The 57671-nt window shown below is 51.4% G+C and carries 49 protein-coding genes (2 of these 49 running past the window's edge); 17 read left to right on the top strand and 32 right to left on the bottom strand.

The window, feature by feature from the left end:
• The 10 genes from EDB95_RS14215 to EDB95_RS14170 form a co-directional block, all read right to left on the bottom strand.
• On the bottom strand, positions 1–660 hold the 5' portion of the coding sequence (locus tag EDB95_RS14215) for a S8 family serine peptidase (protein WP_133994466.1). It extends 900 nt beyond the left edge of the window; the window shows 660 of its 1560 coding nt (coding positions 1–660); it begins with the start codon at positions 658–660; the stop codon falls past the left edge of the window.
• 4 nt (positions 661–664) lie between these two features.
• Positions 665–1420 (bottom strand): DUF4397 domain-containing protein, encoded by a 756-nt coding sequence (locus EDB95_RS14210; RefSeq protein WP_133994465.1) that lies wholly within the window; start codon positions 1418–1420, stop codon positions 665–667.
• Positions 1421–1429: 9 nt separating this feature from the next.
• Complete coding sequence (locus tag EDB95_RS14205) at positions 1430–2653, bottom strand: redoxin domain-containing protein (protein WP_133994464.1); 1224 nt, start codon at positions 2651–2653, stop codon at positions 1430–1432.
• A gap of 19 nt (positions 2654–2672) precedes the next feature.
• Positions 2673–4079, bottom strand: coding sequence for a RagB/SusD family nutrient uptake outer membrane protein (locus tag EDB95_RS14200; protein WP_133994463.1), 1407 nt, complete (start codon positions 4077–4079; stop codon positions 2673–2675).
• Between the two features lie 11 nt (positions 4080–4090).
• Positions 4091–7441 (bottom strand): SusC/RagA family TonB-linked outer membrane protein, encoded by a 3351-nt coding sequence (locus EDB95_RS14195; protein ID WP_133994462.1) that lies wholly within the window; start codon positions 7439–7441, stop codon positions 4091–4093.
• 263 nt (positions 7442–7704) lie between these two features.
• Complete coding sequence (locus tag EDB95_RS14190) at positions 7705–8922, bottom strand: FecR family protein (protein ID WP_133994461.1); 1218 nt, start codon at positions 8920–8922, stop codon at positions 7705–7707.
• Positions 8923–9306: 384 nt separating this feature from the next.
• The gene (locus EDB95_RS14185) at positions 9307–9918 is read right to left on the bottom strand and encodes an RNA polymerase sigma factor (protein WP_133994460.1); all 612 of its coding nucleotides are present in this window, start codon (positions 9916–9918) and stop codon (positions 9307–9309) included.
• Between the two features lie 9 nt (positions 9919–9927).
• Positions 9928–10545 (bottom strand): RNA polymerase sigma-70 factor, encoded by a 618-nt coding sequence (locus EDB95_RS14180; protein ID WP_133994459.1) that lies wholly within the window; start codon positions 10543–10545, stop codon positions 9928–9930.
• A 431-nt stretch (positions 10546–10976) separates the two neighbouring features.
• Positions 10977–11909: a FecR family protein gene (locus EDB95_RS14175; RefSeq protein WP_133994458.1), complete on the bottom strand. Its 933-nt coding sequence runs from the start codon at positions 11907–11909 to the stop codon at positions 10977–10979.
• Between the two features lie 111 nt (positions 11910–12020).
• Positions 12021–13529, bottom strand: coding sequence for a M20/M25/M40 family metallo-hydrolase (locus tag EDB95_RS14170; RefSeq protein WP_133994457.1), 1509 nt, complete (start codon positions 13527–13529; stop codon positions 12021–12023).
• Positions 13530–13767: 238 nt separating this feature from the next.
• On the opposite strand from EDB95_RS14170, the gene EDB95_RS14165 reads away from it, so the two are divergent.
• Both EDB95_RS14165 and EDB95_RS14160 read left to right on the top strand, forming a co-directional pair.
• On the top strand, positions 13768–14823 hold the full coding sequence (locus tag EDB95_RS14165; protein ID WP_133994456.1) for a relaxase/mobilization nuclease domain-containing protein: 1056 nt from the start codon (positions 13768–13770) through the stop codon (positions 14821–14823).
• Positions 14775–16544 (top strand): type IV secretory system conjugative DNA transfer family protein, encoded by a 1770-nt coding sequence (locus EDB95_RS14160; RefSeq protein WP_133994455.1) that lies wholly within the window; start codon positions 14775–14777, stop codon positions 16542–16544. The genes EDB95_RS14165 and EDB95_RS14160 overlap by 49 nt, the downstream gene beginning before the upstream one ends.
• A gap of 234 nt (positions 16545–16778) precedes the next feature.
• Here EDB95_RS14160 and EDB95_RS14155 read toward each other — a convergent pair whose 3' ends face one another.
• Both EDB95_RS14155 and EDB95_RS14150 read right to left on the bottom strand, forming a co-directional pair.
• Positions 16779–17642: an anti-sigma factor gene (locus tag EDB95_RS14155; RefSeq protein WP_133994454.1), complete on the bottom strand. Its 864-nt coding sequence runs from the start codon at positions 17640–17642 to the stop codon at positions 16779–16781.
• 3 nt (positions 17643–17645) lie between these two features.
• Positions 17646–18194: an RNA polymerase sigma factor gene (locus EDB95_RS14150; RefSeq protein WP_162852601.1), complete on the bottom strand. Its 549-nt coding sequence runs from the start codon at positions 18192–18194 to the stop codon at positions 17646–17648.
• Between the two features lie 413 nt (positions 18195–18607).
• Here EDB95_RS14150 and EDB95_RS14145 point away from each other — a divergent pair, with 413 nt between their 5' ends.
• The 5 genes from EDB95_RS14145 (at position 18608) to EDB95_RS14125 (ending at position 21157) form a co-directional block, all read left to right on the top strand.
• Positions 18608–19042: a hypothetical protein gene (locus EDB95_RS14145; protein ID WP_133994452.1), complete on the top strand. Its 435-nt coding sequence runs from the start codon at positions 18608–18610 to the stop codon at positions 19040–19042.
• 144 nt (positions 19043–19186) lie between these two features.
• Complete coding sequence (locus EDB95_RS14140) at positions 19187–19624, top strand: hypothetical protein (RefSeq protein ID WP_133994451.1); 438 nt, start codon at positions 19187–19189, stop codon at positions 19622–19624.
• The gene (locus tag EDB95_RS14135; RefSeq protein ID WP_133994450.1) at positions 19621–20418 is read left to right on the top strand and encodes a helix-turn-helix domain-containing protein; all 798 of its coding nucleotides are present in this window, start codon (positions 19621–19623) and stop codon (positions 20416–20418) included. Before EDB95_RS14140 ends, EDB95_RS14135 begins: the two co-directional genes overlap by 4 nt.
• A 63-nt stretch (positions 20419–20481) precedes the next feature.
• On the top strand, positions 20482–20856 hold the full coding sequence (locus EDB95_RS14130; RefSeq protein ID WP_133994449.1) for a VOC family protein: 375 nt from the start codon (positions 20482–20484) through the stop codon (positions 20854–20856).
• Positions 20857–20899: 43 nt separating this feature from the next.
• Complete coding sequence (locus EDB95_RS14125) at positions 20900–21157, top strand: hypothetical protein (protein ID WP_133994448.1); 258 nt, start codon at positions 20900–20902, stop codon at positions 21155–21157.
• Positions 21158–21198: 41 nt separating this feature from the next.
• On the opposite strand, the gene EDB95_RS14120 is transcribed toward EDB95_RS14125, so the two are convergent.
• From EDB95_RS14120 to EDB95_RS14075, 10 genes are all read right to left on the bottom strand, one after another.
• A complete protein-coding gene (locus EDB95_RS14120) occupies positions 21199–22275 on the bottom strand; it encodes an acyltransferase family protein (protein ID WP_133994447.1) in 1077 nt (358 codons plus the stop codon).
• Positions 22276–22381: 106 nt separating this feature from the next.
• Positions 22382–23458, bottom strand: a complete 1077-nt coding sequence (locus tag EDB95_RS14115) for an acyltransferase family protein (RefSeq protein WP_133994446.1) — start codon at positions 23456–23458, stop codon at positions 22382–22384.
• A gap of 156 nt (positions 23459–23614) precedes the next feature.
• Complete coding sequence (locus EDB95_RS14110; RefSeq protein WP_133994445.1) at positions 23615–24694, bottom strand: acyltransferase family protein; 1080 nt, start codon at positions 24692–24694, stop codon at positions 23615–23617.
• A 100-nt stretch (positions 24695–24794) separates the two neighbouring features.
• Complete coding sequence (locus tag EDB95_RS14105) at positions 24795–25721, bottom strand: helix-turn-helix transcriptional regulator (protein ID WP_133994444.1); 927 nt, start codon at positions 25719–25721, stop codon at positions 24795–24797.
• Between the two features lie 106 nt (positions 25722–25827).
• A complete protein-coding gene (locus EDB95_RS14100; protein WP_162852600.1) occupies positions 25828–26463 on the bottom strand; it encodes a response regulator transcription factor in 636 nt (211 codons plus the stop codon).
• A gap of 68 nt (positions 26464–26531) precedes the next feature.
• On the bottom strand, positions 26532–27383 hold the full coding sequence (locus EDB95_RS14095; RefSeq protein WP_133994442.1) for a hypothetical protein: 852 nt from the start codon (positions 27381–27383) through the stop codon (positions 26532–26534).
• Positions 27380–27790, bottom strand: coding sequence for a hypothetical protein (locus EDB95_RS14090; RefSeq protein ID WP_133994441.1), 411 nt, complete (start codon positions 27788–27790; stop codon positions 27380–27382). The genes EDB95_RS14095 and EDB95_RS14090 overlap by 4 nt, the downstream gene beginning before the upstream one ends.
• A 2-nt stretch (positions 27791–27792) precedes the next feature.
• Complete coding sequence (locus EDB95_RS14085) at positions 27793–29775, bottom strand: KUP/HAK/KT family potassium transporter (protein WP_133994440.1); 1983 nt, start codon at positions 29773–29775, stop codon at positions 27793–27795.
• 120 nt (positions 29776–29895) lie between these two features.
• On the bottom strand, positions 29896–31308 hold the full coding sequence (locus EDB95_RS14080; protein ID WP_162852599.1) for a sialate O-acetylesterase: 1413 nt from the start codon (positions 31306–31308) through the stop codon (positions 29896–29898).
• A gap of 64 nt (positions 31309–31372) precedes the next feature.
• Positions 31373–32305: a TIM barrel protein gene (locus EDB95_RS14075; RefSeq protein ID WP_133994438.1), complete on the bottom strand. Its 933-nt coding sequence runs from the start codon at positions 32303–32305 to the stop codon at positions 31373–31375.
• 237 nt (positions 32306–32542) lie between these two features.
• Between EDB95_RS14075 and EDB95_RS14070 the strand changes: the two genes are divergently transcribed.
• Positions 32543–34117: an ATP-dependent nuclease gene (locus EDB95_RS14070; protein ID WP_162852598.1), complete on the top strand. Its 1575-nt coding sequence runs from the start codon at positions 32543–32545 to the stop codon at positions 34115–34117.
• A 2-nt stretch (positions 34118–34119) separates the two neighbouring features.
• Here EDB95_RS14070 and EDB95_RS14065 read toward each other — a convergent pair whose 3' ends face one another.
• Positions 34120–37527 (bottom strand): PKD domain-containing protein, encoded by a 3408-nt coding sequence (locus EDB95_RS14065; protein WP_133994436.1) that lies wholly within the window; start codon positions 37525–37527, stop codon positions 34120–34122.
• A 766-nt stretch (positions 37528–38293) separates the two neighbouring features.
• Between EDB95_RS14065 and EDB95_RS14060 the strand changes: the two genes are divergently transcribed.
• Both EDB95_RS14060 and EDB95_RS14055 read left to right on the top strand, forming a co-directional pair.
• A complete protein-coding gene (locus EDB95_RS14060; protein ID WP_133994435.1) occupies positions 38294–41875 on the top strand; it encodes a T9SS type B sorting domain-containing protein in 3582 nt (1193 codons plus the stop codon).
• A complete protein-coding gene (locus EDB95_RS14055; RefSeq protein WP_162852597.1) occupies positions 41872–42873 on the top strand; it encodes a PorP/SprF family type IX secretion system membrane protein in 1002 nt (333 codons plus the stop codon). The genes EDB95_RS14060 and EDB95_RS14055 overlap by 4 nt, the downstream gene beginning before the upstream one ends.
• Positions 42874–42926: 53 nt before the next feature.
• On the opposite strand, the gene EDB95_RS14050 is transcribed toward EDB95_RS14055, so the two are convergent.
• The 6 genes from EDB95_RS14050 to EDB95_RS14025 form a co-directional block, all read right to left on the bottom strand.
• Positions 42927–44900, bottom strand: coding sequence for a M1 family metallopeptidase (locus EDB95_RS14050; protein ID WP_133994433.1), 1974 nt, complete (start codon positions 44898–44900; stop codon positions 42927–42929).
• Between the two features lie 226 nt (positions 44901–45126).
• Positions 45127–45816 (bottom strand): RloB family protein, encoded by a 690-nt coding sequence (locus EDB95_RS14045; protein WP_162852596.1) that lies wholly within the window; start codon positions 45814–45816, stop codon positions 45127–45129.
• On the bottom strand, positions 45791–47035 hold the full coding sequence (locus EDB95_RS14040; RefSeq protein ID WP_133994431.1) for an AAA family ATPase: 1245 nt from the start codon (positions 47033–47035) through the stop codon (positions 45791–45793). The genes EDB95_RS14045 and EDB95_RS14040 overlap by 26 nt, the downstream gene beginning before the upstream one ends.
• Positions 47036–47092: 57 nt before the next feature.
• Positions 47093–48061: a phosphodiester glycosidase family protein gene (locus EDB95_RS14035; protein WP_162852595.1), complete on the bottom strand. Its 969-nt coding sequence runs from the start codon at positions 48059–48061 to the stop codon at positions 47093–47095.
• Entirely contained in the window at positions 48054–48950 is an 897-nt protein-coding gene (gene lipA, locus EDB95_RS14030) for a lipoyl synthase (protein WP_133994429.1), read from the bottom strand. Before lipA ends, EDB95_RS14035 begins: the two co-directional genes overlap by 8 nt.
• 14 nt (positions 48951–48964) lie before the next feature.
• On the bottom strand, positions 48965–49783 hold the full coding sequence (locus tag EDB95_RS14025; RefSeq protein ID WP_133994428.1) for a hypothetical protein: 819 nt from the start codon (positions 49781–49783) through the stop codon (positions 48965–48967).
• A gap of 103 nt (positions 49784–49886) precedes the next feature.
• Here EDB95_RS14025 and EDB95_RS14020 point away from each other — a divergent pair, with 103 nt between their 5' ends.
• The gene (locus EDB95_RS14020; RefSeq protein ID WP_133994427.1) at positions 49887–50291 is read left to right on the top strand and encodes an OsmC family protein; all 405 of its coding nucleotides are present in this window, start codon (positions 49887–49889) and stop codon (positions 50289–50291) included.
• A gap of 7 nt (positions 50292–50298) precedes the next feature.
• Here EDB95_RS14020 and EDB95_RS14015 read toward each other — a convergent pair whose 3' ends face one another.
• From EDB95_RS14015 to EDB95_RS14005, 3 genes are read right to left on the bottom strand one after another with little or no spacing between them, the layout of a single operon-like run.
• The gene (locus EDB95_RS14015; protein ID WP_133994426.1) at positions 50299–50928 is read right to left on the bottom strand and encodes a Maf family protein; all 630 of its coding nucleotides are present in this window, start codon (positions 50926–50928) and stop codon (positions 50299–50301) included.
• Positions 50921–51889: a geranylgeranylglycerol-phosphate geranylgeranyltransferase gene (locus EDB95_RS14010; protein WP_133994425.1), complete on the bottom strand. Its 969-nt coding sequence runs from the start codon at positions 51887–51889 to the stop codon at positions 50921–50923. Before EDB95_RS14010 ends, EDB95_RS14015 begins: the two co-directional genes overlap by 8 nt.
• Before the next feature lie 30 nt (positions 51890–51919).
• Positions 51920–52441 carry a KdsC family phosphatase gene (locus tag EDB95_RS14005; RefSeq protein ID WP_133994424.1) on the bottom strand — a complete coding sequence of 174 codons (522 nt, stop codon included), beginning with the start codon at positions 52439–52441 and terminating at the stop codon, positions 51920–51922.
• An 83-nt stretch (positions 52442–52524) separates the two neighbouring features.
• On the opposite strand from EDB95_RS14005, the gene EDB95_RS14000 reads away from it, so the two are divergent.
• The 6 genes from EDB95_RS14000 to EDB95_RS13975 form a co-directional block, all read left to right on the top strand.
• Positions 52525–53553 carry an SRPBCC family protein gene (locus EDB95_RS14000; protein WP_162852594.1) on the top strand — a complete coding sequence of 343 codons (1029 nt, stop codon included), beginning with the start codon at positions 52525–52527 and terminating at the stop codon, positions 53551–53553.
• Between the two features lie 163 nt (positions 53554–53716).
• Positions 53717–54217 carry a UpxY family transcription antiterminator gene (locus EDB95_RS13995; protein WP_133994422.1) on the top strand — a complete coding sequence of 167 codons (501 nt, stop codon included), beginning with the start codon at positions 53717–53719 and terminating at the stop codon, positions 54215–54217.
• Between the two features lie 75 nt (positions 54218–54292).
• Entirely contained in the window at positions 54293–55249 is a 957-nt protein-coding gene (gene fcl, locus EDB95_RS13990; RefSeq protein ID WP_133994421.1) for a GDP-L-fucose synthase, read from the top strand.
• On the top strand, positions 55246–56343 hold the full coding sequence (gmd, locus tag EDB95_RS13985) for a GDP-mannose 4,6-dehydratase (RefSeq protein WP_133994420.1): 1098 nt from the start codon (positions 55246–55248) through the stop codon (positions 56341–56343). The genes fcl and gmd overlap by 4 nt, the downstream gene beginning before the upstream one ends.
• 41 nt (positions 56344–56384) lie before the next feature.
• The gene (locus EDB95_RS13980) at positions 56385–57176 is read left to right on the top strand and encodes a polysaccharide biosynthesis/export family protein (protein ID WP_246073640.1); all 792 of its coding nucleotides are present in this window, start codon (positions 56385–56387) and stop codon (positions 57174–57176) included.
• 3 nt (positions 57177–57179) lie between these two features.
• Positions 57180–57671, top strand: the start of a protein-coding gene (locus EDB95_RS13975) for a GumC family protein (RefSeq protein ID WP_133994419.1). 1860 nt of this gene lie beyond the right edge of the window; only the first 492 of its 2352 coding nucleotides appear in the window; it begins with the start codon at positions 57180–57182; the stop codon falls past the right edge of the window.

Below are 57671 nucleotides of genomic sequence, written 5' to 3'. Positions count from 1 at the left end.
AATCAAATTATCTACTTCGTTTAACTTACATTGCTTCCAATCCGCATACAGCGGCATCCTGCTCAGAATTATCTTTTGCACTTCCTTCTCATCCTCATCTTGCGTCATATAATTCCTGAAATCCTTCCAAGTAGGCTTATCACGACCCATTTTTTGAACAATTCTCTCAATTATTGCTTTTGATTGCTTAAGCCTTTCAATAAAATTATTGTCGGCATCAATCTTTTGATTGACAATAGCAATATCCTTACAATGAACACTATATTCTTTTCTGAAGCTCACCGGCACAACAGCATAAGATAAGCTGTCATAAAATTCCTTCTTGTCGCTTGCAATATGAACAATATCTTCTTGGCCCATCTCTTGTCCAATAAAATTCCAGCCATGACTTCCATTTCGGGAATTGATCCATAGTACAGATTTCAAATCTTCATGCAATGTATCAATACCGCTATCAATGATAGCCACTATAGTAGAAGAAGATTTCCTACCTTTTAACAAGGTGGCATACGCCTTCTCAGTGCTAACACCAAGAACGCTATCCGTCCGCATGTCAAGGTTTTGCCAATTTACCTTTTGCGCTGTTCCATCTACATAAAATAAACAAAACAGCGCAGTTATGAATATTATATTTTTTATCAAACGCCGTAACTCTATCATTACCCTAATAATTATTCATTTGATAAACCTGCAAAGGGGTGCTGAATCCCGGCAACTCTGAGCCAGATATTACAAGAGTATTGCATTTAAACCGTGTAAAACTCCAAGAAAATGTAGTTAATAAAGTCCCGGATTGCTCATCTCTAATCTCAAATTTATAGTACCCCCCAGGAACCAAACTACTAGCCGAATATTTTTTAAACATGCTGACTGACTTATATGCAAGTCCATAAAATTCAGTGTCGGCAGGCACGTTCCCATGTATATTTACACTCATAGGCAAACTCCCAGATACTAGATTTATAAACCTCACACCAACAGAGCTATCACTATAAATGGGAATCTTATCTTGAACCAAAACCGTATCCGTATTAACAGTGTCGCCCGATAAGAAAAAAGAATAAATACTGCCCCCCTGAAGATTAAGGCTGCCAGAAAACAACGGTCCTTTTGAATTCGATAAAATCGTATCGGTGTTCTGTACAATATAAAGATCATTGGAGCCGCCAACTGGCGAAAAAAGATACACATTGCCATAGTAAACTCTCGTAGCACTTGAAAACCATTTGAGAGGTTCAAAAGTACCAAATACAGGTATAATCGGTGCGCTGCCCGGAATCGCGTTAAATACATTAATTGAAACAGGCGCGCTGCTTCCTCCTCCGTTTGTACCCTTTTTACATCCCCAAATAACAATAATCAAGATAAAATAAATGACTAGACATTTAACACGATTCTTGGCAATAATATTGACGTTCATATAAACTAACTATTTTGAATTATTTGCAGTTGCGACAACATCCCCGTTGTCAAGATATTTCCATAAGTACCATAACAACTCCGGTTCGCTCGGATCCCATGCAATAATCTTTCCATTCTCATCTATCAATACATTTGAAGTATTGGGCTCGGATGCTTTCCCATATTCAAAATAAACTTTTCCAACTACGCCATCACCACCCTTCAAATCAGATACGTTATACCAAGGAAAATTTTGAGTCTTTACAAAACCTTTCCACTCATAATCCGTAGTATCCGATGAAACTCCAATAATATTAAGCCCTTTAGCATGATACTTCTTATAAACTTCGTTCAACGTATGTTGATATTCCTTTCGCATATAAGAATTTACAGCCCAAAAATTAATAATTGTTAATTTCCCTTTCGCTACAACGTCTTTTAAATCAAGCACTCCTCCACTTAAATCTGGAAGTTTAAAATCAGGAAACATCTGTCCAACGCTCAGTTTGGCATACCTGTACAGAAGTTTACCATAATGGGTTTCCCTTGTCGCTTCATCAAGTGCTTTATATTCATCCATAAGAAATTGATCATGCCCAGATCGTTCATAAAGTTTATCTCCTATAATTTCAGGCACCATAGCAGGAATGGACACTTCAGCCGGATCTGGGTTATGCAACAAGCTCCAGTAACAAGCCTTATTTAAATCCATCTTTGCCATAATTGTAGCACCAATTGTCTGTGGATCAAATCCGACTGAGTCATAAATTTTCCTTAAAGATCGATTCAAACCTCCCATTCCCTGGCAATACATACTCATCCCCGTAAAATAATAGTGCCAAGTATGATTCGAAATGCTCCCTTTAAAACTAATGTAATTGTCTAAAAAGCTGTGGTTAATCATTCCTATATCGCTGTCACAATCAACTCTAATGTGTTCCCCATTTCCAATTAATAATCTATATACCTTGGATGGGTGCTTCTCAAACCTCATCCAATAAAACCTAGGACCTTCAGGAACAAAACCTGTCAGTTTAAAAAATCCACCCTTAACATATGCAGAATCCATCTGCTCAAATTGAAACCCCTCATCAAGTGCAAGGTTCATAACTACCTTCTCCCCTTCTTGAAGACCACGAATATTACCCAAAATTTCATAGCCTATTTGGCTTTGAGCATCAGGCGCGGTTGGCATCAAAATTGCCAATAGAATGAACAGACAAATACCGAAGCGAACATAAGATCTACACATATAATTTAATATTTACGCGCTAATAACCCTCATTTTGCGTGAGTTCAGGGTCCGTTTGCAATTCAGATAACGGGATGGGAAACAGAAGAGAACTACTAGTAACGGTAAAACCTTTATTAGCTGTTAAAACCTGAGCAGCATTCCCCCAACGTTTCAAATCCAGCCATCGATGACCCCATTCCGCAAATAACTCGATTCGCCTTTCTTGTTCAACTGCCAAAAGTACCTGGGCTTGACTCAAATTATTTGATAAATTACCAAGACTCACCCTATTCCGAATAATGTTCAAATCCGAAATGGCCCCACTTAGATTATTGTTCTCTTGGGCTCTGGCCTCAGCTCTTATCAAATATTGCTCGGCAAACCTCAACAGCATATACGCTTCTCCAATAGCTCCCTTTGTACCCTGTCGTATTTTATATTTATATGGATAATAATAATAAACACCCGAAACTTTACTGCTATCAAGCCAGTGAAATCTCCGAGCATCTCCCATTTCAAATGAGGCCAATAAATTTGAAGAAATATAAAATCTAGGGCTTGATGTATTAGAAGGAGGGATAAAAAAATTACCCTCTTGAGTAGCATATGGGGGATTATTTATTACCTGAAGTTGTAAAATCGCCTCGGTGCTATTGGGCAAAAAAACGCTATCTAGTGTCTTGGTTAAAGTGAACATTCCAGAACTAATTACCGCAGAAGATGCCGAGTCTGCACTATTCCATTTTCCTTCGTATAAATATACCCTTGCTAACATGGATGTAGCCGCCCAGGAGTTCGCCCATATTTTTTGACCACCAGTTAGAGAATAGTCACCAGGCAACTCAGACTGAGCCAATAAAAGATCTTCTTCAATCTGAGTATAAATTTGACTAGCCGGTGTTCTTGTTATTCCTTGATGCAAAGTCCAGTCTGTTGAGGTGACAAGGGGAACGTCGCCAAAAAGATTGATTAAATAAAAATAACAATACGCCCTAATAAACCTAGCTTCCCCGTCCAACTCGGTCTTAATAGTGGAGCTAAGCGATGTTGAAGCTTTCAGGCCTTCAATTGCAGCGTTAGACTGATATATACTAAAATATATCGGAGACCATAAATAATTAATAACATATGCATTATTGGAAAGAAGAAGATTTGATTGAAATTGGTACAATGGGCCATTCGCGCTATACAATTCAATCTCATCACTCGATAAACCACCAACTTGAGTAGTTACACTATTGCTGTATATCGTGTTATTCCTACCATAACTCATCTGACTATATATGCCAGTTATTGCAGAAATGGCATTGCCCTGATTGCTAAATATCTCACTGGTCGTAACGCTGCTTATAGGCTCGGGAACTTGCACCAACTTGTTACAAGAACTTACCAAAAAACCCAGAAAAACAACTCCGTTAAATATATTCTTATATGTTCGCCACATATGGTATATTTTTAGAATTCAAAAGATAGTCCCCCAACCAAGGTTTTCGCCGGCGGCATCGCGCCAAAACCTTGTGTTTCCGGATCAATTCCTTTAAAGCCCGTAATTACAAATAGATTATTCGCATGAATGAATAATGAAATACTGTTCATACCAACCCTTTTCAGATAGTTACCTGGCAGGTTATAAGAAATTGCGAGGTTCGAAAGGCGTAAAAAAGATGCATCGGTATATGCCGCGTCCGAAAATATTTGATAGTAAAGATTAGTTTGGGTATACAGAGTCGTATATTTTGCTATTGGGGCTATGTCACCCGGCTTTTGCCACCTATTCAACACAAACGTTGGCTGGTTTTCAATGTTACCCGGATACTGACCTTGGTATACGGCGTTGACGCCTATTTGTTTCTTATAGCTAAAGAATAAAACTGCCTGCAAGGATTTATATCTAAAATTCATTCCTACTCCACCAAAAAATTTGGGGCTCAGATTATGAATATATGTGTCATCGGGCGTCCCATTATAATTTATAACGATGTTACCGTTATGCAACTTGTCATAAAATGTATACACTCCGGTCTGAGGATCAACTCCCGTATAGTGCAGAAGCCTTACTATGTTCAAGGGCTGTCCAACCACATATTTTCCAACATATGGAGATAAATTAAAACTAGGATACGAAACCAACTTATTTTGATTCGAAGCAATATTAAAATCCAATCCCCAGCTGAAATTTCGAGTATCAACAATCTTTAAATTCGAAGAAAATTCCAAACCGCTATTTTGCACTAATGCCGGTGAATTAGCCACTACACTCGTAAATCCGTTAAGTGCTGGCAACGGAAATGAAACAAGTTGATCACCACAGCGATCTCTATAGTAGGCGATTTGAAGGCTGATGCGATCCCTTAAAAATCCAAGGTCGAGCGCCGCCTCCAATTTTTTATTTACCTGCCAATGAAAAACCGAATTTGCGAGCTGAGTGGGCACAACGGATGCATTGCCACCATACGGATATGTGCTATTTGAAGACCACTGTGTTAGATAAGCAAATTCGGGAATCGCATCACTCCCCGTCGATCCATAACTCCCCTTTAATTTACCAAAACTAAGAAACCCCAAATTTTGTTTAACCCATTGTTCGTCTGAAAATATCCATCCAAGCCCAATAGAGCCGAAGTTACCGAATTGCTTACCAGCCCCAAAACGAGATGAGCCATCCCTCCTACCATTAAGATCGACAATATATTTGTCGTCAAAAATATAATTAACTCTTCCATAAAGTGCCACATATCGATATTCGCCAGAAGTCTGATTAGACTGTATTGATGTACTATTTGAAATGGAGCGGATTAAATTATCAGAAGTATACCCAGTTCCAATAATATCTACTCCATCAGTATTTGTTTGTTGAATAGTAGTGCCTATTAGTGTGCTTAACTTCCCCGTTCCGATGCCGTTTTCGTAAGTGAGTCTCGGTTCAATAATCCAGTTTCGATTACTATTGTTACCCCAATTATTACTTCCGGTTGGGTTGTTTAAAGGGTCCTGAGCAGCGATGTAATATATCGTCTGTTGGTTATTTTGTGAGTTATTATAGCCAAAACTTGAAACAATGTGTAGTCCATTGTATATACGATATCCTAGCGTTAAATTGGTACTTTGAAAAGTAGTTTTTGCTGTATAAGGCTCTTTTAATTGGGCGAAGGGAAAAGCCGATCTTGCTGCTGTATTTGCGCCTCCCCAGCCATTATAATTGAGGTTGCCCGCTGAGTCATAAATCGGTGGCGCATCTGGCGGATAAATAACACTCCCGGGAAGTGACACCATATTTGACGTCGCAGAAGAATAAATACTATTCAATGAAAGATTGAACTTTTGATCAATTGACCTATGCATTAAACTTAAAGAGGCAGATGCTCTTTGATCTCCCCCACTAACAGTCAAAATATTCGTAGTGTTATTATATCCCGCGCCAATACGGAATGTTGTATTTGCATTACCCCCACTTAAAGAACACTCAGCATCAACGGCCCTTCCTGCATGCCCATATAGTTCCCGCTGCCAATCCGCATATTTGGTTGTATCCCAAGATAGTAAGTCATATGCGTTGCCGGCATTTGGCGTGATTCCATCATTTTTGAATGCTTCACGCCTCATTTCAAGGTATTGAGGGGTATTCAATAACTTGTAGAACCTCGTCACTGCGGTGAAACCATCTTGTACATGCATATCAAAACGCGTCTTACCCTGCCTACCTTTTTTAGTGGTAACTAAAATAACACCATTTGCACCTCTCGATCCATAAATGGAAGTCGCGTCGGCATCCTTCAAAATCTCGATACTTTCTATGTCAGCTGGATTAATACTAAAAAAGGGGCTTTGACCCACTGCAGGCCCAGGATCACCGTTTTGTAAAAAACCTGAAGATCCACTAGTATAACTTGAATTTCCACCAAGTTCCATTATACTAAGCGGAACACCATCAATCACATACAGCGGGTCAGATGGAAACGTCTTATTGGACAGCCCAATTGAGCTGCGCCCCCTTAACTCCACCTTTATTGGAGCACTTGCAAATCCGTTTGTTTGATTAACATCCAATCCTGGCACTTTACCCTGAAGGGCTAGCAATGGATCTATAATTGGCTGATTTTCTATCTCTTGCGAAGAAACCTTGGCTATATCTCCGGTAGTATAACGCTGAGAGGTAGTCCCATATGCAATAATTAAAGTTTCATCGAGTTGATTAAACTTTCTTTTTAAGCGAACGTTGAGAAAGGATCTTCCTTTCAAGGGGATTTCGAAGGATTCATATCCCACAGACGAAACTATTAGCACCGCATCATTATCTATCCCATCTAAACTAAAATCCCCATTCTCATTCGCAGAAATAATAATCCTTGTCCCCTTTACCATAATGGTCGCAGCCGAAATACTCCCCCCCCCTTCATCTGTAATCTTCCCCACCAATTGAACCTTCGCCGGACCAGGACCAAGCGCAGCGTTATTTTGCACTGCCTCTTCCTTTTTTTTACTAACAACCAGATAACGCGCCTCGGTAATGGCATACGTCAAATTAGTCCCTTTTAAGCTCGCCTCCATCGCCTCCGTCAGAGACACATCTGTAAGTCGAATACTCACAGGTCTCTTATACTCCGAAAGCGTCGGATCCATCCACAGATAGTACCCAGACTGCTTCGATATGTCTTTCAAAACCTTCTCCAGTGGCGCATCCTTATACGACAAATTAATCTTCCCCTGGGAATATCCCCGGGCACTAACCTGTATACAGAAAGCCACGAGTAAAACAACAGTTAGTTTCATGCACAACACCAATTGCTTGGGTAAAAACAATTTCATAATTTAGCCTTGTTTTGGCGTTAACAATAAAATGACGTACTTCCTGATTCGGATGTAAAATTTTGGTTAACCCGGAACATACCGGCCGTGGGTAGTAGAAGTACCTGCGGCCTTTTTGTGTCGGGTCAGCGTCCTTTGATGTTCATAGTTTGCTAATCACATAGCGCCAATCATGAAATGTTTTTCCTGGTGAGCTAGCGGCAAGTCCTGGCATGATGGCAACGGATGGGATAGGGTATCCTCAAAATAAAAGCTACATTGGATTAGGGCCTCTCAACAATCAGTTTTTTATCTACCAGTTTACAAGGAATGCCGCTGAGGTTTAAGAGCCGGACAAGGACACTTAGGTTTTCGTTCCTAGGTGCTGTACCCTCCAGCTTCTTATCACCCAAGTCTCCTTCATAAACGATGTCTATGTCATACCAGCGGGCGATTTCCCGCATTCCGGTTTTCAAGTCGGTATGGTCGAACACGAACAGGTCTTTGGTCCAGGCAGTGATCTCGTCGAGGTCGACATGATTCTGGATCTCGATACCGCCTCCGTCCAGGACAAGCGCCCGTTGACCGGGAACCAGGACATGGCTACCGCCAACCGTAGGTGCCACCCTGATCGATCCCTGAACAAGCGTATACTGGGCGGCGCCTTCCTCTGTATAGGTATTGACGTTAAAAGCCGTTCCCAGGTCCTGAATGTCGGCCTTGGCGGTATGTACGATAAAGGGTTCCTTGTGATGAGCGACCTCGAAATAGGCCTGGCCGGTAAGATCCACCTCGCGGCTCGATCCGGCGAAAGCGGTGGGGAAGTGTAGGGAGCTAGCGGCGTCGAGCCAGACCTTGGTGCCGTCGGAGAGGACAAGTTTATATTGCCCTCCCCGACCGGTTGTCACCGTATTATAATGCAGTTCTGACGTCGTAGATTCAGCCTTATAGGATAAAAGTCCTCCGTTATTCTTGATTGAATTACCAGCAACCGGCTGGGCAATCAGGCCTTCGTGGCTGCGATCAAGTACGATCGTTTTACCGTCGAGGGTAAGGGTGGCCTTATCTTGCCCCGGGAGGATGTCGTTAACGACTGCAGCAACCTGGGGTGCCACCTGGTGTGCCGGCCAGTATCGATAGAGCGCAAACCCACCCAGCAATAAGAGAACCGAGGCAGCAATGCCGGCAACCCAAGGTGTGTACCTTACGGTTTTAGACTGAGCCATAACCGGCGCCATACCCGCCTTGGCCATGACTTCCTTCAGTGCCCTTTCTGTATCGGCGTTGAGGTCCTTAAATACATCGAGTTTGCGGGAAAAACGCTCCTCCTGATCAAGAAGCTCATCAAACCATTCCCGGTGCCTGGGGGAGACGTCCAGCCATTGCTGGAGGTCATCCGACTCTGCCCTGGAAAGAAGCCCCTCTTTATACCTTGCGACCAGCTGGGCTGCCCGGAAGAGGCTAAACAGGTCTTTCTCGTTAATATCGTCCAATCGGTCCATTCAAACCACAGCCCATTTTTTGCGTATTTGTACCTAGGTACAAATACGTAGGGCGCTATAATAAAAACACTCAACCAAGAAACTTTAACCCATCGGGGCAACGAAAAAGTTTTTCATACGTTATCCCCGTAACAATTTGATAATTAAGAACTAACCTTTGTTAGGAATGATGGAGGCAGGGCAATTTTAGGGCCATAACCCCTGGGGAAGGGGTTCCTTAACCTAAAATTGATAAAGGAAGGGGAAAGTAGACACTTCCCCCTTGTTACGTGTAAGACATGAGAGAATCCGTTCCCTAGTCACATTTCCCTAGGGACTCTACTTAAAAAACAAATGACCGAACGGGACCAACCATTCGGAATAGAAAAAAGGGATAAAAATTTACTACAAACCGGCCTTTTCGACCAAAATAGAGAGTAGGGTGATGGCCACCGCACAATGCGCCAGGCGTTTCCTGAGCATTTCCATGGCCCTTACGCGGGTATTCCGCACCGTCTGGGCAGACAGGTCCATGGCGGCCGCGATATCGTCCGTATTGAGCCCTTCCAGGGTAAGACGCAATACCCGTTTACATTGTCCCGGTAGAGTGTCCAAGGCTTTGTACACTTCCTGCAGCACTTCCGCATCAAAGATCCGCTGCATCAGGGTGTCCCCAAGCTCCTCCTGGGAGAGCTCGTCGACCAGGTTCCTTTGATGATCGCTCATCATTTTGACCCGGCGGAGATGGTTGAGGGCTGTATTCCGGGCCGTGATATACAGAAACGCCTTGATCGCCTTCAGGTTCTCAAACTCCTCCCTGAGGCCCCAAAGTTTTATAAATGATTCGGAAACAATGTCTTTTGAGGTATCCGCGTCCACCTGAAAGTCTTGTACAAAATAACATATTGTCCCGTAAAACTGGCGAAAGACCTGCTCGAACGCCCAGGTCTTTCCTTTCCGGAACTCGGCAATGAGGTAAGCCTCTTCGGTATCCATATTCATCAATGCGCTTGCCATACAAAGTAATTAAACCGGTTTTACAACATCGACCACTGAAGCTACCAGGGCCACCGCCAGGGTACCGCCGGACAGTTGTTGCCTGAGCAAGTGGGTGGCCCTGTTCCGGGTATTCCGTACGGTTTGGACGGAGATGCTCATCATATTTGCTATTTCCTCTGTATTCAATCCTTGCAGGGTCAGCCGGACAATGCGTTTACATTGGGTCGGAAGGGCCTCTATCGCCTTGTAAACCTCCCGGATTACCTCCGCATCGAAGATCTGCTTCATCACTATATCCTCGATCTCCTCCTTCGACAATTCCAACAACGCCGTCTTCTGGTGACTCGTGACCAGTCTGGCGCGTCTAAGATAGTTCAAACAAGCGTTCTTCGCGCTGACATATAAGAACGCCTTGATCGCCTTTACATTCTCGAAGTTTTCTCTCAGGTGCCAAAGCTTGACAAATACTTCCGATACAATATCCTTAGCTGCCTCCCCGTCGTAAATGAATTCCGCGGTAAAATAACAAATGGCGCCATGGTGCTTGAGGAAGATCTGTTCGAAGGCCCGGGTCTTTCCCCTCCGGAACTCCGACACCAGAAAATCCTCTGCTGCGACTGTATCCACCAATTCTCCAAAAGTCATACCTAGATTATTAAACCCCGGCTCCCGGGAAGTCTCCCCATATCCCTTCCATGCATACGGAAACACCTCCCTATCCGGATTGATAAATAATAAAATGTTCGTAAAACGATTTGGTGGTAAAAGGTCCTCTTGGCGAGGTACGTATTTTGACTGACACTAAACTACGGGTATCCGTATTAATACGTACGTCAAACCTAGTAATTTTTAAGTGAATTTTATATTAAGGGGCAATGTAGGTGTAAGCCTACGTGGACGGGTGCTTGACAACAATCGAATAGACTAAAATAACCTATTAAAGCCGACATTTTTTTATTCTCCTTATGACATGCAAGTCAATGTGTAAGAGACGAACTTCTCTTTTCCGGAAAGAGGACGGCTATTCATTCTGTTCAGGAGGGAAGTTCAATATAAGTATACAAAATACACGTACTTCAGGGATCTACGAAGAGGGTCTTTGCTTCGATACGGAAGCGAACTTCCAGGCGCTTTACGAAGGCAAAAAGGGGCATATTTCTAGGGACGGAGAATGTATACCGTTGGGACGTGTTTGATCGGTTGATCACCTGTACCCCGTACCAATTGGATACATCCCTGAGTATAGTGGATAGGTCTGCGTCGGTATACGTAAAGGAACCCTCTTTCCAGGCAACTGCCTCCTCTGGGTGAACGGGCTCCGCGACGGTCAACTCTCCTGATTTGCCCAAGCGTGCCCGTTCACCGGGATGCAAGGTCCGCCCCGCTACCATGACTGCACCCTCCAGGAGGGTCGTCTCTACAGCGTTTTCATTGGGGTAGGCCCTGACATTGAACCTGGTACCAAGGACCTGTATAACTGCCTGTCCGGCGTGCACTTTAAAAGGGATCCGTCCCGGGGCTACCTGGAAATATCCCTGGCCGGTCAGAACAACCTCACGGGTTGCTCCCGCAAAGGTTAGCGTGCTGGAAGCATCCAGCCATACCCCGCTTCCATCCTGAAGCAATAGATAGCGCTCGTCCCCCACTCCAGTTACAGCGGACACAGGACGGCCCACGAAGTAGGAATAAACGGCCACAAGCCCCACCAAAACACCCATCACCGCCCCCATCACGGTTCTCCTACGTCGTCGCCGCTCTCGACCCGGGTCGTTCCCGACCCGGGCACGTACTTTTAAAAGTTCTTCATTGCTATCCAGGCTGGCAAGGACAAACGAGCCCCACTTGGGACGGAAGGTATTCTCCTCCAGGTGCTCGTCAAACCAAGCCTGGTGTTGAGGGGATTCTTTCAGCCAGTCCATCAATTGGGCATACTCCTCCGGTGATAGAAGCCCCTCCTTATAGCGGGCGATCATCTTGGCAGCATCGAAAAGGTCATAGAGTGAACGCATAGGTATTAATGAATAAATTCAGATACGCAATTCGCCAATCCTTCGGATTTACTATTATAAAAACTGAACAGGGTAAAACAACTTCCGTATAAATACGGATTCCTATAAAATTTATTTCCTGGGGATCATCCCATCCCGCATAGCGGTCTGATACACAAAGGTGGCGATGATGGCGGAGGCCTGTTTCAGGTCATCCGGAGACAAGTGGTCGTAAGTGTCCATATTGCTATGATGGGTGCGGGTTTCATATTCCAAGGGGTCCTGGATGAATTGGAAGCCTGGTATACCAACATCGGCAAAAGACAGATGATCCGTCCCGTCGGTACCTTGAACGGTGATGGTGGACGCCCCCAATTCCTTAAATGGCTCCAGCCATTGTTTGAAAACCTCCCCCGCGGCGGTATCGCCCTGAAGATATACCCCCCTGATCTTTCCCGACCCTTCATCCAGGTTGTAATACGCCGATACTTTAGACCGGGCAGTGGAATCGCTCTTAAAATGCCGACCAACATACCCCCTTGACCCCAGCAATCCCTGTTCTTCTCCACTCCAAAGGATGATCCGTATGGTTCGTCTGGGATGTATCTGTAGGGTCGTCAGTATTCGCATCACCTCCAACATGACTGCAGATCCTGCCCCATTATCAGTGGCCCCTGTCGCCGATTGCCAGGAATCCAGGTGCCCACCGATAATGACAAGTTGATCCTTGAGCAAAGGATCTACACCGGGGATCTCCCCAATAACATTGTACGCAATGGAATCCTTTGTGACATACCTGGTCTCCATATCGCCTTCCAACTTTACCTGTATTCCATCTTCCAATAGACGCTGGAGCTGATGATAGCCCTCGAAGGAAAGTTCCAGCCGCATGGGTTTCAGGCTGTCTTCCCAGCGGTAGCTGCTCGTCCCCTGGACATATACGGTTCCATCCCGGTCCCGGACATTACTGGTTAGTGACCCAATAACGCCTTCCTGTTGAAAAAATATATTGGGGCTGACCATCACAGGCCGGCGAACCGTAGGTTGCGGTGAAGGGCGCCTGTTGACGATGGATGGCCGGGGAGGGATGGGTTGTGGCGGCGTCACTATACTTGCCAATTCTGAGTCGGAATATCGCTTTGCATCAGCTTCGAACGGAAACTGGATGGAGGCTGAACTGGGATACAAGACGAGTTTCCCTCTCAACGTCCCCCTCAGCGCTGCTTGCTCCGCCGAATCCTTCGGATGATATAACGCCACCTCCGCCGTAAACGGCCAACCGGTGCCTTTCGACCAGGCCACCGGGTAGGCAATCAACGGCTGATAATAAGGCTCCGTCATCGCCAGGTAATCCCTGGTCACCTCCCACCCCTTCCCAAACGTCCCCCAGGGTTCCAGATCAACGTTTGACAATCCCCAGCTCCGTAGGGTGGCCAGCACCCATTGCTGTGCCCTGTAAAGGCCTGGAGAGTTGGTCAACCGGGGCCCGCTGGCGTCGGTAAGGTGAAAGGCAAACTCCATCACCCGGGAATGCTCGAAAGCTTCCGTCTTAATACGGGCGACTATAGCGGAATCGGGGGTATCCTGGCTGCGGACGGAGGCGCAGGACAAGATAAGAAGAACGACTAGGTATTGTTTCATCGATACGCGTTAGGGCGTTTTCATAGGCTAGCAACGGATCACAGAGACAAGCAAATAGACGTTAAAGGCCAGGGGATCAAAAATGGGGAAATGCCTAAGTAAGGGCGTTTGATATCCGGAGGAAAACTTGTGCAAAGCGGAGTATAGAGGGGTATCCGTGGAAACCCGGAGTTTCTTTTTTGGGAAAGGATATTTTAGTAAGCTATCCTATCTTTATTCTTCACAAAATTTTTCCCAGATGATAACACAATTAAGACAGGCACTCAACATCCGGAAGGCAATCCACTATAACGAAAAGAAGGTATCAGGAGGTTTTGCCAGGCTTCTATTGGAAGAAAACGCCCCGATTGATGTCTCATTATTGAAAAGTGGCCTGCACATCGTCCTGGCTTTTGACCCAGGCGACCAACTAGGGTCCGATAGCCTTGCATCTTTATCCAGGCGATACATGTTTCACATGGACCTGGACCACGAATCGTTCCGCGTTTATCAGCACTTGGATACCTTCCATCCCCACCTTCATGTCGTCACCAGTTACGACAGCTTTATTTCGGAACGTAGACTTCGCATGCAGTCTAAACGTGTCACCCGCGAATTGGAACATGAATTCGACCTAGTACGTACACAACCACTTAGGGACACGGATTATGTCTTCATGACAAAGCTTGACGGGCATCAACATCTTTTAGATGGAGAGCCTGTTTACCCCGCCAGATACGGCAAGGAGGTCATGGGGCGAGCCATCCATCGTACGGTAAGCAAAGTCCTGGAAGATTATCAATTTACCTCCCTGGTGGCCTACAATGCCCTCCTGCGCATGTATAACATCAAAGCGGACCGGGGGCGCCCAGGGTCACGCATTTATGAACACCGCGGCCTGGTGTACCGCTTGCTGGATGAACGGGGCAAAACCCTAGGCATGGGTATAAAGGCTAGCCGGATACCAGGCAAGCCCACGCTTGCTTTCCTGGAAGACCGCTTCGCCCGCAGCCGGAGCAATGAAGAGAACGCGTCCCGGCGGATAAGGACGTATATTGATTGGTTCATGCAGGGAGACACGCCTCCCCTGCCTGCTCTCCAGGAGGACTTACTGGCGGTAGGGGTTCAACTACTATGGAATGGCGACCAGTTGGCCTTCCTGGACAACCGGTCGTGTTGGGTCATTTCCGGTGAAAGCCTTGGTCCCGAATACACCGCTTCTACCTTGATCGAACGCTGCCAAGCGCAACAAAAAGACCTGGTCCTATGCCACAGCCTGAGTCATACCGCCGACTGGCCCTCGCAGTCGCGATAACCGCTATTGCCCTCTGGATCTATATTCACGCCTACGCGCTCCTGGGCCCCCATCACTGGGTCTCATTGGACCGATGGCTCTACCACAGAAGGGAGGACTGGATCTTCAAAAAGATCTGGGCCCTCCCTTCATTGGCAATCGCCGCCTGGCTTATGGCGCGCTTAGGACATAGCGTCACGCCCCCCGTCTTCAACACCGAAGCCGAAAGCTTCCCCCAACAGCGCCGTCGACTGACCAACCCCTACTCCGTCAACCTACGGACCCGCTACGTATTCCAGGGGCACAAAAAGAGGGGCTGGGTAAATATTCTTGAACCCTTCCGCGGCCTCCTGGTCATGGGTTCCCCCGGCTCCGGCAAATCCTGGTACATCATCCGCCCCCTGATCGAACAACAACTGCAAAAGGGGTTCACCATGTTTGTCTACGACTTCAAGTACGACGACCTAAGCCGCCTGGTCTATCGCTGCTGGCGGCAATACGGAAACGGCACCACCTTCCACCTGGTCCACTTCGACGACCTGGCGCGCTCCCAACGCTGCAACCCCATCCACCCCGACACTCTAACGGACCTGGCCGAAGCAGCCGAAGCCTCCCGCGTCCTCCTCCTCAGCTTAAACAGGGATTGGATCCGTAAACAAGGGGACTTCTTCGTAGAATCTGCCATCAATTTCCTGACAGCCCTCATCTGGTTCTTAAAACGACTCAAGGGCGGACAGTACTGTACCCTTCCCCATGCCATCGAACTGATGCAAACACCCTATGAAAGTCTTTTCTCCATCCTGCGGACAGAGCCACAAATCGAGTTTCTGATCAACCCCTTTATTTCCGCCTACCATCAAAACGTAATGCCCCAACTGGAAGGCCAGACAGCAGGCGCGAAAATATCGCTGGCGCGCCTGGCCGTCCCCCATCTCTATTATATTCTGTCAGGAAACGACTTTAGTCTGGACATCAACCACCCGGACAAACCCCGGATCGTTTGTATGGGTAACTCCCCCCAGAAACAAGAAGTCTATGGAGCAGTGCTTTCCCTCTATGTCTCCCGTCTCGTCCGCCAGGTGAACCAGCCAAGCCGCCTACCCTGCGCCCTGGTTTTCGACGAGTTCCCCACCCTCTATTTCAACGGGGTGGATACCCTCCTGGCAACTGCCCGTTCCAATAAAGTAGCAGCCACCCTAGTCGTCCAGGATATGAGCCAACTCAGAAAAGAATACGGCAAGGAACAAGCAGACGTTCTATTGAATCTGACAGGCAATGTGATCGCCGGCCAGGTCACAGGAGAAAGCGCCCACCAGTTATCCGAACGCTTCGGCCGGATCCTCCAGGAAAGAAAGAGTACGCATAAAGGGGAACGCTCCGAAAGCACCGGCCTCTCCTACCACCTGGACCCAGCTTTACCACCCTCCCGGCTGGCCACGCTCTCCGCCGGTGAAATGGTCGGTGTCCTCTCAGACAACCCGTCCCAACCGCTGACATACAAACTTTTCCACGGCCAAATGGTTCGGAGCCCGGAAGCCCCATCGGTAGAAATACCAATGCTGGACAAGCCCCCAACCGAGAAGGATATCAACGATAATTACAATAAGATCAAAGAGGAAATTAGAGACTTGGTGATTGACGCCATGGAACGAATTAACAAGGAACCGAGCTTACAACATTTGAGAGTGCAACAGAAAAAAGGAGAGATAACTCATTGGCATTTAAAAGAAAAGCCCGCTTAGAAAAGCAGGCCGCTAGCTAACCTATGAAAAACACCAAATCGTTCTTAGACCAAAGTTAAGGTACACTAAAGAAATTCGTTGTTATCACATCACAAATGAGATCATAACGTATCGTTAACGAGCGGTTCAACTACAAGATTTGAGGGGAAATGACAAAGGGAAAATGGCTAGTAACAAAAAGGCCGTGGAATTTCTTCTCACGGCCGGGTCATAGGTACGGACTGAAACTGTCTTTTATAGCTTGCCCATCATGCACAAATTGCTGAGGGTCGGCGTCTTGCTACCGCCCTTTGGCTCTACCGTGACGGCAAAGGCCTGGGCGTTTGGAATATCTTTTTGGAAGCTGGAGCTTGCCTGAAGGTCTTTGGGATCGAACACACCGGCGTCGATGGGCTTGCCGTCATACAGCGCCCACAACTGGTATTGTTGCTGGGACGATAGTTCGGGTAAATGGGCGTCTACGAGGAGGAGCTTCTTGGTCTCCGGATTCCAGTAGACCAGCATATAGTTATCGGCCGAAGTGATCTTGTTACCCGCTACGGTGCTGAGCTCGATGCGCCGCGTCAGGATGTTGCGCATGAGATTCACCTGTGTTTGCATACGGGTCATCTGATCCTGGTACTGGTTCTGGGCGTTGGCCAGATCCTGGTACTGGGTCCTCAATGCAGTCGCTTCCGGGGCCAGGCGGGCGTAACGGACCGCCATCCATACCGTCAACCCAGTAGTCAGGACAAGACCGGCCACCAGGGCCGCCATGGCCCATTGGGGCTGGCGTTTCGGATGAAGGGGGCGTACCGGTGCGGGGGCGGTATGGTGTCCGTTGCCACTCACGGGAGGGATCCCGTTTAACGGTATTTTAGGTTCCTTGCGGATCCTGCCGAGGATTTCGTCGATCTGCTTCTCTTTCTCCGTGTCGGGCATCTGGAATTCCTGGGGGCTGAGCCACTCGATCATGACCTTTTCGATTTTCTCGATCTCGGAGGCCACGGCGGGATTCTCCACGGCAAGGATACCGATATCCGACATCTCCCTGTCTGAGAGAACGCCGGCTACATAGAGCTCCAGCTTTCCGGATGATATCAGTTCCTCAAGTGTCATTCCTTATGCGATACGATATTGTTTTCTCAATTCAACAATGGCATTCCTCAACCGGGTTTTCACCGTCCCGAGCGGTATATCCAGGACTTCGGCCGCCTCTGCATGGGAATAACCCATCATATATACGACGTCGACGACGTCCCGGTGGCTGGAGTCCAGTTTTTCCAACATCTTTTTTACACCGATCAGCTCCGTGTTCAGGGAGGGGACCGGTTGGTAATCCTGGGCTTCGGATGTTTCCAGGGAGCGGTTCTTGAGTTGGTTCTTGAAGTCTTTCGACCTCAGTTTGTCGATCGCCGTGTTGCGGCTGATGTTCATCACCCACGTAAACAACGTTCCCTTCGAGGAATCATAGAGGTGGATGTTGTTCCAGACCTTGACCATGGCTTCCTGCAGAATATCCTTTGCTGCCTCGATGTCGCCATTGGTGATCTTAGTGATAATAGATAGAAAAGCATTGGAGTAGTTGCGATACATTTCAGCAAAGGCCGCCTCGTCGCGGGCCTTCAGCCGGGTCACCAAATCTGCCTGAAATGTGAACGCGTTTCCCAAGGAGAGGTTTATAAATAGGATAAGTAATTGGATATTCCTCACGAATTTACACATTGTTTAACATTTACAAAATTTTTTTTACACTAACGGTGTAGGTTAACCGAAGTCCAGGAAGTCCGTTAGGAGCGTTGACCGAAAGTCGCAGTAGTTCAACGATTCTGGGCGTTCGTAGTCCACCGGTCAAAAACCGTAATTTTACATACCGTTCCACAAGGAACATTTTTTCCACAGAATTTCCACAAACCATTTTATCCATTCTGGGAATACTTATCTAAACGCCCTATCCGCGACAGGGATTTGTGAAGCGTTTGTTAATGATAGAAAAGACGACAGGGTAAATAGGTTCAAAATCACTGCTCGCTTGTTTTAGCAAGATACCAAACGATTGTTTGCTAAACCAAAATGAACCCTCTATGCCAAGAGAATTTGACAGCCGCCTCGCTCCCTACGCGGAGCAACTGACAGCCATCATCGGTGGTCACGCAGCACTACAACAGGAGTACGAGGCCAACCGGCGCATTTTCAATGCCCACTTTCGAAAAGTCCTGGCAACGGAAATCCGGCCGACCATGGACGAGGTAATGGCAGAGTATACCCGGCGCGGCTACTGGGTAGAGATCCACAGCCTGATCGACAGACGGTATCTCGCACACGTACATCAGTGCTATTCCATCAACGGCACTCAAGCCGGGAAAGTGGACATTGCTGCCGTAGCCAACTATGACTACAAGAAAATTTTCTTTATCCTGGAAATGGGCGAAAAGACCCACCAGCAGCAACTTACAATGACAGAGGTGAACCGAAAGGCCATCCTCGACTGGCTTTTGCCTTTACTACCTACCCTATAGTCCTTACAGTAGTAAGTTTCAGCATTCACAACCAGGTTACGGGTTTCTACCCGTAACTATTTTTTTTACAACTATTTGTAAGTCTGGAAAAACATGCTAATTTTAATTAATACCTACTAACCAAGAATTCAGCAACTTTATGGTATGCTAAAAGCGCCCGTTTACCCACCCATTGCATTCGATGAGCGGCCGGCCGCCCGGGAGGAGTTGTTGCGGGAATACGAACGGAAGAGGAACGCTTTCAACTCGGCCTTTTCTTCCCTGGTACAGACGGAGATCCACCCCGCCCTCCACCGTTTCCTGGACCAGGTCAGGGACCAGGGACACCACCTGGAGCTGGACGCCGGCACACAAGAAAAGTTTGAACAGTACCTCCACCGAAGCTATTCCGTTCGCCTGAGGGGACACCACAAACCGGTCGTTTTTACATTCGCGGGCAATTATGACCACCGCAAAGTTTTTATCTATACCGAGTTCAACGAATCCACGACGATCAATGTCTATGACCCTTCCCAGATCAACGAACCGCTTTTGGAACGAATTGTGCTGAAAGGACTGGGTAAGATCGTCTCTGCTGCATGACCTATCTGGAAATACCGCCCCCACCCTTGCTTGCCCCGTATGTACGGTTCTTTTGGGTGCTGGAAAGCAACTTTCCACCCGGAGAAATGTACGTCCACCGCACGCTGGCCAGCGGCTGCCCGGAGATGGTATTTCACTACAAAGGCTCCTTTACCGAAATCCTGCCCTCTGGAGACCAGGCCCCGTCTTTTCGATCCGGTATCACAGGACAAACTACCAGCTTCAACCGCTATGCGATCCAGGAAAACTTTGGCATCTTCGGTGCCTTCTTGTACCCCTATGGGCTCCCGGCGCTCTTTGGGGTATCGGCGCAATCGGTGTCGAATCAATCGGTAGACCTGGCGTCGCTCTGTGGGGCCGAGGGCCGCATTTTGGAAGAGCGGATCTTGTCCGCCCCGGACAACCCGACCCGTGTCGAATTGCTAAGCACTTTTTTGACGTCCCGCCTTCACCCCCTCGAAGCCTTCGTGATACACGCCATACGGTCGGTCGTCAGCCGGGAGGGACTGGTAGACCTCGCCTACCTCGCCGACCAATGCTTCCGGTCCCGCCGCCAGTTCGAACGCGACTTCAAAACTTATTCGGGCTTCAGTCCCAAACTCTTTGCCCGGCTTAGCCGGTTTGGCGGCGCCTTGGAGCCTTATGGAGACAAGGGACTAACCCTGACGCAGATCGCCTATGCCTGCGGGTACTACGACCAGTCCCACTTTATCCACGAGTTCAAGGCCTTTTCCGGACATCACCCCAAGGAATACTTCGGGGGGAAGGCGGAAGCGGCGCAGTGGAAGAACTAGGTTGTCGCGGATTTACAATTTCATGCCGCCGCTCCGTGGCACCTTTGTCAAAAAGTTTATCCCATGCAAGTTCCCGACAACTACCTCCCCATTATGCCCTACCTGATCGTCCCCGGGGCCTACCGGTTCCTGGATTTTGTAAAAGACGTTTTCGGTGCCACCCTCCAATACAGCGCCGACCGCTCCCCGGGCATCCTGATGCACGGGGAACTTCGTATCGGTCCCGCCGTCATCATGTTTGCCGATGCCACCGATGTCTACGCCCCCTTCCCCTCCTCCATGTTCCTTTATGTGGACAAGGTTGATGAGGTATTTGCAAAGGCCCTGGTGCGGCCCGACGTTACCCTTCTACAGGAGCTCGACAACCGGCCCTATGGAAGGGGCGGCGGATTCAAAGATGCATTTGGGAACGCCTGGTGGGTGAATTCGCCTGTTTAAACGGGAAATATTTCCTACCTTCCTCCCCAAAATAGAAGCAACTATGGGCACCATTCCAAAATTCCTTTCCTGCGACAACTTTATGGAGGACGAAGACGGCGAATACGTATTACACACGGAGGCGCCCAGGTTCCTCGCCAAATGGAACGAAGAAGAAGAAGGCTTCGACATTGTGGCTGAGTTCGAAGACATCACCGCCCACTTTAATGGCGACGAAGACAAGATCACCGGCTTGTTCGAAGAAATGGCGACCTGGTACTCGGAATACGACGAGTGGTTGGATCAGGACGTCGAAGAATAGGAGACAACTTACCCCCTATACACACTGCGGCCATTCTACCATCACACACTGATAGCACTCACCCCGATGGGGCTGGGTGCTTTTCTTTTGCCTGCAAAGCGGGATTTTAGGTGGAGGAAGGGTTTTTCGATGATGTAGTATGAGAACAGGGCTGATGTTGCGATGAATAACCAGTTTTGCGGGAAATGCGTTACCCAATATTGCGTTCTAAGCATAAAAAATTGCTGCCAAAGGTATATACTATAGGACAGCACGCCAACATAGTTAAATACTCGTGTATTTAATATCCGATACCAAGTTTTTTTCGGACCATACACCGAATACATCATCACTATCGCTATAGCTGTATTGGCGATCGTTCCGGTCAAATCGCCGAAAACAACAAAAACATAAGTAAGTGTATCGCCGAAAAAATACACCAGCCATGGCCAGCTGAAAAGGGTTATCAATGATATATTAATAGCATCCTCCCAATAAGGTTGGAGGAACTTTATAATTTTATCCCTATATAAGGCGCAAATGCATCCCGTCGCTATAGAATTGATTCGTACAAAAAAGGATGTATAGCCTATCCAAGAAATGGGATGAAAGTGGAGAAATAGCCGGAAACAAGGCACTGCTGCCACAAGTGCGATGGCCGCATATTTTCTTACCTTATCCCCCAGCAAGAATATAAAAGGCCAGAAAAAATAGAAATTCTCCTCTACTGAAAGCGACCAGGCATGAGCAGTATAGTCCTCAATTTTATAGTTAACGTATTTAAGGTAGATCAGCGATGTCAGCCATGATGCCTTTGGAATATGCAAAATATCCAATCGTTGAAGAAAGTAGTATACAAGAAGCAGGAAATAATATGCCGGAAAAATGCGTAGGACACGCCGTATGTAAAAGTCCTTTAGCGATATGGAGCCCCCGTCCTGTTCTTCCCGCAACATAAGATAAGTGATCAGAAACCCGGAAATCACGAAGAAAACAGTCACGCCAAACTGACCATTGAAGATAGGCAGGTAATAAAGTAAAGATTGTTCGATATTAAAGTTGTACCCAAGCTGATGATATAACAAGACAATCATAATACTGATAGCCCTCAATCCGTTCAAGCTGGGAAGTTGTCTCATAAATAAAGTATGATAACCGCCAGCTTAAAAATAGTCCCTATATGGATCTTGTCACCTATAGAGAAAGAATAATCCCAAAATCACAACAAGTCTGCATCATTTACCATCACACTCTGATAGCACTCCCCCTGATGGGGCTGGGTGCTTTTCTTTTGCCCGCGAAGCGAGATTTTAGGCGGAGGAAGGGTTTTTCGATGATATAATAAGAAAACAAAGCACAAGCGAAAATGAAGACCAGATTTTGCGGGAAATGTGTCACCCACCAACCCGTTTTGAAAATAAATACTTGCCAAAGATAAAGACTATAGGACAGAATGCCGGCGTAATTAAGCACTCTGGTATTCAGCAGCTTATACCATATTCCTTTTGGACCATACACAGAAAACATCACCACCATCGCGATCATTATATTCGGAATGGTTCCGGTAGACATCCCCAAAAAAACGAAAATTAAAACGAAAGAGGTACCAAAGGTCAAATGGGCAAGCCCTCTCCATATGAATAAAATAATTAGAGAAGATATAAAAACGGCACTCCAATTAAGATTCAAAATTGCTAGTATCCTATCCTTAAATAAGGCGCAAAAACAGCCAGTAGCAATTGCATCGATCCTCACAAAAAAAGACAGGTCACTTATCCATACTACAGGATGAAAAAACAAGAAAGTTCTTAAAATCGGGGCGATAATCATAAGAAAAACAACAACATACCTTCTTGCTTTATCACCCATCAAAAATACGAACGGCCAGAATAAATAGAAATTCTCCTCTATGGAAAGCGACCATGCGTGAGCAGTAAAATGATCAATTGAATAGTTAATATACTTTACATAGGAAAAAGCTGTCAACCACGCCCTCCCGGGTATACCAATTAAGCCGACGATTTGAAGAATGTAATAAACGAACAGCAAAAAATAATACGCCGGAAATATCCGTAGAACACGTCGTATATAAAAGTTCTTAAGTGATATTGCCCCCCGTTCCTTTTCCTCATTCAATAATAGTGTAGTAATGAGAAACCCAGAAATCACAAAGAATACATGCACGCCCAGCTCGCCATTGAGAAAAGGGATATAATATATCGATTTTTGCCTGACGTTAAAGTTGAACCAGAACAGGTGAAAAAAAATAACAATAAAAATACTAATAGCCCTCAATCCATTCAAGCTGGGAAGTTGTTTCATAAGTAAAGTTTAATTTCTCCAGCCTAAAAATAGTTTTCCGAAAGGCCTTATCACCAACCAATAGAGAATACTCCCAATTTCAAAAAACTGTCCATTCCTTCCATTCCAATAACCTCAACCCTCTCGCCTTCAGCAACAACGGCACCAATTTTACTATCAAACACTGACAGCACTCACCCCGATGGGGTTGGGTGCTTTTCTTTTGCCTTTGAAGCGGGATTTTAAGCTGAGAAAGGGTTTTTCGATGATGTAGTAAGAGAACAATGCCGCAGCAACGATGAATAACCAATTTTGTGGGAATTGCGTCCCCCAAAAGCGCGTTCTCGTCATAAAAAATTGCTGCCAAAGGTATAAGCTGTAGGACAGCACACCGATATAATTAAATAAACGGGTATTCAACACCTTGTACAAGGATCCTTTTGGACCGTACACGGCATACATCATTACTATTACAATAATGACGTTAACTACCGTTCCGGACAATACACCGAACGCAACAAAAATATAGATTGCAAAAGTACCATGGACTAATTGCCCCAGCCAAGGCCAAATAAAAAGAGTGGTCAACGCGATAAGGACAGCATCCCACCAAAAGGGACTGAGAAACTTTATAATTTTATCTTTATACAAAGCACATAGGCACCCTGTCGCTATCGAATCGATCCGAACAAAAAAAGAAAGTTCGTCTATCCAGGTAATGGGATGAAAGTAAAGAAATAGCCGAAAACAAGGCACAACTCCCACGAGTGCTAAGGCCGTATATCTTCTTACTTTATCACCTAGCAGAAATACAAACGGCCAAAAGAAATAGAAATTCTCCTCGATAGACAACGACCATGCATGGCCGGTATAAACATCGTCATTATAGTTAATATACTTGACGTATAATAACGACGTCAACCAGGAGCCGCCGGGAATATGAATTATGTCAAATTTCTGTAAAACGTAATATACAAAAAGCAAGAAATAATATGCAGGGAAAATACGCAGCGCACGCCGCATATAGAAGTCCTTTAGCGAAATTGAGCCCCCTTCTTTTTCTTCCTTCAACAAAAGCGATGTGATCAAAAATCCGGAGATGACAAAAAATACATTCACGCCAAACTCACCATTGAAGAAGGGAATGTTATAGAGGAGGGATTTATTATCATGCAAGTTGGCCCCAAGTGTATGATAAACTAAAACAATCAAAATACTTACAGCCCTCAATCCATTCAAGCTAGGAAGTTGCTTCATAAATAAAGTTTAACTGCACTAGCTTAAAAATAGCCCCCTAAAAAAGCATCTTATCCCCCTAAGAAATAATACTCCCAATTTCAAAACCTGTCCAAAACACCTACCCCAACAACCCCAACTCCTTCGCCTTCGGCAACAGCGCCTTCACATTCCTCACCCCCAACTTCTTACAAATCACCGCCCTCCTCCCATCCACCGTCCGAAACGACTTCCCCAACACCCCACCAATCTCCACACTAGTCATCCCCTGCGACAAAAACCGCAGTATCCGCAAATCCTCCTCCTTCAACCCATACGTCTTCACAGCCGCCGAAGCCGGCACCACCCGCTCATAATGTATCACCACGACAAGCATATCCTGAAACCCATCCCTCCCCACCGGAAACGGCGACAACTCCAGTTGCGCCGGCACCACAAGCCCCTGCCGGTCATACAAAACAAACTCGTCACGAGTCAGCATAGAAAACGGTTGCCCTAACAATTCATCTGAACGATACCCTGTCAACACGCAAAACGCCTCATTCACCTTAGTAATCACCTCCCGGTGATCATAAGTAAGCTTCGCATGCGGATCCTTAAAGAACAAGTGATCATACCGCTGCAACCCATCCGTAATGAGTTCCGCCCCCGGATGGACCTCCCCAAGATCCCTTTCCAGCAACCACTCAATGGCCTTTTGCCGGTCCCGGAATATGTCCATAGGAAAGCTGGACCTTTTAACACATAGGATAAACCGAAGCGCAATCTGCTCCGTCCAGTGATTGACAAGCACCGCAGCAGCGGCAATACCCTCAGTCCCCGAAGAGCTGGCCAAATAGCTCCTGGCAGGCGCCGAAAAATCGACCGAGGTAGGCGTGTGCATCAACAACCGACATGGTTTCCCGCGCTGAAGCGACAACCGGTCGGCAACGATCCTAACCGCCATCTCCTTATTGATGAGGGGAATATTTTCCTTGTACGCTGCTTCAAGGATCGATTGGGCGTGTAGCGTGTAGTCTACAAAGGGGGTTCTGAAGACGTAAGACATAGGTGGCTTTGTGGTATGTCTATAAAAACACCCCAGCCAAAAGGAATAACCACCTGGCAGCGGTGATTAACAATTAGTTCACTACCAAAAATGTCAAATACTAAAACTAATAGGCATTCTTACCAATCAGATCCAGGTCATTCGCCCTCTGTATCAACGCACACCCATTCACCGCGCTCAGCTTCCCATATAGCTCGTTCTTCAAAAACTCCACCGTCCGGGGCGAGCAGTCCAGCTCCTCCCCTATTTCCTTGCTGTTGAGCCCCTGGGCCATACAGCGCATGATCTCTATGTCCTTTTCGGAGAGACCATACTTGGTGATGGCGGGGTTGATGCGGATGATGGGGGCAATACCCCGGAGGTCCTGTTTAAGGAGCCAGTTTTTGGCCTTCCGGCTGTCGCGGAAGGTCTCCATGGGGAAGTCGGGCTTTTTGATGAGTAGGATAAACCGGGTCACCATGTTTTGCGTCCAGTTGTCGTAGAGGATGGCAACGGCGGCGATCCCCTTGTTCCCCTCGGGGCCGGTAAAATAGTTCCGGGCGGCGGGGGACATGTGGATGCGGTTCTCCGCGTGCATCAACAACCGGTAGGACTGGCCCTTCTGGAGGGCCAGACGCTTGGCCACGATCTCCCGGGCCATTTCCTTGGTGATGAACAGGACGTCCTCTTTATAGGACGCCTCCAGGATGGCGTGTTCGTGTATGGTATAGCGTACATAGGGTGTATCTACGTCATACGGCATAGGCATAGAATTGGTCGCTCAGGAAAAATACACAAATTTAAGGATGTAGGTGTTTATGCCAATAAGTACTACAAAGAAGCATAGGTAAAAACCTGGTGGGTCGTCACGGTCACCCCCTGGTCGGTGACGGCCTGGGCTACGGACAAGGGGTTCCCCGAGGCGTCGTAGGTATACGTATTGACGTCGGTTTCGGTGGCCTGGACCCCCAGGTCATACTGGGTAAGCTGGGCAGTAGCCACGTTTTGGGCCGACAGGAAGGCATAGTAGTCCGCGTCCTGGACCAGGGCAAGCAACAGGGCCGCCTGGGTCTTCCGGTAGGGGTTGACCTTCCCGTCGTATGTCAGTGCCGCGGAATAGGTATAGGACCCGGCCTGCAGGTCAGTCAGGTTATCCGAAGTAAAAAACTGGGTCACGTCCCCGCTGGCGTCCCACACCAGCTGGCTGACGGAGGAGAGGTACCGGGCTCCGGCCGGGGGACCGCTGTATTCGTAGACAAAGGTCACCTGCCCGGCGCTGTTATACACCAGGGAGTCGTAATAGGGATTGGAACCCGCCACATAAGCCGCCACCTGGATCCGGCCGGAGGTGTCCAGCATGAAATTAAACAGCAGGCTGGTCGTCGTCCCCAGGGTATCGGTTCCCTTGTCCAGGGCCACGGGATGTCCCCCCGTATACACCGGGAAATACCCATCGATCTTCGCGGTCCCGACATCGTTGTATTCCTGGGCAAAACCCCTCAGGACGGTATCGTGGGTATATAGGAAAAGGGTGCTGTCCGCCATATCCGGGGAGGAGACCTTGACAAGGAGGGTGTCCTTGTGAGTGGTGGAGGTACCCTTGTTACCGGACCCGGAATCATGCTTGGAACAGGCAACCCAAAGAAAGGCTCCCAGGACGCACACCAGCGTTCTTGGTTTCATGAGGCGGTGATTTGTGGTTCCGGCAAAGATACGGGATGCGGCCACCGGTAGAACCAGATTCCCAGCAGGATCGGCAGGAGATAAAACCCAAAGAACAGCTCCGATTGCAGGTCCCTGATCCTAAGAATACCAAAGATGGAAAAAGGGGCCGCCGTCAACCCAGCGGCCCACAGGGATAACAAAAGCTTTTGAGCGAGGCGGTTTTTCCCCATAAAAGGCGCGACATTGACGCCCAGCCAGATCACGGGAAAAGCCGGAAACGACAGCAGCGCCCCCATCCACCAGTACGACCCGGTCAGGGAGACGCCGTCGTCAGTATGAAACGCGCGGCATATCATAAAGCCCAGGAAGGGGGCGGTGACCACCGCCGCCAGCCAGACTTTCAGGGCATAGACGCACGTACGCATAGTTAGTCTTTACACCGGTAAAACACCCTTTTCAACCCGATGCTCGATACCGGCGTCACCACCAGCGGGATCTTTTCGACCAGCGTCTGGTTGACGTCCAGGCCAAAGGCCCGGCTGTCGTTGAGCGCAAAACGGTTCAGGGCAAAGTAGCTGTTCAGGATAAAACCTTCCCGTACGGAGAACTCGTTGTCATAGGACAGGAAGTTCTCCATCAGGACAAACTTATAGTTGTTGAGGTTTTCGCTGTTCAGGGACGGGAACCGGCTGGTGATGTCGAGCTCCTTGTTGGCGATCATTTCCATCACCACCTTGCGGAACATCAGGCCAATCCGGGGCTGTACGCGGAAACCAAGGAAAAAGTCGATCCGGATCACATTGTCGTCCTTGAGCTCTTCCACCCCGTACGCCATGGTATACGGCTCGTCGGTGCGTTCCAGGTGGATAAACCAGTATACATCCGCCCGTTTGGCCGTCTCCTTGAAGATCGACCACAGGATCCGTTTCTCGATCTGGCGCGGGTTATTGGCCTTCGTCAGGTAGATCAGTTGGGAGGAGAACTTGGGCGTCTGCTCGTCCTTGGACAGTTCGTCTATCCGCGGCAGGTAGGGCTCTATATTGTCAAAGGTGAGGAACCGGTTGGTGATCTTCCGGGCGTGGTACCAGATATACATGGTAGAGATCAGCCCCAGCTCGAAGACCAGGAAGAAAAGCCGTTTCAGCAGCTTCACGGCATTGGCCACAAAGAAGGACGATTCCACCGTCACAAAGACGACCAGCACGAGGACCACCGACCACATCGGCCAGTGCTTGACCCGTCGGAGGAAAAAGAACATCAGGATGGTGGTCATCAGCATCGCTACGGTGATGGAAAAACCGTAGGCCGCCGTCATGGCCTCCGAGGTCCGGAAATATAGGACGACCAGGAAACACCCCAGGCAAAGCACCCAGTTGATGGAAGGGATATAGATCTGCCCACGTATATTGGTCGGGAACTTAACGGTTACACGCGGCCAGAAGTGAAGGCTGATGGCCTCGGAGATCAGGGTAAAGGACCCGCTGATCAACGCCTGGCTGGCGATGATGGACGCACAGGTAGCGATGAGGATGGAAGGCAGCAGGAACCAGGTCGGCACGATGGCAAAGAAAGGGTTGGCTCCATGCAGACTGGTGCTGTGTTGCGCCAGTACCCAGGCACCCTGTCCCAGGTAGTTCAGGACAAGACAGGACTTTACGAAGATCCAGCTGACACGGATGTTCCCCAGACCGCAGTGACCGAGGTCGGAATACAAGGCTTCCGCCCCCGTGGTACACAAAAAGACGGACCCCAGGAGCCAGAACCCCTTGGGGTGCTGGGTGAGCATTTCGATCGCATAGTGCGGGCTCAACGCCTGGAAGACCCCGGGGTTATGCACGATCTCCTTTAGGCCTAAGACGGACAGCATCGTAAACCAGATCAGCATGATGGGCCCGAACGAGCCCCCCACGACCTTTGTCCCGAAACGCTGGAAGATAAAAAGCAGCAGGATGATGACCAGGACAATCTCCACCACCAGCGTATTCCCGGGGACGATGACATTCTCCAGCCCGTGAACCCCGCCCAGCCCTTCGATGGCCGAGGTGATGGAAATCGGGGGCGTAATGATCCCGTCCGCCAGCAGGGTACCCGCCCCGATGATGGCAGGATACACTAATTTTTTCCCATACCGCCGGACCAGGGCATATAAAGAAAACACCCCGCCCTCGCCCTTGTTATCGGCCTGGAGCGTGATGATCACATACTTAAAAGTCGTTTGGAGGGTAAGGGTCCAGAAGATCGCCGAGATCGCCCCATAGATGAGTACCTTATCGATGACCCCGCCGTCGGTCAGGATGGTTTGGAAGGTGTACAAAGGGGAGGTACCGATATCCCCGTAAATAATGCCAAGAGCAACGAGTAAACCTGCGGCGGAAGCCTTTTTGAAATGAGCACTGTGACTGGAGTCCATGGTGGGTTGAAATGAATAATAAAATTTTACTATCTATAGATTTTCAGCAGTCTTTGGTCCAAATTAACAAACTACCTCTAATATTTTCTAATTTTTTCGGGAATTTATTTAAAAAAAGAGCTAGTTGTCCAGATTTTCGCTATCCGTCCGGAAAGGCGCTAATGGCAACTGGCTGTCCTTACCCTTGACCGTAGGCACCGCGCTATTGGTAAAACAATAGCGGACCGACACTGGGTTAGGCACCGATTTGTTCGACAGGAGGATTCCGTCCTTATAGATCTGGCCGGTGGCGTCCACGTATTGCCCGTCCGCCCCTGCCACCTGGAACCCGGGAATGTCCTTATCCGTGCTCACCAGCCCCCCTTCCGCATGGTCAAAAGACAGGATCACCTTGTGCCCCTCGACCTTCATCGACTTATAGGTAGGATTCAGGTACGGCCCCACGTTTTGATGATACGTCTCCGCCAGCGCATACCGCGCAAGCCTTTCCCCAACGTCTTTTTTATCCTTGGGATGGATGTCGTGGATATCGCCCGCAATGTCCCCGATGCTGATCATACCCGAGCCCGGGATCAAACGCTGGGCCAGGTCCTGTTGTTCCCGGAGAACAAAGGCTTTTTGCTTAGTCGAGTCGTAAGTAAAAGGGGCAATCTGTACAAAGTAAAAGGGGAAATTCCGGCCAAAATCCTGCCGCCAGCCGTTCACCAGGCTGTCCATCAGGACCGCATACGCACCCGGGCGATACGTATTCGACTCCCCCTGGTACCAAAGGGCCCCCGCCACGCCATAAGGGATAAAAGGAGCAATCATCCCGTTGTACAAGGTCCCTTCCCTATCCGGCCAGTGCTTCGAATGGTCTTCATATTGGTGCGCCACCAGTACGGGATTCGACCGCACCCGGTCCGCCCTGACCCACACCTCCGCAGGAGTCCCCCCCCACGCCGCCTGGATGATCCCCAGCGGCACGTTCAGGGTCTTTTGAAGCATCCGCGCAAAATAATACCCCACCGCCGTCTGGTCCTGCATGGTCTGAGGCGTACAAGCCGCCCAGCTCGCCCGGCAGTCCTGCTGCGGAAAAGCCGCCCCGATCTTTGGGACATGAAAAAAGCGGATCCCAGGGAAATCCGCCGCTGCCACCTCCGTGGCCCTATTGTAAAGTCCCCAGTTTGCCGAGAACTCCATGTTTGACTGACCGCTACAAATCCACACTTCCCCCAGCATCACATCGCTCACCGTGACCGTTTCCCATTTCCCTTTGATCGTCAGGGTATAAGGGCCTCCGGCGTCTTTGGTGGGCAGGTCCACCCGCCAATGGCCGTCGTTCATCACCCGGCCTAGGACCGTGTCGTTCGGGGCCCAGCTACCCGTGATCCGGAGCGTGTCGTTAGCATCGCCCCACCCCCAGATCGCCACCGAGGAATTTCGTTCAAGAACCATGTGATCGCCGATCACCGAGGGCAGGAGTATCTTCGAAGAACACGTCAGGCTTGCCAGCAGCAAGCCCGAAGTAAAAACGAAAACAGGAAGTTTCATAATAAAAAAGGGGGCCATCAAAGGCCCCCACAAAGGTATATAGGTTTTCGTGGAATAAAGATCATCAAACAAGGAGTTTATTTTTAATATACGCGGCACTCTGGGCAATGCTCGTAAAGGGGTCCATTCCCTCCGCGTAGTTCTCCTGTTCCATAAACGTCTGCTGTTCTCCAGACAAGGTATGATATTTAAAGATCTTTACAAAATCAATACTCCCCGTACCTACTTCGGTGTTCAGGCTCGGCGTCGTCTTATTCATATCCTTGACATGCCACATCACAAACCGCCCCGGATGCTCATGGAACAACTGAACCGGGTCCGCCCCACCCCTTACGACCCAATACAGGTCCATTTCAAAGTGCACCAGCTCCGGGTCTGTGTGCTTCAGCAGGAGGTCATATCCTCTCGTCTGCACGTTCACCGGGACAAACTCGAAGTTATGGTTGTGGTAGGCCATTTGGATCCCCTCCTTCTTCAGCTTTTTCGCCAGGTCGTTAAACTGACCCGCCACCTTTACCCAATCCGCCTCCGTTTTGCGGAACTGGTCGCCCAGGTAAGGTACCGTCAGGTACTTCTGGCCCAGGGCGTGCACCGCATCGATCGCCAGGCCCAGGTCGTGGTCGGTTCCCTTCGCTAAGTACTCGTCTACGCCGTAGTGGCCGCTGGTGCTGAAGAGGTGGTTTTGGTCCAGCAAGGCCTTGAAAGCCTTTGTATCGACGCCGAAGAACTTGCTGTCGCTGCTGAGGCCGTACGTCTCGACGTTTTTGTAGCCGGCTTGGGCTACTTTGGCGATCCAGGTTTGGGGGTCTTTGGGGAGTTGGTCTCTTAAGGAATAGAGTTGGAGGCCGCAGACGCCTTTGCCGGCGGCATGCGCGGCTGTGGCGCCGCCTGCGTTGGCGACTTTTCCGGCGGCCACAAGGCCTTTTAAAGATGGCAAGGTTACTAAAGCCGCCGCAACGAGGCCGGCTTGAGTGAGGAAATCTCTTCTGGAGGTCATGTTAGATGGGGGTTTGTGAACGATAGGAGTTTTTGCATGCAATCAACAATTGTTTGCCGGGCTAAATTAGGCGTTTTTGTCAACAGGAAAGTCAGGAGATTATGAGAACGCACCCTAAAACTAACAATAGTTAGTTTTAATTATCAATACTCAAATTCAGAAAAAAAATCGCTCCAATTGGTTATAGTTTCTTGGTTGTCTGTTTTAATGCATACAACACCTTCAATAATTGATGACATGATAATAGAAAAAATTAACCTCAAAAACCTTCGCTGTTTTGAAAATGCCGAATTAAATCTATCTAAATCCCTAAACATTCTGGTCGGGTTCAACAATTCGGGAAAGTCTACGATACTCAAGTCGGTCTACTCTTTGCAAGAACTTTTTTACCTTAGGGAAACCGATATTAGAGCAAGGGAAGACTCATTCTCCATCGAATTTGAAATAGGGCAAGTAAATAAACCTGAACAATCCTATTTCGCACCGGCCTACTTCCATCCGGGAATACGCGCCACAACTACCAGATACATCAACATTACTCTTAATCAAAGTGGCGAAAGAGAATCTTATACTCTTGAAAAAAGAGAATTAACTGCCGACGAAAGAACTTATGTAGGTGACCAAAGAAAACAAAAGTTTGATGGTTTTCCCAACAGGGAGGACAAAGGTGGCTTCATATATCCATTTTTAACAACAAGGAAAAAAGCATTTATTTCAACCCAAGGCAGTGTAGAAGACACTTTTATTATTCGTGATAGCCAATCAAACCTCCCCGCCAAGGTTCAAAAGATCAACGGCATCCCTACCATAAATGAAGAGTTCCGACGATTGTGCAAAACAATAATTGGCTATGAAGTAGTCCCAATTGCAGCACAGCAAAACGGTTATACATTGGGAATGTACAGTGGCCCATATAATACTATCCCAATCGAAGCGATGGGAGAGGGTGTTATAAACATTATTGGGCTGTTGGTCAACTTACTGACCGAAGATGGAAAGCTATTTTTACTTGAAGAAATAGAAAACGACTTGCATCCTGTGGCACTAAAAATATTGCTGGACCTTATTATAAAAAAGGCTAAAAATAACCAAGTTATAATCTCTACTCATTCAGACGTTGTTCTAAAACATCTTAGTGCAATAGAGGGAGCTAAAATATTCTATATTTCCCAGGACAATACAGGCTTGGCTATACCAACCTCAACTATTCAGGAAGTACCCGCCTCACCTCAACAACGAAGAGATATACTAAAGCTCCTGGGTTACGACTTATCCGACAGGGACCTTTTCGAAGGGTATCTTTTATTCGAAGAATCATCAGCTGAACGAATCGTAAGGGATTTCATCATTCCAAATTTCGTCCCGGAGCTTCACCACAAAATCGGAACGATCGCCGCAAACGGAGTAGATGACGTGCACGCAAAATTCAAGCATTTACATGATCTATTCCTATATGTTCACTCTAGTCCAGTTTATAAAAACAAAGCGTGGGTGATTGCCGATGGCGACGAAGCAGGAAAAAGGAATATTGAGAAAATGCAAAATGACTATAAAAAATCCTGGAGTCCCGAACATTTTGTCTGCTTGTCCGAAGAACAATTTGAACGATACTATCCAGCGCTCTTTCAACAAGAGGTGGAACGTATCTTTTCAATACAAAACAAAAAGATCCAAAGAGATGAAAAATTAACACTTCTGAATCAAGTATTAGAATGGTTACAGGAGGACAAAAAAAGGGCTAAAAAAGCGCTAGACGAATCAGCAAAAGAGGTAATTGAACTATTCCAAAAAATCGCCACAGCATTGAAGTAGCATTACCGCATCACCACCAAAGTCCCCCGATACTCCTTCCCACCGTTAGGAATCTTCAACTCCAACACATACACATACGTCCCCGCCATAACCCCTCCCCCATCCCAGTTATTCTGGTAATCGGAGGAGTAATAAACCTTTTTCCCCCACCGGTCAAACACCGCCAGCGAAGACCCGGGATAGTTGTTCAACCCCGCGATGACGAAAAGATCGTTGCGCCCATCCCCATTAGGCGTAAACCCACCAGGTATATACACCACATCCGCCCCGATCAGGTCAACGCGAAGCGTATCCGTCGTCACGCACCCCGTAGGCATGGTCATAGCAATGGTATACGCCTGTGGCGCCGTCAACAAAGCCGTCGGATCCACCACCAACGGATCGCTCAACCCGGAAGCTGGCATCCAATCATAAGTAGCCCCGGTAAAGGACCGCCCACTAATAGACGCCCCCTTCCCCGACTGCACAAACTGATCCACCAGCTTCTCCCCCGGCAGCGGCGTGGTGATGGAGATCGGCATAGACGCCGTAGCCGCCTGCGCCGCGCACCCCTGAGGCGTTACGGTCAGGCTTACCGTATACTGCCCGGCCGTTTGATAGGTAAAGGTCGGCGACACAGCCGTACTGGTCCCCCCTATCCCATTACTCCAACTATACGTAACCGGTAGGTTCAATGCCTCTGTCGAGGTATTGGTAAACACCACCGGCGTATCGAGACAGGAAGTCTGAAAAATAAACGATGCCTGGGGCTGAGGATAAAGCGAAAGACTGATATCCGCCGTATCCGCACAACCAAACGTATTCGCCGCCTGGACCGCGTAGGTGCCAGAATCGTTGGCGGCCAAACCAGAAGAGGTACCAATAACGGAGCCCCCATAAAACCACTGATAAGTATTCCCCCCCGAAGCAGACAGCGATACAGGTGTCCCCGGACACCAAAGGGTACTCGCAGGTTCTGCAATCGTAGCCACCGGCGCCGGATTCACCACATAAGTATACAACCCAGAAGGCGTCGACACACACCCCGCCGCCGTTTGCGCAATCGCCCGCACATGCGCCACAACCGGCGCATTACCGGCATTGACCCCTGCAAAAGCCGGAACGGCGCCGGACCCGGAACCAGCATTAAGCCCAATCCCCGGATTATCGGTTGTCCAGGCATAGCTAGTCCCGGCAGGTTGAACGTTAAACGTCACCGGCTGAGTGGATCCCCCCGGGCACACCGCCTGGGTGTCGGGAGAAACCAGGCTAATCAACGGCTGCGGATTAACCTCCACCGCAAGGTCCTGCGTCTGAGAACACCCGGCAGCCGACAAAGTATATTGATATTGCACCGCCACCGCTGTCAGCCCCGCATTCGACAAGACCTCATGTATGCTGTCTGCCCCCGCACCCGGAGCGTTGTTAACACCGGAGACCGCCGCCCTTGTCCACGAAAAAGAAGCACCAGAAGTTGCACTACCCGGCACATACCGAAAAAGCGCCCCACTACACACCGCCGTATCAAGTGGCCCACTCAGCGCCGGCACCGGAAGCACCTGCACCGTCAGCGGCTCACTCGACGAACAATTCCCCGCCGTCAACTGATACTGGTAGACAACAGAAACCGCCGCGCTGGAAGTACTGGACAACACCTCATGTATACTGTCATTCCCTGAAGCCGCCCCTTGTGAGATCCCGCTCTGCACCGCCCTGCTCCAGGCATAAGTCGTTCCGATGGCCAACGCTTTGGGAACATAAGACAACACAGTCCCGGAACACAAACCAGGACGCCCCGCGCTCGTATCTAAAGTAGGCACCGGATCCACCGTATAAATCATTTCCTTAGTCACCCCGGAGCACCCATTGAACTGCGGAACAACCCTCAAACCCGTAGTCAGGGTAATCGAGTCATTATTAACCGCAACAAAAGGAGCAATATCACCGGTACCCGAGGATGGTAACCCTGTCAACGAATCCGTCGTAGTCCACGCAAAAGTAGTCCCCGCGAGATTCGCCGTAAACGCCGGAACGGTGATCGTAGTACCGGCACACACCTCCAGCATAGGCAAGCTGTCCGTCAAAGCCGGGCTGGGCTTGATAGTAAAAGTCCGGTTTTGATCCGAAATGGGGCAGCCATAAGGGCTGACAGCGGACACGGTAAGCGTAGACGCCACCGGGTTGGGGGTAGCGTTGGCCACCGTAAAAGCCGGAATATACGTCCCGCTTCCGTTCTGAAGCCCGATCGAGGGATCGCTTACGGTCCAGCTAAACTGCAGGGCATCGTTACCAGGTTGAAAGATGATGGCCCCGCTGGAAGACCCCGCACATACAGTGGTCCCCCCCATCAAAAGCCCGATGTTAGGAGAAGGATAAACATTAACCAGTTGAGAAACCGTAGAGGAACTACCGGCGTAGGAAACCGTCTCCGTAACCGTAAAAGCCCCAGCGGAAGCATACGTATGGGTGGGCGCGGCCCCGGCCCCAAAAGGGGTCCCGTCCCCGAAATTCCACTGATAGGAAACGGGCGCCCCCGCAGACCGGTCGGTAAAGGCAAAGGTCGCCCCCTGGCAAATCCCCGCGGAAGGCCCCACCGTAAAACCCGCCGCGCCCCCGGTGGGCGTGGTAATGTCTTCGGTCATCGAAGTCGCGCACCCCTGCGCATTCGTGACGGTCAGCACCACGGGATAGGTGCCCCCGGCGGCAAAGGTGTGGGCAGGATTGGCAGTATTACTGGTCGTCCCATCTCCAAAGTTCCAGCTATAGCTCGTGGGACTCCCCACCGAGGTATTGGTAAACTGGTAGGCGCCGTTGGCATAAGCGTCTGTAAAATCCGCCAGGGGTGTGGGATATACGGTAACAACCTGGGTCGCGGTGGCAAAACAATTGTACGCATTCCGGGTCGTGAGCTGCACGGGGAACTGCCCCGAGGTCGGGTAGGTATGGGTAAGGTTCGTCGCCAGGGAATTGGTCCGGTCACCCGCAGACCAGAAATAGGACAGCGGGGGCGCGCCCGTACTGGTGTTGGTAAACGTAAAGTTGTTCCCCGTCAGGCAGGCCGCGGCCTGGTTGAGGGTAAATCCCGCAGTGGGTGGTGGATTTACGGTGACCACCACATTAGCCGTACTGGACCCGGTGGCGGTGGTCAGGGTCACCTGGAAGGTGGCATTTACGGGGGCATTGGTATTGTCGATCAATACCGAAGCAATGGCCCCCTGGCCCTGGGTCGTCTTGGCCGTGATACCGGAGCTGGGTACGAACACCCACGTGAAGCTGGTTTGCGGAGCCGAGCTGGTCGGCAAATAAGAAAAGGTCGCCCCGCTGCAGATGGCAGGCGGGCTGGTGGGGCTGGTGAGCGTCGGGTTCTGGGCGCGCACGGCGATGGGCATCAGGATGACCCAAAGTGTTTTCCAAAAGTAGCGGGATTCCAAAAGCGAGGGGCTTTAAACCCCTGGGTGATAGCAAAAACTCAGCCAAAGCGAAAAGCCGGTCCTGGATAGAACCGGCTTTTTTCTGGGGTAAAATCATTTGGGCTTAACTACGAACGTTTTTTGGCTGGTTAAGCGTAGGATACAAATGGATTTTTCAATTCGCTGTTGACAGTAACAGTCCTTTTTTTCGTTTTCAATAGGATTGGATCAAACGGGCTTTACAGGATACTTGGATACGGTTTCGGTTTCAAAAGGATACTTGGATCGAATAACGTTGGTTTCTCGGATAATTGGATACTTGGATACTGGTCTTTTTCGGATCTTGGATTTTAGTGGTACGGTTGACTGTCATCAACAATACAAATATAGAACAGCTGCTAAAACGAAAGAATAGCATTACTGCTCTATTATTTCAATATTGATTATACGCAGAGGAGAGGAGAAGTCCGTACCCGGACCACGTAGAACTACGTACCCCAATCTAGGTACTATACGAGCCCGTTAGCCCCCCACATTCTTAAAAATCATAATCTATTAGAAATCAATACGAGGGGAAAATTCCACACATTCATTTGCATTCCTAACCAATTATCCGCTACACATTTTTTTATTCAGCTTATTCGTTTATTCTCAGTAGAAACACGTTGCTGTAACAATTCATTTACGAAATAAACACAGAATAAACAAGGGTTCCGTACGTTCTTTCAGTATATTTGTTTAGAGTTCAGTTTATCCAATATTCTTTCGACGATTCAAGCAATCGTGTATGGAAAAACCAGTTTTCCGGACCCGGAAAAGCGGCTTTGTGCTCGTGCTCATTGCCGTTGTACAGCCTGCCTTTGCACAGGTGGGATACATTTCGGTCCATGTTAAGGCGCTCAATGAAGAATCCAGTCCGCTGTTCACGTACACGATCAGCGGGGGTAACTCCTTCACCCTTAGTGATCTCCCTTCTTCCCAGCGTTGCTCGGATCTGGGGGGCAGCCACGACGGCGGTCTTTGGGTCGTAGCCGAAGGCGCGTTGCGTTACCGCAAGCCGGGTGGCACAGGCTGGGTCTCCACGGGGGATTCCGCAACGGCCGTAGACGGGGCCGGTCCCGGTGAGTGCGTATATACCACACCGAAAGGACTGGTGGTGGCCTACCGCGAGGATACCCGGGATACCTTATATATACCCTCCGCCCACGGCGGCCACAAGGCGGTGGATGTCGCCAACAACGCGAGCCTGCAGGCAGGCCAGGGCGAAACCGTCGTCGTCGACGACCAGGGACACCTCCTTATATATACGGGCTATTACGAAAGGAAAAGCGACCACTGGATGAGCGCCAGTACCTCCAACACCAGCCTCCCCGCGGGTATCCTCCACGTCGACGTCAATATCACCAACAGGAATATTCTCTTCTCCACCTCGGAAGGCCGGATCTACCAGGCCACCCCCCAGGGGGAAGTAACGGCCCTGGGTACCGCCTTGGGAACCCTGCCGACCAATATGGACGTAGCTTATGACGATGAAGGCGGTATGTATTGTATTGCCCGGAACACGGCCACCGGCGGGGCCGATGGCGTCTGTGCCTGGAACGGGCACAGCTGGCAGGGGGACTCTTCCTCCCGGAATGTGGAGCACCTCACGGGCGGGGCCGGTAATGAGGTCTGGGGGATCGACGGCCTGCCCACCGATGCCAACGACGTGGCCACGATATTTACACGCTCCACGGATGGGGGGCACTTCTGGTATGACAACGAATGGATCAACAGCAACAACGGGAATTCCGTCCTGATCCCCGTTGCCCCGGGCACCTATACGATCACCGGGACGTCCGTCCCAAACTGGAGCTGCCAGGCCATTACCCTACACGACCCGGCCGGCACATCTACCGCCTCGGTGGCCACGAACAGCGCCACGCTCACCGTCGCGGCGGGCGAGGTCGTGACGGCCGATTTTCAAAACGGGCTGGTCCAGCCTTCCAATATATCCCAGGTCTGCCACTACACGATCCTGCAGGACTTTGGAACGGGCAGCGCCACCTATGGCCCCCCGCTCAAGGGGCTCACCGACTATCACTACCTGGCCGTCAACTTCCCGCTGGACGGCTATTATACACTGGCCCATAAAACCGGTAGCGCCTGGGGCAATCCCAACTTAGTCGACCATACGACGGGCACCGGTTATTTTATGCTCATCAACGCCTCTTACGGGAAGGACGAGTTTTTCCGTGAAAGGGTCACCGGCCTGGTGCCGGGGATGAAGTATACGCTCAGCGCCTATATCGCCGACATCAGCCCCCAGGCCCCGATCAGACCCAATGTCCTTTTTGGGATCACGGACGCCACCACGGGTGTCCTGCTGGGCTCGTTGTCCACCGGGGACATCCACAATACCGCATGGCAGCAGTTTAGTTTTACGTTTGAAGCCACCACCACCACTGCCGATATTTTCATAAACAACAACAACATCGGCGGGGCGGGCAACGACCTGGCGCTGGATGACATTGCTTTTTCCCCCATCCCCAACGTAGTGGCGTCCATCCGGAACCTAAGCTCAGATACCGCCTGTCTCGGGAGCCCGCTGGCACTGACCGATACCACGGCGAGCGGCGTCTGGTCCAGCCTGGCCCCCGGTACCGCCACCGTCGACGACGCGGGACACGTCACCAGCCTGACCCCCGGCCAGGTATGGATCCGGTATTCCGTCACCAACCAGATCGGTTGTACCTCCGCCGACTCCATCCGCCTGACGTTCCTTCCGCACACCACCGCCGGAGACATCACCGTGTCGGCCCCCTCTGTCTGCACCGGTCACGAAGCCGTTCTTCGGGCATCCAGCACCGTTATAAAATCGCCGAGGTTTGGCTGGTTCTCCGATTCGGCCCTGACCCACCTTTTGGATACGGGGGAAAAAATGATGACGCCGGTCCTGATGGCGACCACGCCTTACTTTGTATCGGCCACCGGTGTGGGATACTGCCCCAGCCTGCCCGACCAGGGCGCCAAAGCGGTGGCCGTGGTCAACCCCTACCCGGTCGTGGCCGGTCTCGGCGGGTCCACACAGGTTTGCGCGGGCGCCGGTACCACCCTTTCGGACGTTACCCCGGGTGGCCACTGGACGATCGTCCCCGATACCATCGCCCGCATCGACAGCGGCGGCAAGGTAACCGGTACCCAAGCCGGCCAGGCCCAGGTGATCTATACCGTTACGACCGCCGGCTGTACCACACAGGTCACCATGCCGGTCGCCATCCTGCCCTTACCCACCATCGACCCGATCAACGGCGCGCATCCCGTCTGCCAGGGAGATACGCTCCGGGTAACGGACGGCATCCCAGGCGGTACATGGTCCGGCCAGGTGGATGGTAACGGGCTGGTGGCTACGGCCTCGGCAGGAACCCATACGATTACCTATACCATCAACGGCCAGAACGGTTGCACCGCCCAAACGACCACCGTTGTGGACGTCCAGGCCGCACCTCCCGTTCCGGACCTCCAAAGCCCGCAACCCGCCAGCGTTTGCGGCGGCCGCACCTTGGCGATCAGTGCCGCACCCGGTACCGCGGCGGCCTATCGCTGGTACCTGGATGGCAACGTCCTGGCCGGGGATACTGCGGGAACCCTATCTGCTACCCAGCCCGGCGTGTATACGGTCCAGGCGCTATCCTCCGCCGGTTGTGCATCAGGAGCAACGCCTGCCTTGCTGGTCACCGCCCGCTGCGAGATCGACCCGGTGGCCGACCTGTCCGTCACCGTGACCGCGAATCCCGGTCCCTTTTCCGTCCAAAGCACCGTCACCTATACCGTGACCGTCGTCAATCACGGTCCCGCACAAGCGCAGAACGTGGTCGTGTCGGATACGCTTTCCCCGAACGTGGGCGACCCCGGCAACTATAGCGGCGCGACGCCCTACTTCGACCCGGCCGGCCGTACGCTCAGCTGGCAGATGCCCCTAATGGCCCCCATGGACAGCGCGGTGTTGACCTTTGACGTACCGATGGAGGTCCTCAACAACACCGTCAACACAGCCGTGGTCTCCGCGACCACGCCCGATCCCAATATTGCCAACAACGTCAGCACGTATACCATCTGGCAGGAAAGCGGTTTGTTCATCCCCAACGCCGTCTCCCCCAACGGGGACGGGAAAAACGACCGCTTTTTGATCGTCGGCCTCGACAAATACCCCAATTCCCAGCTGACGGTCTTTAACCGCTGGGGCAACCAGGTCTATCACTCCGACAACTATGCCAATGACTGGGACGGCCATGAGCTCAGCGATGGCACTTACTATTATATACTGCTTCTGAACACGATCCATGGCAAACAAGCCTATAAAGGATGGATCGAAATCCTACACAAATGAGAAACTTTCTGACGGTCCCACTCCTGGCCCTTGCCACCGCCGCTGCCGCCCAGCAGGACATCCAGTTCAGCCAGTACGTCTTCAACGGACTCAGCCTGAACCCCGCTTATGCCGGTTACCGCGGCGCCCCGACGCTCAACGCGGCCTTCCGGGACCAATGGGCGGGTTTTCCCGGGGCCCCCAAAACGGCCGTGCTCTCCCTTGACGGTCTGACCGACCCCGGCACCGGCAAAACCGGCCTCGGCATACAGTTTCTCTACGACCAGCTCGGTCCCCAGCAAAACTATTCCCTCACCGGTTTTTACGCCTACCGGATCGCCCTCAACGACGACGAAGACGACCCCCACAAGCTTTGTTTCGGGATCGGCGCCGTCGCCTCCCAATACAGCCTCAACGGAACCGTCCTCCAATACTCCGACCCCAACGACCCCTCTTTCCCCCAGGTCGACGTGAGGACGAAAATCGTCCCCGACGCCAACTTCGGGGTCTTTTATTATTCCAATGACTTTTATGCAGGTGGGTCGCTGATGAATCTTTTTTCCCTCAATAATACCCGCACTGTCTATTACGCCGACGGCGCCGCCTATACGTCCCTCCTGGAGACCACAAACCTCTACCTCACGGCAGGCGGCATGGTCAACATCGCCGACGGCGTAAAGATGAAGCCCTCCTTTTTATTAAAGGATGATTTCAAAGGCCCCGCCAACCTCGACATCAATGACCTTTTCCTGTTGGATGAAAAGCTGTGGGTCGGTGGTTCCTACCGGAGCGCGGTCAAGATGCTCAGCAGCTCGAAGGCGCTTACGGGGTTGTCTGCCTCCGACGCGGCGGCGCTCATGGTCGAGTTTTTTGCGACACCCGATTTCCGGATTGGGTATGCGTATGATTTTACGACCAGTGGGTTGTCGAATTATCAGACGGGGTCGCATGAGTTGTCGCTGACGGTGACGTTTTCGCACAAAAAAGACATGCACATGTCTTGCCCCACGTACTTCTAGCACGCAAAAAGGCCGCGGTGTCGCCGCGGCCCTTGCTATGCTGAAAGCTATACTTATTGCGCCTTCCAGGTATTATTGTTCGGATCCACATCCGGATACCGGTTATCCGGATCGATCGTCACCTGGCTCAACGCGCTGGTCGACGAATAGTGGAACTTCCACACACCACCCTTCATCCAGATCTCCACGGGCAACTGAACGCGGCCCTTATTCCCGTTCGACTCTGTTACTTCGACGGTAACGGGCATGGGTAACTTCTCTTTACACTCGATGGTGATGCTCGCCCCCTGGGTCGGGTCGTTCTTTACATACTCCACCCCGGTCACCGCAAAGTCGATTTTCCAGGAGTTCAGGAACCAGCCCCTCCAGAAATAGTCGAGGTTTTCCCCCGAAGCGTTCTCGATGGCATGGAAAAAGTCCCAGGGCGTCGGATGTTTAAACGCCCAGTTGTGCACATAGTAGCGGAACGCATAGTCAAACCGCTCTTTACCCAGGATCTCTTCGCGCAACAGTTCCAGACCGCTGCCCGGTTTGCTGTAACTCAGCGTGCCCCACGCCATCGTGCTCCGCATCGCGTCCGGAAGGGTCAGCATCGGGTCCACCCCGAAATACGCCCTGGCCATCCCCGTCCGGCTTTTCACCGGCCGGAAATATTCCCCGTTGTCAAAGGCCGAGTCCGCCACCCCGTTGATAAAGGTGTTAAAGCCCTCGTCCATCCAGGCATATTTGCGTTCGTTCGACCCCACGATCATCGGGAACCAGGTATGCCCGAACTCGTGGCTCGTCACCCCCCAAAGGCCCCGCATGCGCGAGCGATAACTACAAAAAACGATCCCCGGGTATTCCATCCCGCCTACCCTGCCGCCAACGTTGGTCGCGCTCGGGTAAGGGAACTCATACAGGTATTTGGAATAAAACTCGATGGCCCCCTTGGTATATTCCGTACCACGCCCCCAGGCCGAATCCCCGACACTCTCCACCGGGTACAGCGACTCCGCAAGGGATTTTTTCCCGCTCGGCAGGTTCATCCGCGCCGCATCCCAGACAAAGGCCTTCGACGCCGCCCAGGCCACGTCCCGGGTGTTGGCGCAATGGAACTTCCACGTCAGCCGTCCCGAAGCCGGGCGGCTGCTCGCATCCGTCACCTCGTTCGCGCTCCGGATCATGACCGTCTTGTCACTCACCCTTGCGTCCGCCAGGCGTTTTTGCTGCGTCGGGGTCAACACCTCCTTCGGGTTCACCAACTCCCCGGAGCCACCCACGATCATATCCGCGGGCACATTCACCGCATAGTCGATGGTCCCGTATTCCAGGTAAAATTCCCCCTGCCCCAGATACGGCTGCGTATTCCACCCCAGGACGTTGTCATAGACACACATCCTCGGGTACCACTGCGCCAGCTCATAAATCCAGCCGTTCTTGGTCTCGATCCGGCCCATCCGGTCCGTCCCATATTCCGGGATCTTAAAGTCATACACGATCTTCAGCTTCAGCGTCCCCCCCGGTTTCAACTCCGAAGGAAGCTTCAGTTGCATCCGGGTATCCGACACCAGCGGATCCACCGCCGTGCCCTTCCCCGTCGTCGCATCCACCACCTCTACCGAATGAAGGGTATACCCCCCGTCAAACTGGTCCCTATTCGCCCAACGCCCCCCGCTCAGGTCCGTGGTCGCCACGCCCCTCGACTTCAGGCTATAAATATTCTGGTCCATCTGCAGCCACACAAAAGGCAGCGCGTTCGGGCTGTTGTTCTTATACGTCACCACCACGGTCCCCGACAAGGCATGGTTCACCTCGTCCAGGCGCGCATTGATCTGATAGTCCGCGCTGTTCTGCCAATACTTCGCCCCCGGCCGCCCATCGGCGGTCCGCTGGTCATCCCCAAAAGAAGGATACAACAACGGCCCAAAGGCATCATGCGGATCGTAATTCGAAGTAGTCGTAGTAGCAGGCGTCGTTTGCGCCCAGACCGGCTGTTGACCCACCAACAGACCGCCCAGGGCCATAAACCCGATAAGCTTTCTCATATCTTGGAATCGATTAGTTTGGGGGCTAAGATAGGGAATGGGTGGCCCTAGCGGGGGATTTTGGGGATGTACGGAGGTATTTTGCGATGTGCGGGTAACAAAAACCCGCGCGCGGGGAAAATTCCGCGCAATTCAATAGATTACATAACTTTGCACTGGAGGCTTTGCCGGGAAACTGGCATTGCCTTTTTCTATTTACTCGCTCTATCCTGGAATTTTTCTTCCCCTATTGTTTCAAGCACTTATTCAAAGCTGCCACCAACTGATATACCGTCGTACAAGGATTATGATGCGAAGGTCTCTGCTCGACTTCGTGTACTTTATGAAGGCGCTCTGCGTGCAGTATCGCTTTAGCCTGAAAAGGAAGAAAGAGCATGTAAAGGCTTTTTGCGAACTCCTTTTCTTTGCCATGGACCTCGTAGTTAAGACCTAAACGCTTGCTGAGGCGTTCATAAAATTGCTTACGATGGAGCTGTGTATCTATATAATGATCATGTAAACAAAACCAGAGCTCGAATGCATCATTCGAATACGCGACATGCAGGCTATGCTCCCTGGCTAGTCGAACCGCCTCGTCAAAATCCTCGTCCTCTCCCGGCAAGCCACGATCATCCCGGTCAAAAGCACACCAAATCTGACGATCCTCGTCAAAATTGGGCTGACCCTCAAGATATCCCTGTTCCGAAACACGACGAATGATTTCCTTAACAAGTGAGCTACGGCTCATACCAAGACCTATCGCAAGAACGATCGTTTCCGTATTCACCGGGAAGGCCTTGAAGTATTCAGGCTCTGTATTCGCACCCTCGCAATAGATGAGAAAGGTATTCTTAACCTGCCGTTTGATCGACAGGTCTCTTTCTAGCTTCTTTCCTGCCCATGGCTTTTTCTCATCGGTTTTCTTGATTCGGCTCATGGGGATGGACATTGAAATTCGCAAGGTAAGGCAGGGCACCGTATTTGCCCTTCATATATTCCTTTTCGTAAGAGACATCGTTGCGCACCCCACCAATATTAATCAAGGAATAGAGAGAGGTTTCGCCATCCATATTCTTTTCAGTAAAATAAATCTGGTCACGACGCAACAACGCCGGATCGAGCAAATTGATGTCGTGCGCGACGAAGATTAACTGCGCATTATTGGGGTTCAGTTCCTTTGAGTTGAACAATTCGACAATCTTGCGGGTAAGGGACGGATGAAGCCGGGAATCCAACTCATCGACCACAAGATCCGTTCCCAATAAAAGGCTGTTGATTATCGTCCCAGAATAAGAAAAGAATTTTTTGGTTCCCTCGGATTCAAAGTCTTCAAAATCAAAAAAACTTGGCGGAGAACCCGCTGGTTCATTCTTAACCTTTTTAAATGTGCCAAGTATCTTTGAGGACTTTCCTTCTGGGGTATCCAGACTTATGTGGTCAATATCTTCAATGCCCATATCGGCCGAACGCATCAATTCGGCAATCTGTCTCCGCCAATCCTCAACTTCCATCATCCGCACGGTATTATTTCGGAAAGTATGATCATTGGTACCGGCGTTTACCCTGATGCTGCTTTTCAGAAAAGACTTGACCTCTGCCGCGATCGGCCCATTGAAAGCATCAACAACATTAAGAAAAAGCGTCGAAGACTTTGTCTTGTCCGGCGGCAATTCGGCTCCTTCTTTAAATCTCGCCTTATTGATTTTTATTTGGTCGCCCAGGCGGGTGAAATATTCAACTTCGTTTGTTTTGGCCGGCCCAAAAAGCCATTCAGCACTGACCCGATCCTCTGTTATTTCAAACCCATAACGGTATCGGTTACAATTTGTGATAAAAACCATTTCAAAGTGCGCCGGCATTTTCTCACATTCCATGTCAAGCGAAAACCGGTCAAATTGTTTGACCTCGTCCTCATTCTGGAAAGACTTGTCGACAAAGAGCAGCATACGGGTCAACGCCTTAAGAAGGTTACTTTTACCGCTGGCATTCGGACCAAAAATAGCAACGGATTTAAGTAGTTTCAGGCCCCCCGGCGCTATGAAGACATTTCGTTCATCGACCTCAGGGTCTTTGGAGACGATAGGCGCAGCCTGCAGGCTCAGGGTCTGCTTCTGTCTGATTGACTTATAATTGCCTACCGTAAACTCGATAATCATTTTCCTTAAATTTGAGAAATTTCTACAAATTTAGGAAAAATGGCCCGAAAATCAAATTTATAGATGGCTCTTAATCATAAACACCGACCCCACCGCTTCCTGCTCCCCATTTGCAGTAGCGGGTTTTAGCAAAGGCTGCCCGTTGACAAGAAGGCAAGTCGCCCCACCACCACCAAGGTTGAGCGCCTCCCAACACCCCAGATCCTTCATCATGGCCGCAACCTCCGGCAGCGAAGCCCCTAACGACTCCCCCGGATGCCCCCCCTCAACAACAAGAATGATCATCTTATTGTCGCGGGTATACCCCATCGCCGTCCGCGCCTCCACCGAATCCTCCCTTCCAAAAAACCGAATCTCTTCCCGGCTACTGATAAACACCTGCCCACGCTTGACCAGCGTAGGCCCACCGCCCACGGCGGCCTCCATCGGCCATTGCATACACTTGGCACCGATCTCGGAATTGGCGTTCTCGCTACGGATATCGAGGATGGACGGATTACTGTGAACACCCTTGCTATACCGCGGATCCGACGGCCCCTTCAACATGCACAAGGGATAGTCTTTGGTAGAATCGGTAAACACCCACCCCACGTCCACGTGCCGGGCGCCATTGACGCCGACGGCGCTGGGCGTCACGTAGTGATAAAGGCTGTCCCCAGGCACACGCAGCGCCATCTGGTTATAAGAGACGAGGCGCCGCCCGTCGATGACCAACTGTAGATCACGCCGGGTCTCCCCGTTGACGACGATATAAGGCGGCAAGCCGGTTTCGCGGCCGAAAAACGCCGAAGGCGTCGCCTCCCCCACCCTGGCGGCAAAGTCTATCTTAAGGTCATACGGATCGACCGACACGTAGCACGCCCGGAAGGGCCGCCCGTGGACGGAGTCCTCGGTGAGATAGACGGTGATGGAAAACGGCAACTGCTCGTTCAGGCTGCGGGCCTTGAGCCAGTGCAACTGGGCCGAGCCGGCAAGGGGCGCCAACGCTGCCGAGGGCAGCAGCAACAGGAATAGTATTTTATACAAGCGCAGCTTTTTTCTCCAGGCTCCACGCCGCCCTTCCATACCCGGGAATAACGTGTTTTTCGCTGTGATAGGACGACCGCACCAGGGGACCGCTCTCCACATAGTCAAAGCCCATGTCATACCCGCGTTCGCGAAGCTCGGCGAACTCGTCGGGGTGGACAAAGCGCTGCACCGCCAGGTGGCGCTGGGTCGGCTGGAGGTATTGCCCCAGCGTGATGACGTCCAACCCGCAGTCGGCGAGGTCGCGCATGGTTTGGAGGACTTCCTCCTTTGTTTCGCCCAGGCCGAGCATGATCCCGCTTTTGGTGCGCATGCCGCCGGTTTTCAGGGTGCGCAGGACGTCCATGCTCCGCCAGTACTTGGCCTGGATGCGGACGCTGCGGGTCAGCCTTTCGACGGTTTCGATGTTGTGGGAGACGACTTCCGGGGCGGCGTCGATGACGCGCTGGATGTTGTCTTTGTCTCCCTTGAAGTCGGGGATGAGGGTTTCGAGCGACGTATCGGGGTTGAGGGCCTTGACGGCGCGGATGGTGTTGTACCAGATCACGGAGCCGCCGTCTTTAAGTTCATCCCTGTCGACAGAGGTGATGACGGCGTGTTTGACCTTCATGAGGTGGATGGCTTCGGCCACGCGTTGGGGCTCGTCCCAGTCCACGGCATCGGGACGGCCCGTGGCTACGGCGCAAAAACCGCAGGACCGGGTGCAGACATTCCCCAGGATCATAAAGGTGGCCGTGCCGGCACCCCAACACTCGCCCATATTCGGGCAATTCCCGCTCTCACAAATGGTATGAAGTTTATGGGTCTCGACGAGACCGCGAACGTGCTTGTAGGACTCTCCGACCGGCAACTTAACCCGAAGCCAGTCGGGCTTCTTTGGCTTATCCATTCGCCAAAGGTACGTCACTTTCGCTTGCCGAACTCAATGGTTACATACGAGTTCAGGAAGAAGGCGTGGTTCGGTGCCAGGACCATGATGGGCACCTTATTAAAGTAGTATTCGGCATTGACGCCCACCTCGATGGCGCTCAGGAGCTCGTTGTAACGGCCGTAGTCAAACCGGAGGGCCACCTTGCCGTGGATCCCGGGTTTAAAGGCCAGTTCCCCCCAGCCCGTACCCAAACCGGTCCCGCCATAGACGTTCCCTAAGAAAGCAGCGCTGTCCTGCTGGTTGTATTTGATATTGATGACCTGGCCGGTGGAGTCCTCGGTCTGGACGTAGTACGGCCGCAAAATCCCCAGCGAAAGACCGCCCGCATAGATACCGGACACCGCTACGCCGTTTTTATTCCCTTTTCCTCCAATCATATACTGCTGACCAAAACCCAGCTTGAACTGGTAGAAGTAGTTTTGTTTGCCGTAAATAAAAGGGGTCCCCGACGTATACGGGTTGTCCGACACCGACACCTTGTACTCCTTGGGGCTCTTTTTCTCGTTCAGCTCAAACTGGAGAATGTTCGTCCAGCGCAGCGACTTCATCCACCCGATTTCGTAGGAAAGTCCGTAGCCGTCCGTGGCCAGCTTGATTCCGAAGGCAAACTGCTTGTTGTATGCCAGCACCCCCTCCTCTTCCCTTCGGATCAGGTCGTTGACCCGCTGGCGGTGCTCCCACACCTTTTGCTGGTGGGGGGTACGGGGAATGGTATCGGTCGTGGTCTGGGCAAAGATCCGCCCCCAAAACATCGCCGGAATCAATACTACGGTTGCTATAAGGTGTCGCACGATCAATCGATTATGAGGTATACTAGCCATAAAAGTAGGCAAATTGAGGTTAAAACGCGAAGCCTTATGAAAAGTTGTGTCCATAAATGGAATAAATTTGTGTATGACTTCCACGGTAACATACGAAGGCGACCTCCGCACTATCGCCCAACACCTCCAAAGCGGCAGCGGCATTGAAACCGACGCCCCCACCGACAACCAGGGCAAAGGCGAACGCTTCTCCCCCACCGACCTCGTCGCCACAGCCCTCGGCAGTTGCATGATGACCATCATGGGCATCAAAGCACGCGACCTGGGCGTCGACCTCCGCGGTCTGAAAATCGACATTACCAAACACATGGCGGCGGATCCCCGGCGCATCAGCGGGATCGACGTGGGGCTCCATTTTCCCCCGGAGTTAAGCCTGGATGACAAACAGCGCGTGATCCTGGAACGGGCGGCGCTGACCTGTCCGGTGATGCAGAGTATACATCCGGATATAAAGGTAAATACGAGTTTTTCCTACTAGGCGTTGGTTACAGTGCCGATAAAGTACGGACCACCCTGCTGACCGGCAACCCCATCACATTGTAAAAATCCCCGTCCACGGACTTGATCCCGACGACCCCGATCCATTCCTGTATGGCGTAAGCCCCCGCCTTGTCATAAGGCCGGTACTTATCGACATAAAAGGCGATCTGGGCCTCCGTCAGGGGGTGAAAAAGCACGCGGGTCGTATCTGAAAAGGATAGTTCCCGGTCGCCGCGACGGCAGCAGACGCCCGTGATGACGCGGTGTTCCTGCCCGGACAGCCGCATAAGAATGGCAATGGCGTCGTCGCGATCCCGCGGCTTCCCAATAATCTCTTCCCCAAGGACAACGACGGTATCCGCCGCCATCACGATCCGCTTCCGGATCCCCGCGAGAAACGCAGACCGCTCGGTCGCCAGCCCGTCAAAAGGCAACGGCGTGGAAGAGGACGTCAGGAAAGACTGCACCGCGAGCGCCTTCTGTCGCGCAATAAACACAGGCACTTCGGAAGCCGCCATCCCGGAAGGATAGGACTCATCGGTAGACGGCACGACAACGTCAAACGCCACCTCCGCCCATTCCAAAAGCTGGCGGCGGCGAGGCGACTGGGAAGCGAGGATGATGGGCTCAAGCATAGTATTTGAAGAAAAGAAGTGACAGGATACCCGTGAGCATGATGACCTTGACCAGCGAGCTGAGCCGGTGGAAGTCGCGGGAGGAAGTGGCGCGGATCAGCCCGCGGAAGACGGACAAGAGCGGAACGATGATCGCAAAAAAGCAGTACGCCGCGCTCAGCCACATGTGGAACTGGAGGACATAGATCACGACGATGGCGAGGGCCCCGAGCAGGACGACGATCCAGGTACCCGTAAAGACCTTGGCGGTGGTAAACCCCCAGGCGATGGGGAGGGTCCGGCAGCCGTACCGGGCGTCGCCCTCGGTGTCTTCCATGTCCTTGATGACCTCGCGGATCATCGATATGATGAAGGAAAAAGAGCAATAGAGGACACCGATCCGGGCAAACCGGGCATAGTTGACGCCGGGTTTGGCGGGGTCGGCCCCGGGGAGGATGCCGAGGTGGTGGAGGAGGTCGTCGTTGACGCCGATGGCGAGGAGTACGCCGATGGCCCAGGCGGTGAGCACGGACACGACGATGTTCCCGCTAAGGAGTTGCCGCTTCAGGGATACGGAATAGAGAAAAAGCAGGACCACGGCGGCGAGGTTCAACAGCCCCAGCAGGTAGAACTTGAGGACGAACCCGAGGTAGGTGCTGATGACGATCCCGATCAGCGACAGGAAGCCGTGCCACCAGATGGCCCAGCGGCGGCTGATGTATTTGTCAACGACGAGGCGGTCGGGTTTGTTGACGAGGTCTATGTTGAGGTCGAAATAGTCGTTGATGATATAGCCCGCGGCGGCCATGGCCATAAAGGCGAAGCTGAGCAGGCCGAGCCGTCCCCAACCGAGCGAGGGATACCAGCCCGAGCCAGTATAGGCGGGCCGCATCACACAGTAGTAGAACAGGAACTGGGTGAGGACGACAATGACGAGATTGGGCCACCGGATCAACCGGAAAAATGCCTTGAGGGTTTGCATAAGGATGCGGAAAATTAAGAAAAATCGACACTACTTACTCGCCGGTGTGTGGTCCGTTGCCCAGTCGTCATTTAGCTTCAAAACTTTCTCGATCACATCGCGGACACACCCCTCCCCCCCCTTTACCGGGGAGATGTACTTGGACACCCGGAGGATTTCGGTGGCGGCGTCGGCGGGGCAGCAGGGCAGCCCGACGGCTTCCATGGGCTGGAGGTCAGGGATGTCGTCCCCCATATAGAGGACCTCGTGGGGCGCCAGGCTGCGTTCGGCCATGTATTGTTGCAGGACGGCCAGTTTGTCGTCGATGCTCATGTGGACGTCGGTAATGCCGAGCTTGGTGAGGCGGAGACGGGCGGCGGCGGAGTTCCCCCCGGAAATCACCACGACGTGGTAGCCGCGGCGGATGGCGAGCTGGAGGGCATAGCCGTCCCGGGTGTGCATCCGGCGGACCTGCTGTCCGTCTTCCAGTACCAAAACGCCTCCGTCGGTGAGGACGCCGTCCATATCAAAGGCAAAAGCCCGGATGGGCTGAAACAGTTCCAGAATGTTCATGGCGGGCAAAGATACCCGCTATTTTGTTGCTTAAGTCGCGGGAGATGCGTATTTTAAACGGTGTACCTAAAAAATTGCTTGCCATGACTCTGATTAAACGCATCTTGTGGGTCCTCGCCGCCCTCCTTTTACTGATTATCCTCGTCTCCTTTTTCCTCCCCGGTACAGTGCACGTCGAACGCGCGAAGGTGATCAAAGCGCCCCCGGCCACGGTGTTTAGCGTGGTGAACAACCTGCGCACCTACAACGACTGGATGCCCTGGAACCGGAAAGATCCCAATATGCACCAGACGTTTGGGGATAAGGATTCCGGGCAGGGGGCGTCGTACAGTTGGACGAGCACGGACAAGGAGGTGGGGAACGGGACCCTGACCATTACCGAAAGCGTCCCGGACAAAAAGGTAGTCACGGCCCTGGACTTTGGGGACATGGGGACGTCCATGGGGGGGTGGAACCTGTCGCCGGTGGATAGCGGGACGATGGTCGTCTGGTATATGGACTCAAAAATGACGGGCAAAAACGTATTTTATTCCCTGGTGGGTAAATATATGGGGTTGTTCATGGACAAAATGGTGGGCCCGGACTTCGAACAGGGGCTGGACAGCCTGAAAAGCATTTCGGAGCGGGCCGGTGTCACCCGTACCCCGGTCATCAAACTCGATACCATGACAGTCCATGCGATGACCATATTATATATATCCGATTCGGCGGCCACCAGCGGGGAAATATCCAAAAAGCTGGCAGGGATCTACGGCCAGGAGCTGGCAGCCTTTATCGCGGGGAACCACCTGAAGATGACCGGCCCGCCCATGGCGTGGTACTCCGGGGACCAGTTCCCGCTCCTTTTTGACGCGGGTGTCCCCGTGGACAGGACGCCCGACGCCACCGAGGGCCGGGTCAGGATCCGCAAGACGGTGGCGGGCCCGGCGCTCGTGGCCCATTTCTGGGGGCCTTATGAGCTGGACCCCCTGGGGTATAAGGCCCTGGCGGACACGCTCCGGCAAAGTCGCCGGAAGGCCGCGGGCATGGCGTACGAGGTCTATGTGGGCGACCCGGGGGTCGAAAAAGATCCTTATAAGGTCCAAACCGATATTGTCCAGCCGGTCCACTGAGCGCGCACAACCGTGCAGAGGAGCCGGCCGGTCACATGGAGCGCGCGGGGCCGCGCAGAGCCACAACGCACCGTAAGGAACCACAGCTCGCCGCAGGCGACCACGCGAATCCCCCCTGACTTAAGGGGCTGCGCACCCCACGGTATTTGCAGATATTTACGACATGAACCTTATCCAAGGCAGCGGCGGCGCTTGGTATGCACTGTATACCCGGCCCCGTTCCGAAAAGAAGGCTGCTGCCACCTTATCCGCCCGGGGCATTACGGTGTACTGCCCGATCCAGAAGGTCCGCAAACGCTGGCACGACCGCTACAAGATAGTGGAGGAGCCCGTTTTCCGCTCTTATGTCTTTGTGCGGATCCGTCCGGAGGAGCGGTCTGCTGTCCTTTCTGATAACAATATTATTACCTTCGTGCTCCACTGCGGCAAACCGGCCGTGATACAGGACCGGGAGATGGAGGGGGTACGTACGTTCCTGGAAACCTACCAGGACTGGGAGCTACGGGTGGAGACGAACGACAGGGTCCGTATCGACGAAGGTCCTTTTGCAGACTATACAGGCATCATCGTACGCAAAACGAAGAAAAAGGCGAGCATCCGCCTGGAGCTGTTGAATGCCTACCTGGTGGCTGAGTTTAATGATACCCAGTACAGCAAAGTATAGGGTAAAAAAAATAAAAACATGGTACTGACGTGGGCGAAGCCTGCCCGGTCGGGAACAAAGGGAACAACATATTCTATGGAAAAAGACGCAAAGATTTACATCGCGGGGCACCGGGGCATGGTCGGCGGAGCCATTCTGAGGCACCTGCAAACACAAGGTTATAAAAACCTGCTGACGCGGACCTCCAAAGACCTGGACCTGCGGAACCAACAGGCTGTTGCCGACTTTTTCGACAAGGAACGCCCCGCCTACGTCTTCCTGGCCGCCGCCAAAGTGGGGGGCATCCTGGCCAACAATACCTACCGGGGAGAATTCCTCTACGACAACCTCATCATCGAAGCGAACATCATCGAAGCGGCGCGCCGATATAGTACAACAAAACTGATGTTCCTGGGCAGCTCGTGTATCTACCCGAAACTGGCGCCCCAGCCCCTGAAGGAAAGCTACCTGCTCACGGGTCCGCTGGAGGAAACCAACGAACCTTACGCGATCGCCAAGATCGCGGGGATCAAATTGTGTGAAGCCTATCGCGACCAATACGGATGTAATTTCATCAGCGTCATGCCGACGAACCTGTACGGAAAGGGAGACAACTATGACCTGCAAAAGTCACACGTCCTCCCGGCCCTGATCCGGAAGTTCCACGAGGCGAAGGTCAAGGGCGACAAAGAGGTGGTGATCTGGGGCACGGGCACGCCCAAACGCGAATTCCTCTACGCGGACGACCTGGCCGAAGCCTGCGTTTTCCTGATGAACGAATACGACGGGAAGGAACTGGTCAACGTCGGCACCGGTGAAGACCTGAGCATTAAGGAACTCGCGGAGCTGGTCGCCAAAGTGGTCGGGTTCGAAGGCGCATTAACCTTCGACACCACCAAGCCGGACGGCACCCCGCGCAAACTCATGGACGTGTCGAAGCTGCACGCCTTGGGCTGGCGTCACCAGGTGGAACTCCCCGAGGGCATCCGCCTTTCGTACGAAGATTTTTTACAACACAAAGACAATACTGTAAAAGCAACTGGAGTCGCATGAAGACAGCACTGATCACCGGTATCAACGGCCAGGACGGAGCCTATCTGGCCGAACTTTTATTGGAAAAGGGATATATGGTCCACGGCATCAAGCGCCGGTCTTCCCTGATCAATACGGACCGCATCGACCACCTGTACCAGGACCCGCATGCGCCGAACGTCCGGTTCAGGCTGCACTACGGGGACCTGACGGATTCCACGAACCTGATCCGCATCATACAGGAAACACAGCCGGATGAAATTTACAACCTGGGGGCCATGAGCCACGTCAAGGTGAGCTTTGACACACCGGAATACACGGCCAATACGGACGCGATCGGCACCCTCCGGGTCCTGGAAGCGGTCCGTCTCCTGGGGATGACCCACAAGACAAAGATCTACCAGGCCTCGACCTCGGAGTTGTACGGGCTGGTCCAGGAGGTTCCCCAAAAGGAAACGACGCCGTTTTACCCGCGCAGCCCGTACGCGGTGGCGAAGTTGTACGGCTACTGGATCACGGTGAACTACCGGGAGGCCTACGGCATGTTTGCCTGCAATGGCATTTTGTTTAACCACGAAAGTCCTTTGCGCGGGGAAACCTTCGTCACGAGAAAAATTACCCGGGCGGTGGCTGCCATTGCACTGGGGCTTCAGGAGAAGCTGTACTTAGGGAACCTGAACGCCCGCCGCGACTGGGGGCACGCCAAGGACTACGTCCGCGCGATGTGGCTCATGCTGCAACAGGACAAACCCGAGGACTTTGTCATTGCCACGGGCGTCACCACACCGATCCGGGACTTTGTAAAGATGGCGTTTGCCGAAATCGGCGTCGACATTGTCTTTAAAGGCGAAGGAGTGGAGGAAAAAGGATATGTGGCGGCGTCGACCAACCCCGACTACCTGCTGCAGGTAGGGAAAGAAGTTGTTGCCGTAGACCCGGCCTATTTCCGCCCCACGGAAGTCGAACTCCTCATCGGGGACCCCACCAAGGCCAAAACCAAGCTGGGGTGGACAACCGAATACGACCTGCCGATGCTCGTCAAGGAAATGGTGGCGAGCGATCTGGACATCTTCAAAAAAGACAACAAAACACAGTGGGAGCACCTTATCGGATAACAACCTTCCGGATTGCTTGCGTCGCGGTTATACTGGCTCTGTTGGTTTCCTCTTGCGCAGATACACGCAAATCCGTCTACTTTAACGGTATCCGGGATACCGTCTTTACCAATGCGGCCACGGCGCCGGCCCAGGTCATCCAAAGCAACGACCTGCTGAGCATCACGGTCACCAGCCTGAGCGCCGAAGCCACGGCCATCTTTAACGGGGGCAACACGCCCCTGCAGGCAAACCCGGCCATGACCGGGATCAGCAGCCAGATCGCTACCAACGGGGGAATCATGCCCTCGGGGACCAACACCCAGATGACGGGGTACCTGGTCAACCAGCAGGATTCCATCAAGTTCCCCGTGCTGGGCAGCATCAAGGCCGGGGGGCTGACCAAGGAACAACTGGAACAGGAGCTCACCCACCTGCTCGAAGACCAGAAGCTGCTGACGGCGCCCATCGTGACCGTCCGCTTTTTGAACTTCCGGGTGACGGTGCTCGGGGAAGTCCTGAGACCCAGCACCATCAACGTCACCAGCGAGCGCATCTCCATCCTGGAGGCCCTGGGGCTGGCCGGCGACCTGACGGTCTATGCGAAAAGGGACAACGTCCTGCTGATCCGGGAAGAGAACGGAGCCAAAATCGTCCGGCGGCTGAACCTGAACTCCCCGGATATCCTGACGTCACCTTATTACTATTTGAAAACGAATGATGTGATCTACGTAGAACCGAACAAGGCAAAAATCGCGAGCGCCGGCCGTTCCCAACAGCTGCTGCCGATTTTCCTGAGCGCCTTGTCCCTCTTGGCCATCATCGTCAGCTATTTTGTATTCAACCACAAGTAGACCATGCGCACTTTCCGCCGCCCCAACAGGCAAGACGAGGACGAAAATGTTTTTGTCCAGATTTTGTTCAAGTACCTGCCCTATTGGCCCCTTTTCGTGGCTTCCATCGTCGTGTGTGGGATCGTCGCCAAAATATACCTCCGGTACGCGACCCCGATCTACGAAGTCAAGGCGTCTTTCCTCGTCAAGGATGAGAAAAAGGGGGTCGACGACCAGAACCTGATGGAGCAACTGGACCTTTTTGGATCGAAGAAGTTTGTCGAGAACGAAATCGAGGTGATCCAGTCCCGGGTACTGATGCGGGAAGTGGTCCGGAACCTGTCCCTGTACGCCCCGGTGACCTACGAGGGGAAGATCAAGTCGGTGTCGGGATATATCTTTTCGCCGGTGATCATCCAGGTGCCCAACCCGGATTCGCTGGTGGAACGGAAGAAGGAATACTTTAGCTACGACAGCGCGGACAAAAAGGTCATCTTACACGGGAAGCGCTACCCG

Origin of the sequence: Dinghuibacter silviterrae, assembly GCF_004366355.1 — a bacterium.
Classification (GTDB): Bacteria; Bacteroidota; Bacteroidia; order Chitinophagales; family Chitinophagaceae; genus Dinghuibacter; species Dinghuibacter silviterrae.
This window is presented reverse-complemented; position numbering and strand designations above follow the sequence as displayed.

Bases quoted from the DNA above. Each gene is read 5' to 3' on its own strand.
- EDB95_RS14210 (WP_133994465.1), bottom strand. From the start codon at position 1,420: ATGAACGTCAATATTATTGCCAAGAATCGTGTTAAATGTCTAGTCATT.
- EDB95_RS14205 (WP_133994464.1), bottom strand. From the start codon at position 2,653: ATGTGTAGATCTTATGTTCGCTTCGGTATTTGTCTGTTCATTCTATTG.
- EDB95_RS14200 (WP_133994463.1), bottom strand. From the start codon at position 4,079: ATGTGGCGAACATATAAGAATATATTTAACGGAGTTGTTTTTCTGGGT.
- EDB95_RS14195 (WP_133994462.1), bottom strand. From the start codon at position 7,441: ATGAAATTGTTTTTACCCAAGCAATTGGTGTTGTGCATGAAACTAACT.
- EDB95_RS14190 (WP_133994461.1), bottom strand. From the start codon at position 8,922: ATGGACCGATTGGACGATATTAACGAGAAAGACCTGTTTAGCCTCTTC.
- EDB95_RS14185 (WP_133994460.1), bottom strand. From the start codon at position 9,918: ATGGCAAGCGCATTGATGAATATGGATACCGAAGAGGCTTACCTCATT.
- EDB95_RS14180 (WP_133994459.1), bottom strand. From the start codon at position 10,545: ATGACTTTTGGAGAATTGGTGGATACAGTCGCAGCAGAGGATTTTCTG.
- EDB95_RS14175 (WP_133994458.1), bottom strand. From the start codon at position 11,909: ATGCGTTCACTCTATGACCTTTTCGATGCTGCCAAGATGATCGCCCGC.
- EDB95_RS14170 (WP_133994457.1), bottom strand. From the start codon at position 13,529: ATGAAACAATACCTAGTCGTTCTTCTTATCTTGTCCTGCGCCTCCGTC.
- EDB95_RS14165 (WP_133994456.1), top strand. From the start codon at position 13,768: ATGATAACACAATTAAGACAGGCACTCAACATCCGGAAGGCAATCCAC.
- EDB95_RS14160 (WP_133994455.1), top strand. From the start codon at position 14,775: ATGCCACAGCCTGAGTCATACCGCCGACTGGCCCTCGCAGTCGCGATA.
- EDB95_RS14155 (WP_133994454.1), bottom strand. From the start codon at position 17,642: ATGACACTTGAGGAACTGATATCATCCGGAAAGCTGGAGCTCTATGTA.
- EDB95_RS14145 (WP_133994452.1), top strand. From the start codon at position 18,608: ATGCCAAGAGAATTTGACAGCCGCCTCGCTCCCTACGCGGAGCAACTG.
- EDB95_RS14140 (WP_133994451.1), top strand. From the start codon at position 19,187: ATGCTAAAAGCGCCCGTTTACCCACCCATTGCATTCGATGAGCGGCCG.
- EDB95_RS14135 (WP_133994450.1), top strand. From the start codon at position 19,621: ATGACCTATCTGGAAATACCGCCCCCACCCTTGCTTGCCCCGTATGTA.
- EDB95_RS14130 (WP_133994449.1), top strand. From the start codon at position 20,482: ATGCAAGTTCCCGACAACTACCTCCCCATTATGCCCTACCTGATCGTC.
- EDB95_RS14125 (WP_133994448.1), top strand. From the start codon at position 20,900: ATGGGCACCATTCCAAAATTCCTTTCCTGCGACAACTTTATGGAGGAC.
- EDB95_RS14120 (WP_133994447.1), bottom strand. From the start codon at position 22,275: ATGAGACAACTTCCCAGCTTGAACGGATTGAGGGCTATCAGTATTATG.
- EDB95_RS14115 (WP_133994446.1), bottom strand. From the start codon at position 23,458: ATGAAACAACTTCCCAGCTTGAATGGATTGAGGGCTATTAGTATTTTT.
- EDB95_RS14110 (WP_133994445.1), bottom strand. From the start codon at position 24,694: ATGAAGCAACTTCCTAGCTTGAATGGATTGAGGGCTGTAAGTATTTTG.
- EDB95_RS14105 (WP_133994444.1), bottom strand. From the start codon at position 25,721: ATGTCTTACGTCTTCAGAACCCCCTTTGTAGACTACACGCTACACGCC.
- EDB95_RS14100 (WP_162852600.1), bottom strand. From the start codon at position 26,463: ATGCCGTATGACGTAGATACACCCTATGTACGCTATACCATACACGAA.
- EDB95_RS14095 (WP_133994442.1), bottom strand. From the start codon at position 27,383: ATGAAACCAAGAACGCTGGTGTGCGTCCTGGGAGCCTTTCTTTGGGTT.
- EDB95_RS14090 (WP_133994441.1), bottom strand. From the start codon at position 27,790: ATGCGTACGTGCGTCTATGCCCTGAAAGTCTGGCTGGCGGCGGTGGTC.
- EDB95_RS14085 (WP_133994440.1), bottom strand. From the start codon at position 29,775: ATGGACTCCAGTCACAGTGCTCATTTCAAAAAGGCTTCCGCCGCAGGT.
- EDB95_RS14080 (WP_162852599.1), bottom strand. From the start codon at position 31,308: ATGAAACTTCCTGTTTTCGTTTTTACTTCGGGCTTGCTGCTGGCAAGC.
- EDB95_RS14075 (WP_133994438.1), bottom strand. From the start codon at position 32,305: ATGACCTCCAGAAGAGATTTCCTCACTCAAGCCGGCCTCGTTGCGGCG.
- EDB95_RS14070 (WP_162852598.1), top strand. From the start codon at position 32,543: ATGATAATAGAAAAAATTAACCTCAAAAACCTTCGCTGTTTTGAAAAT.
- EDB95_RS14060 (WP_133994435.1), top strand. From the start codon at position 38,294: ATGGAAAAACCAGTTTTCCGGACCCGGAAAAGCGGCTTTGTGCTCGTG.
- EDB95_RS14055 (WP_162852597.1), top strand. From the start codon at position 41,872: ATGAGAAACTTTCTGACGGTCCCACTCCTGGCCCTTGCCACCGCCGCT.
- EDB95_RS14050 (WP_133994433.1), bottom strand. From the start codon at position 44,900: ATGAGAAAGCTTATCGGGTTTATGGCCCTGGGCGGTCTGTTGGTGGGT.
- EDB95_RS14045 (WP_162852596.1), bottom strand. From the start codon at position 45,816: ATGAGCCGAATCAAGAAAACCGATGAGAAAAAGCCATGGGCAGGAAAG.
- EDB95_RS14040 (WP_133994431.1), bottom strand. From the start codon at position 47,035: ATGATTATCGAGTTTACGGTAGGCAATTATAAGTCAATCAGACAGAAG.
- lipA (WP_133994429.1), bottom strand. From the start codon at position 48,950: ATGGATAAGCCAAAGAAGCCCGACTGGCTTCGGGTTAAGTTGCCGGTC.
- EDB95_RS14020 (WP_133994427.1), top strand. From the start codon at position 49,887: ATGACTTCCACGGTAACATACGAAGGCGACCTCCGCACTATCGCCCAA.
- EDB95_RS14015 (WP_133994426.1), bottom strand. From the start codon at position 50,928: ATGCTTGAGCCCATCATCCTCGCTTCCCAGTCGCCTCGCCGCCGCCAG.
- EDB95_RS14010 (WP_133994425.1), bottom strand. From the start codon at position 51,889: ATGCAAACCCTCAAGGCATTTTTCCGGTTGATCCGGTGGCCCAATCTC.
- EDB95_RS14005 (WP_133994424.1), bottom strand. From the start codon at position 52,441: ATGAACATTCTGGAACTGTTTCAGCCCATCCGGGCTTTTGCCTTTGAT.
- EDB95_RS14000 (WP_162852594.1), top strand. From the start codon at position 52,525: ATGACTCTGATTAAACGCATCTTGTGGGTCCTCGCCGCCCTCCTTTTA.
- EDB95_RS13995 (WP_133994422.1), top strand. From the start codon at position 53,717: ATGAACCTTATCCAAGGCAGCGGCGGCGCTTGGTATGCACTGTATACC.
- fcl (WP_133994421.1), top strand. From the start codon at position 54,293: ATGGAAAAAGACGCAAAGATTTACATCGCGGGGCACCGGGGCATGGTC.
- gmd (WP_133994420.1), top strand. From the start codon at position 55,246: ATGAAGACAGCACTGATCACCGGTATCAACGGCCAGGACGGAGCCTAT.